At 59.2% G+C, this 57671-nt stretch carries 52 protein-coding genes and 2 pseudogenes (2 of these 54 cut by a window edge); 29 read left to right on the plus strand and 25 right to left on the minus strand.

The window, feature by feature from the left end:
- Window positions 1-637, minus strand: partial view of a GntR family transcriptional regulator gene (locus tag NXT3_RS19625; protein WP_199773364.1) — the 5' portion only. 59 nt of this gene lie to the left of the window's left edge; only the first 637 of its 696 coding nucleotides appear in the window; its start codon is at window positions 635-637; its stop codon lies beyond the left edge, outside the window.
- 3 nt (window positions 638-640) lie between these two features.
- On the opposite strand from NXT3_RS19625, the gene NXT3_RS19630 reads away from it, so the two are divergent.
- The 12 genes from NXT3_RS19630 to NXT3_RS19685 all read left to right on the plus strand — a co-directional run bounded on the left by NXT3_RS19630 (window position 641) and on the right by NXT3_RS19685 (window position 14273).
- Window positions 641-2020 carry a CapA family protein gene (locus NXT3_RS19630; RefSeq protein WP_234828143.1) on the plus strand — a complete coding sequence of 460 codons (1380 nt, stop codon included), beginning with the start codon at window positions 641-643 and terminating at the stop codon, window positions 2018-2020.
- A 447-nt stretch (window positions 2021-2467) separates the two neighbouring features.
- Complete coding sequence (locus NXT3_RS19635; RefSeq protein ID WP_104840084.1) at window positions 2468-3625, plus strand: amidohydrolase family protein; 1158 nt, start codon at window positions 2468-2470, stop codon at window positions 3623-3625.
- Window positions 3622-4665, plus strand: coding sequence for an amidohydrolase family protein (locus NXT3_RS19640; protein ID WP_104840085.1), 1044 nt, complete (start codon window positions 3622-3624; stop codon window positions 4663-4665). Before NXT3_RS19635 ends, NXT3_RS19640 begins: the two co-directional genes overlap by 4 nt.
- 30 nt (window positions 4666-4695) lie before the next feature.
- Complete coding sequence (locus NXT3_RS19645; protein WP_104840086.1) at window positions 4696-5121, plus strand: Rieske (2Fe-2S) protein; 426 nt, start codon at window positions 4696-4698, stop codon at window positions 5119-5121.
- Window positions 5122-5206: 85 nt separating this feature from the next.
- Entirely contained in the window at window positions 5207-6163 is a 957-nt protein-coding gene (locus NXT3_RS19650) for a PDR/VanB family oxidoreductase (RefSeq protein ID WP_104840087.1), read from the plus strand.
- 99 nt (window positions 6164-6262) lie between these two features.
- Complete coding sequence (locus tag NXT3_RS19655) at window positions 6263-7036, plus strand: VOC family protein (protein ID WP_104840088.1); 774 nt, start codon at window positions 6263-6265, stop codon at window positions 7034-7036.
- A complete protein-coding gene (locus NXT3_RS19660) occupies window positions 7012-8004 on the plus strand; it encodes an NHL repeat-containing protein (protein ID WP_234828144.1) in 993 nt (330 codons plus the stop codon). Before NXT3_RS19655 ends, NXT3_RS19660 begins: the two co-directional genes overlap by 25 nt.
- Window positions 8005-8678: 674 nt before the next feature.
- Window positions 8679-9707: an oligopeptide/dipeptide ABC transporter ATP-binding protein gene (locus NXT3_RS19665; RefSeq protein WP_104840089.1), complete on the plus strand. Its 1029-nt coding sequence runs from the start codon at window positions 8679-8681 to the stop codon at window positions 9705-9707.
- Between the two features lie 51 nt (window positions 9708-9758).
- Window positions 9759-11315, plus strand: coding sequence for an ABC transporter substrate-binding protein (locus NXT3_RS19670; RefSeq protein WP_158665368.1), 1557 nt, complete (start codon window positions 9759-9761; stop codon window positions 11313-11315).
- Entirely contained in the window at window positions 11305-12318 is a 1014-nt protein-coding gene (locus tag NXT3_RS19675; protein ID WP_104840091.1) for an ABC transporter permease, read from the plus strand. Before NXT3_RS19670 ends, NXT3_RS19675 begins: the two co-directional genes overlap by 11 nt.
- Window positions 12315-13244 carry an ABC transporter permease gene (locus tag NXT3_RS19680; protein WP_104840092.1) on the plus strand — a complete coding sequence of 310 codons (930 nt, stop codon included), beginning with the start codon at window positions 12315-12317 and terminating at the stop codon, window positions 13242-13244. Before NXT3_RS19675 ends, NXT3_RS19680 begins: the two co-directional genes overlap by 4 nt.
- A gap of 24 nt (window positions 13245-13268) precedes the next feature.
- The gene (locus NXT3_RS19685) at window positions 13269-14273 is read left to right on the plus strand and encodes an ABC transporter ATP-binding protein (protein ID WP_104840093.1); all 1005 of its coding nucleotides are present in this window, start codon (window positions 13269-13271) and stop codon (window positions 14271-14273) included.
- A gap of 130 nt (window positions 14274-14403) precedes the next feature.
- On the opposite strand, the gene NXT3_RS19690 is transcribed toward NXT3_RS19685, so the two are convergent.
- On the minus strand, window positions 14404-14859 hold the full coding sequence (locus NXT3_RS19690) for a MarR family winged helix-turn-helix transcriptional regulator (RefSeq protein WP_104840094.1): 456 nt from the start codon (window positions 14857-14859) through the stop codon (window positions 14404-14406).
- A 351-nt stretch (window positions 14860-15210) separates the two neighbouring features.
- Here NXT3_RS19690 and NXT3_RS19695 point away from each other — a divergent pair, with 351 nt between their 5' ends.
- On the plus strand, window positions 15211-16455 hold the full coding sequence (locus tag NXT3_RS19695; RefSeq protein ID WP_104840095.1) for an MFS transporter: 1245 nt from the start codon (window positions 15211-15213) through the stop codon (window positions 16453-16455).
- 381 nt (window positions 16456-16836) lie between these two features.
- Here the strand turns inward: NXT3_RS19695 and NXT3_RS19700 are convergent, their stop codons facing one another.
- Window positions 16837-17472 carry a 3-oxoacid CoA-transferase subunit B gene (locus NXT3_RS19700; protein ID WP_104840096.1) on the minus strand — a complete coding sequence of 212 codons (636 nt, stop codon included), beginning with the start codon at window positions 17470-17472 and terminating at the stop codon, window positions 16837-16839.
- Entirely contained in the window at window positions 17472-18182 is a 711-nt protein-coding gene (locus NXT3_RS19705) for a CoA transferase subunit A (RefSeq protein WP_104840097.1), read from the minus strand. Before NXT3_RS19705 ends, NXT3_RS19700 begins: the two co-directional genes overlap by 1 nt.
- A gap of 82 nt (window positions 18183-18264) precedes the next feature.
- Here NXT3_RS19705 and NXT3_RS19710 point away from each other — a divergent pair, with 82 nt between their 5' ends.
- Window positions 18265-19206 carry a LysR family transcriptional regulator gene (locus NXT3_RS19710; RefSeq protein ID WP_104840098.1) on the plus strand — a complete coding sequence of 314 codons (942 nt, stop codon included), beginning with the start codon at window positions 18265-18267 and terminating at the stop codon, window positions 19204-19206.
- 494 nt (window positions 19207-19700) lie between these two features.
- Here NXT3_RS19710 and NXT3_RS19720 read toward each other — a convergent pair whose 3' ends face one another.
- The gene (locus tag NXT3_RS19720) at window positions 19701-22163 is read right to left on the minus strand and encodes a sensor domain-containing protein (RefSeq protein WP_104840100.1); all 2463 of its coding nucleotides are present in this window, start codon (window positions 22161-22163) and stop codon (window positions 19701-19703) included.
- Between the two features lie 418 nt (window positions 22164-22581).
- Between NXT3_RS19720 and NXT3_RS19730 the strand changes: the two genes are divergently transcribed.
- Window positions 22582-23199: a hypothetical protein gene (locus tag NXT3_RS19730; protein ID WP_104840101.1), complete on the plus strand. Its 618-nt coding sequence runs from the start codon at window positions 22582-22584 to the stop codon at window positions 23197-23199.
- Between the two features lie 155 nt (window positions 23200-23354).
- Here NXT3_RS19730 and NXT3_RS19735 read toward each other — a convergent pair whose 3' ends face one another.
- Window positions 23355-23561, minus strand: a complete 207-nt coding sequence (locus tag NXT3_RS19735; protein ID WP_037382710.1) for a hypothetical protein — start codon at window positions 23559-23561, stop codon at window positions 23355-23357.
- Window positions 23562-24240: 679 nt separating this feature from the next.
- Here NXT3_RS19735 and NXT3_RS19740 point away from each other — a divergent pair.
- Together NXT3_RS19740 and NXT3_RS19745 are read left to right on the plus strand one after the other, a co-directional pair.
- A complete protein-coding gene (locus NXT3_RS19740; RefSeq protein ID WP_104840102.1) occupies window positions 24241-24702 on the plus strand; it encodes a transposase in 462 nt (153 codons plus the stop codon).
- A 253-nt stretch (window positions 24703-24955) separates the two neighbouring features.
- Window positions 24956-25567, plus strand: coding sequence for a hypothetical protein (locus NXT3_RS19745; protein WP_104840103.1), 612 nt, complete (start codon window positions 24956-24958; stop codon window positions 25565-25567).
- 142 nt (window positions 25568-25709) lie between these two features.
- Here NXT3_RS19745 and NXT3_RS19750 read toward each other — a convergent pair whose 3' ends face one another.
- On the minus strand, window positions 25710-25949 hold the full coding sequence (locus NXT3_RS19750; RefSeq protein ID WP_104840104.1) for a helix-turn-helix domain-containing protein: 240 nt from the start codon (window positions 25947-25949) through the stop codon (window positions 25710-25712).
- 363 nt (window positions 25950-26312) lie between these two features.
- On the opposite strand from NXT3_RS19750, the gene NXT3_RS19755 reads away from it, so the two are divergent.
- Complete coding sequence (locus tag NXT3_RS19755; RefSeq protein ID WP_104840105.1) at window positions 26313-26786, plus strand: ProQ/FINO family protein; 474 nt, start codon at window positions 26313-26315, stop codon at window positions 26784-26786.
- Window positions 26787-27278: 492 nt separating this feature from the next.
- Here NXT3_RS19755 and NXT3_RS19760 read toward each other — a convergent pair whose 3' ends face one another.
- The 7 genes and pseudogenes from NXT3_RS19760 to NXT3_RS19790 form a co-directional block, all read right to left on the minus strand.
- On the minus strand, window positions 27279-27569 hold the full coding sequence (locus NXT3_RS19760) for a hypothetical protein (RefSeq protein ID WP_104840106.1): 291 nt from the start codon (window positions 27567-27569) through the stop codon (window positions 27279-27281).
- A 303-nt stretch (window positions 27570-27872) separates the two neighbouring features.
- Window positions 27873-28329: pseudogene (locus NXT3_RS19765) on the minus strand (MucR family transcriptional regulator).
- A 258-nt stretch (window positions 28330-28587) separates the two neighbouring features.
- A complete protein-coding gene (locus NXT3_RS19770; RefSeq protein WP_064254098.1) occupies window positions 28588-28839 on the minus strand; it encodes a WGR domain-containing protein in 252 nt (83 codons plus the stop codon).
- A 340-nt stretch (window positions 28840-29179) separates the two neighbouring features.
- The gene (locus NXT3_RS19775; RefSeq protein ID WP_199773369.1) at window positions 29180-29656 is read right to left on the minus strand and encodes a helix-turn-helix domain-containing protein; all 477 of its coding nucleotides are present in this window, start codon (window positions 29654-29656) and stop codon (window positions 29180-29182) included.
- Window positions 29657-29902: 246 nt separating this feature from the next.
- The gene (locus tag NXT3_RS32515; RefSeq protein WP_234828145.1) at window positions 29903-30055 is read right to left on the minus strand and encodes a hypothetical protein; all 153 of its coding nucleotides are present in this window, start codon (window positions 30053-30055) and stop codon (window positions 29903-29905) included.
- Between the two features lie 197 nt (window positions 30056-30252).
- Complete coding sequence (locus NXT3_RS32520) at window positions 30253-30690, minus strand: hypothetical protein (RefSeq protein WP_104840108.1); 438 nt, start codon at window positions 30688-30690, stop codon at window positions 30253-30255.
- Window positions 30683-31396: a ParA family protein gene (locus tag NXT3_RS19790; protein WP_104840321.1), complete on the minus strand. Its 714-nt coding sequence runs from the start codon at window positions 31394-31396 to the stop codon at window positions 30683-30685. The genes NXT3_RS32520 and NXT3_RS19790 overlap by 8 nt, the downstream gene beginning before the upstream one ends.
- Before the next feature lie 602 nt (window positions 31397-31998).
- Between NXT3_RS19790 and NXT3_RS19795 the strand changes: the two genes are divergently transcribed.
- From NXT3_RS19795 to NXT3_RS19810, 4 genes are all read left to right on the plus strand, one after another.
- Window positions 31999-32400 carry a plasmid mobilization protein gene (locus NXT3_RS19795; protein WP_104840322.1) on the plus strand — a complete coding sequence of 134 codons (402 nt, stop codon included), beginning with the start codon at window positions 31999-32001 and terminating at the stop codon, window positions 32398-32400.
- Between the two features lie 4 nt (window positions 32401-32404).
- Window positions 32405-35221: a conjugal transfer protein TraA gene (locus NXT3_RS19800; protein ID WP_104840109.1), complete on the plus strand. Its 2817-nt coding sequence runs from the start codon at window positions 32405-32407 to the stop codon at window positions 35219-35221.
- Between the two features lie 6 nt (window positions 35222-35227).
- On the plus strand, window positions 35228-35437 hold the full coding sequence (locus tag NXT3_RS19805; RefSeq protein WP_104840110.1) for a hypothetical protein: 210 nt from the start codon (window positions 35228-35230) through the stop codon (window positions 35435-35437).
- A gap of 689 nt (window positions 35438-36126) precedes the next feature.
- Window positions 36127-36987: an IclR family transcriptional regulator gene (locus NXT3_RS19810; RefSeq protein ID WP_234828146.1), complete on the plus strand. Its 861-nt coding sequence runs from the start codon at window positions 36127-36129 to the stop codon at window positions 36985-36987.
- A gap of 24 nt (window positions 36988-37011) precedes the next feature.
- Here NXT3_RS19810 and NXT3_RS19815 read toward each other — a convergent pair whose 3' ends face one another.
- From NXT3_RS19815 to NXT3_RS19825, 3 genes are read right to left on the minus strand one after another with little or no spacing between them, the layout of a single operon-like run.
- Complete coding sequence (locus NXT3_RS19815; protein WP_104840111.1) at window positions 37012-37803, minus strand: SDR family NAD(P)-dependent oxidoreductase; 792 nt, start codon at window positions 37801-37803, stop codon at window positions 37012-37014.
- Between the two features lie 40 nt (window positions 37804-37843).
- The gene (locus tag NXT3_RS19820) at window positions 37844-38857 is read right to left on the minus strand and encodes a phosphotransferase enzyme family protein (protein ID WP_104840112.1); all 1014 of its coding nucleotides are present in this window, start codon (window positions 38855-38857) and stop codon (window positions 37844-37846) included.
- Window positions 38858-38868: 11 nt separating this feature from the next.
- On the minus strand, window positions 38869-40152 hold the full coding sequence (locus NXT3_RS19825) for an aspartate aminotransferase family protein (RefSeq protein WP_104840324.1): 1284 nt from the start codon (window positions 40150-40152) through the stop codon (window positions 38869-38871).
- A 210-nt stretch (window positions 40153-40362) separates the two neighbouring features.
- Here NXT3_RS19825 and NXT3_RS19830 point away from each other — a divergent pair, with 210 nt between their 5' ends.
- Entirely contained in the window at window positions 40363-41802 is a 1440-nt protein-coding gene (locus NXT3_RS19830; RefSeq protein WP_104840113.1) for an APC family permease, read from the plus strand.
- A 37-nt stretch (window positions 41803-41839) separates the two neighbouring features.
- On the opposite strand, the pseudogene NXT3_RS19835 reads toward NXT3_RS19830, so the two are convergent.
- The 8 genes and pseudogenes from NXT3_RS19835 to NXT3_RS19870 all read right to left on the minus strand — a co-directional run.
- Window positions 41840-42221 (minus strand): annotated as a pseudogene (locus NXT3_RS19835) (alcohol dehydrogenase catalytic domain-containing protein); the annotation flags it as partial.
- Between the two features lie 27 nt (window positions 42222-42248).
- Window positions 42249-43913 (minus strand): electron transfer flavoprotein-ubiquinone oxidoreductase, encoded by a 1665-nt coding sequence (locus NXT3_RS19840; protein WP_104840114.1) that lies wholly within the window; start codon window positions 43911-43913, stop codon window positions 42249-42251.
- Window positions 43910-44848, minus strand: coding sequence for a bifunctional methylenetetrahydrofolate dehydrogenase/methenyltetrahydrofolate cyclohydrolase FolD (gene folD / locus NXT3_RS19845; RefSeq protein ID WP_104840115.1), 939 nt, complete (start codon window positions 44846-44848; stop codon window positions 43910-43912). The genes NXT3_RS19840 and folD overlap by 4 nt, the downstream gene beginning before the upstream one ends.
- A 9-nt stretch (window positions 44849-44857) precedes the next feature.
- The gene (purU, locus tag NXT3_RS19850) at window positions 44858-45712 is read right to left on the minus strand and encodes a formyltetrahydrofolate deformylase (RefSeq protein WP_104840116.1); all 855 of its coding nucleotides are present in this window, start codon (window positions 45710-45712) and stop codon (window positions 44858-44860) included.
- A gap of 11 nt (window positions 45713-45723) precedes the next feature.
- Entirely contained in the window at window positions 45724-46659 is a 936-nt protein-coding gene (locus tag NXT3_RS19855; RefSeq protein ID WP_104840117.1) for an electron transfer flavoprotein subunit alpha/FixB family protein, read from the minus strand.
- Window positions 46660-46683: 24 nt separating this feature from the next.
- Entirely contained in the window at window positions 46684-47433 is a 750-nt protein-coding gene (locus NXT3_RS19860) for an electron transfer flavoprotein subunit beta/FixA family protein (RefSeq protein ID WP_104840118.1), read from the minus strand.
- 92 nt (window positions 47434-47525) lie between these two features.
- Window positions 47526-48878 carry an aspartate aminotransferase family protein gene (locus NXT3_RS19865; protein WP_104840119.1) on the minus strand — a complete coding sequence of 451 codons (1353 nt, stop codon included), beginning with the start codon at window positions 48876-48878 and terminating at the stop codon, window positions 47526-47528.
- A gap of 2 nt (window positions 48879-48880) precedes the next feature.
- Window positions 48881-49552, minus strand: a complete 672-nt coding sequence (locus tag NXT3_RS19870) for an HAD family hydrolase (RefSeq protein ID WP_234828147.1) — start codon at window positions 49550-49552, stop codon at window positions 48881-48883.
- Window positions 49553-49723: 171 nt separating this feature from the next.
- Here NXT3_RS19870 and NXT3_RS19875 point away from each other — a divergent pair, with 171 nt between their 5' ends.
- From NXT3_RS19875 to NXT3_RS19900, 6 genes are all read left to right on the plus strand, one after another.
- Window positions 49724-50704 carry a tripartite tricarboxylate transporter substrate binding protein gene (locus NXT3_RS19875; protein ID WP_234828148.1) on the plus strand — a complete coding sequence of 327 codons (981 nt, stop codon included), beginning with the start codon at window positions 49724-49726 and terminating at the stop codon, window positions 50702-50704.
- A gap of 63 nt (window positions 50705-50767) precedes the next feature.
- Window positions 50768-51358, plus strand: coding sequence for a tripartite tricarboxylate transporter TctB family protein (locus NXT3_RS19880; protein ID WP_104840121.1), 591 nt, complete (start codon window positions 50768-50770; stop codon window positions 51356-51358).
- On the plus strand, window positions 51358-52866 hold the full coding sequence (locus NXT3_RS19885) for a tripartite tricarboxylate transporter permease (RefSeq protein WP_104840326.1): 1509 nt from the start codon (window positions 51358-51360) through the stop codon (window positions 52864-52866). Before NXT3_RS19880 ends, NXT3_RS19885 begins: the two co-directional genes overlap by 1 nt.
- A 3-nt stretch (window positions 52867-52869) precedes the next feature.
- Complete coding sequence (locus NXT3_RS19890; protein ID WP_104840122.1) at window positions 52870-54354, plus strand: aldehyde dehydrogenase; 1485 nt, start codon at window positions 52870-52872, stop codon at window positions 54352-54354.
- Window positions 54354-56831: an FAD-dependent oxidoreductase gene (locus NXT3_RS19895; RefSeq protein ID WP_234828149.1), complete on the plus strand. Its 2478-nt coding sequence runs from the start codon at window positions 54354-54356 to the stop codon at window positions 56829-56831. The genes NXT3_RS19890 and NXT3_RS19895 overlap by 1 nt, the downstream gene beginning before the upstream one ends.
- A 36-nt stretch (window positions 56832-56867) precedes the next feature.
- On the plus strand, window positions 56868-57671 hold the 5' portion of the coding sequence (locus NXT3_RS19900; protein ID WP_104840123.1) for a Tm-1-like ATP-binding domain-containing protein. 435 nt of this gene lie beyond the right edge of the window; 804 of the gene's 1239 nt are visible here — the first part of the coding sequence; it begins with the start codon at window positions 56868-56870; its stop codon lies off the right edge, out of view.

Here is a 57671-nt window from a genome sequence, read left to right on the forward strand (position 1 = left end):
CCAGTCGCTCACACGCCGCTTGTATGTGCGACCTGGTTAGCTCGACCGCATGATCGACGCGCCCCCGACGCAACGCGTCCAAAACGGCGCGATGTTCGCTCCAGCCTTGATTGGACGCGCTGATCTCGATCCAACGCACCCGCAACAATCGTGTCATGCAGTCGCTGATGCCCCTGGTGATGAACTCATTCTTGGCCAGTGAACCGATCTTCAAGTGGAAACGGCGAGCGGCATCGTCGTTTTCCTCCTGTGTTGACGATGGGGTGACCGAATTCAAGATTGCCTCTATTTCCGCAAGGTCCGACGGCGTGATCATGGGCCCACCGATTTCGAGTGCTGCAACCTCCAACACCTCTCGGTAGGTGAAGAGCTGTTTGATTTCATCAAGATCTATTGGCGGCACGATCCAACCCCGCCCTTGCCGTGCAACGAGCCCCTCGGCTTCCAAGCGAAACAGCGCTGTGCGGACAGATGTTCTGGAGGTTTGAAGTTGGCCCTCGAGCCAGCGCTCGGTGAGGCGCTCTCCGGGTCCGATATCCATGTCCAAAATCATTCTGCGAAGCCGGTCCTCGCCCATCTGCGTTTGCGTCAACAAGATTTCCTCCTTGTTCTGCGTTGACAACCGAAGCTCGGCCATCTTATGTACTCCAAATTGGTATACCAAAACGGAGGATTTGTCGTGCCAAAAGTTAGCATTCTTGCTACAGGCGACTCCATGCTCACGCAACGCATCTCGCGCAATCCCGACGGCGATTTCCTCGCCCTCGTCGACATGCTGCGCAAGACCGATGTCACCATCACCAACGTGGAAATGGTCTTTCCCGGTCGCGGCAGGATGGCGTCGACGACAATGCATGGCATCCCGTGCGGCGTGGAGCCCGAGTTGCTTTCCGAGTTCGAGTGGCTGGGCGTCGACATTTATGGTCTGGGACATAACCATGCGACCGACTACGGGGTTTCCGGGCTGGTATCCTCGATCGAAGCTCTCGAAGCGCGCGGTCTGACCTACGCCGGAGTGGGGCGGACATTGCAGGAAGCGCGCGCTCCTCGTTACTTTGATGCGCCAGGATGCCGGGTGGCCTATATTGCCGCCGGCTCAAGCAACGCCAGGCTCTGCCTCGCTGCGGATCCGAGCGTCGGTGACGTCGGACGCCCGGGAATTGCGCCGGTCCGAGTGCAGAAAACCCACTACATCCAAAAGGAACGGTTTGCGGAACTCCGCGAGATTCTTGCGGAGGCAGGTGTCAATGTCGAAGCGAAGGGGACCACTGCTCCCGGCATCCATTTCCCCTATCCCGACAAGAACGTCTACGACCCGCCGCCGCCCGGCGGATTTGCCGTGGAAGGCGTCAATTTTGCGCCAAGCGATGCCTCGCGAGTTCAGACCGACGCTCTGGAACGTGACGTCACGGCACTCGAGGCCTCGGTATCCGAAGCATCTCGTCAGGCAGACCTGGTCTTCGTTGGCCTCCACTGCCATGAAGGCCTCGGTGGGCGCTGGAACAGTGAGGTTCCAGCTGAGTTCCTGCAGCCGCTCACGCATCGGCTTATCGACGCTGGCGCGCACGGGATTTTCGCCCACGGGCCGCATATGTTGCGCGGTCTGGAACTCTATGCCGGCAGGCCGATTTGCTATTCTCTCGGCAACTTCATTTTCAATGTCGAGACCTTCTCCTCCTTCCCGCTGGAGGTCTACGAACAGCAAGGCATGCCACTTTCCTCCACGCCGGCCGATCTCTTCGACGTCGTGACGGGCTATGGTGCTCAGCCGAAATTCTGGGAGTCGGTTGTCGCACGCTTCACATACGAAGACGGCGTACTCGCCGACAGCGAATTCCACCCGATCACACTGGGACGAGATACGCCACGAAGCCGCAGGGGCTGCCCGCAGCTGGCATCGGCCGAGGACGGCGAACGCATCCTTGCCCGCCTGAACGAACTATCGAAACCGTTTGGTGCTGACTTGGATATCGTTCGCGATGGCGACCGTTACGTCGGCAAGCTTAAGGTGGGAGCCTAAAATACAGTTTTCCTGAAGGTTCTACGGCGGCGCGACAGCGCCGCCTAGACGTACATCATTTGCGCGGCACACAACGTCGGGATCTTCTCCGGCGTGCATAGCTGTCGCAATCTCGTGCTTTTCGAAGCAGTTTGGCAACATGCGGTCGAGCGAAAGAACGACCCTGGCCGCCCCCAACCGCGCTTCCGGCGTTGAAATTCGAAGCACTTCGCATGTGAGCCCAGGCCCGCGCGGGCCGTCGCGACCGTTTCCACGCCAGTTATTCCAGCAGATCCTGAGTGGATGACACGCTGCCGCATCAGCAATTTCTGCCGGCGAGCGAGCATTTCATCCGCCTCGTTTGACAAACGCCAATTTCCCCATTGACAAATAAAAATATACAGGCAAACTGATGATTATATCAGTCAGACTGATTAGTTTTCGCAACACGTCCTCGGGAGGAATACCGTGACGACGACAGCTTTCGCTCGGCCGCAAACGCCCGAAGGTGGACTCGACCCCATCGATGTCAAAGTGATCGACACTGATGTTCACGTTGAGCCACGTTCTTTCGAAGAACTTATCGATTACATGGACGCTCCGTGGAAAGACCGTACGCTGAAGGCGCGAGTCCCGTTCAGGCGCGCAGGCTTCACCACCTTCGATGTGGCAGGCCGGATGGATGCCTATCCGACGACCGGCGACCTCGGCTCGGATCCGGACATGGTTGCGGGACATCTTTTCCAGGACGACCCGATTGACTACGCGATCCTGCTACCCTGGAGCCTGCGCGGCTTCACGGTCGATCCGGCCCTGGACACCGCCCTGGTGAAGGCCGTCAACCAGTGGCTCTCAGAGACCTGGCTGTCGAAGTACAACACCGAGAACCGGTACGTCGGATCGATCTCGGTTTCCGTTGAAGATCCGATCGGCGCGGTCAGGGAAATCGAGAAGTGGGCCGGGCATCCGGGCTTCCGGCAGGTGGCGATCAGTCACTACGGTCCTCGGCCGTTCGGCCATCCGATGTACGACCCGATCTGGGAAGCAGCCGCGCGCCACGGCTTGCCAGTGTCGATCCACTTTAAGGGCGGCGCTACGCAGCCGCTGGGATGGACGTCGACAGGGCCGCTGCAGTATTTCGTCGAATATCATTCGTTGATCGCGCCCATGGCCTACGCCACGCACATGGCGAGTTTCATCTGCAATGGCGTGTTGGACCGTCATCCGGGCCTGCAGTTCCTGTTCTTGGAAGGCGGTTTTCTTTGGTATCGGCCGTTCATCGACCGGATGACCCGCCACTGGCAGAAGACGGGACAGGAATTCTCCGCCGCCAAGACGCCGCAGCAATATGTGCTCGACCACTTCCGCTTCGCGACGCAGCCCGTCGAGGAGGCGACCGATCCGCAGCACATCGCAACGCTGTTCGAGGAGGCCGACGCCGGTGACCTTTTGATGTTCTCCAGCGACTATCCGCACTACGACTATGACCCGCCGAGCAAAGCGCTTCCGCGGGCGTTGGACGACGAAGCCAAGAAAAAGATCATGGCTGGTAACGCGTTGGATTTCTTCAAATTGCCAAAGACACGTCCGGCAGACCGGTTCGATCGTAAGGAGGGTCGGGTATGATTATCGACTGCGCAGTTCATCCCGTACTCGAGAGCGAGCGGTTCAACGAGTTCGTCGGCGGCCCGTGGAATTTGCGGCAGCTGCCAACGCTCTTCGGCGAAAAATATGGAGCGCCCTTCGACCAACTGGCGGTACCCGCGGAACAGGCTTCGAGCCCGTCGGCGGTGGCCAGGCAGATGCGAGAAGCTGGCATTGACCTTGCGGTCCTTTGCCCGACGACGTTCGGCTACTGGCCCAACCCGCATCAGGCAATTGCCGTCGCCAACGCCGCCAATCGAATGCTCGTCGAGGATTGGTTGAATGCTCCGGAATCCGGCAAATCATTCCTTGGCTCCATTCGCGTGGCGATGAACGATGTCGATGCGGCCTTGAAGGAAATCGATCTTTGGGCCGATGATCCTCGCTTCGTGCAGATCGTGGTACCCGCACGTGCTTTGGCGACCTATGGCGAACAGCGCTTCTTCCCGATCTGGCGGGCCGCGGCAGAACGTGGGCTTTCCGTCTTTATCCACGACGATTTGTCGGCCGTTGTCGAGCCGCCGCCGACCCAGGTCGGCTTCCCAAGCTTCTATGCCGAGATCCACGCGCTTCGCCCATTGTCGGGCATCGTCAATCTCACCAGCATGATCGTGTCCGGCGTGTTCGATCGCTTGCCTGAGCTTCGCGTGGTGCTTGGCGACGTCAGCGTCCATGAGGCGAGGGCGTTGGCAATCCGAACGTTTAAGGATTGGCAATCCGACCGCGTCGAGGTCCCGTGGATGAAAAAGGATCCGACGGAATACTTCGAAAGCAATGTTCGCTTCGTCTACCAGCCCGAAGATGAACTTTCTCCACACAGCCACCGCGCGACCGGTACGCTGGGTGGTGACAATTCCTCGCTCGTGGTTTTTGGTAGCCGCCACCCGTACTGGGATGGCGTCAGTCCGCATCAGATGTTCCCCACGTGGCCGGAGAACGAGCGGTCCCGTTGTTTCGCCGACAACGCCCTCAAGTTCTACCCGCGCCTTAAGGGGCTGGTTTCGGCCGAGTTGGCCGTTTGAGCATCCACGATTGAACACGGGATTAAGAACATGCGGTACGTAGTGGGAGCAGTCGCCGATATTCCGCCCGGCGCCTCGACGATTGTCTATCCGGACAAGGTGAAGAGTGGGATCGGCGTTTTCAACATCGGTGGAGAGTTCTACGCGTTGAAAAACACCTGCCCGCACATGGGCGGCCCGCTCTGCAAAGGCAGGGTCCGGGGCACGACCGACGCCGACGTTTCGGATGAAAATCGTGTCGCCATGCATTGGGTTCGCGACGGCGAAATCATCGCTTGTCCCTGGCATCATTGGGAATTCGACATCAAGACAGGGCGCACGCTGTTTGAATCAAGGCAAAAGGTTCGAAGCTATCCCGTCACGGTCGAGCCGCCAGAGGTGCTTGAACGCCTGAAAGCCGGGGTCGAGACGGTCCCGGTGTCGATCGACGGAGCGACCGTCGTGCTGGAGATCTGATCGGACTGCCCGATGTTCGCGCGCAGAGGAGTGCGCGCGAACATCGGCCACAACAGAACTTCGCCTGAACATTGAGGATACGTCGATGTCTGAGAGAGACTTCGAACTTGTCGTCACCTGTGTGGAGCAGGTGGCCAAAGAGGTCCTGCGTCTTTCATTTGCTCGCAAGGACGGTGCGGAGCTTCCAGCTTGGGAGGCAGGCGCGCACGTGGATCTGCGTTTCGAGGCGAAGGGGGTGGAGTACGTTCGCCAGTATTCGCTTTGCGGCCGACCCGGCGATCGACGCACCTGGCAGGTGGCGGTTCTGCTCGTAGCCAACGGCCGGGGAGGATCCGCTCATATCCACGAGGCACTGACGGTCGGCGATACGGTCCGGGTTGCAGGGCCACGCAACAATTTCGCACTCGCCAAAGCCAAGCGTTATCTGTTCATCGCTGGCGGCATTGGGATCACTCCGATCCTCGCGATGCTTGAAGAAGCGACCGCTTCGGGCGCCGATTGGCGTCTCGTCTATTGCGGCCGATCCTCTGAGACGATGGCCTTCAAGGACGACGTGGTTCGCTACGGCCCTGAAAGGGTTGTATTCCACGAAAGCGGAAAGCAGGGCAAAGCGGATCTCGACAAACTGGTTGCCGAGACCGATCCCGAAACCGCGATTTACTGCTGCGGACCGGAATCGATGCTCCAGGCGATCGACCACAGCTGCGCGGCGCATCAACGCAACGCTCACATGGAGCGCTTTTCCGCCTCCGGAAGCATCGTGGAGGGCGAGAGCACTGCCTTCGAGGTCGAGTTTTCTCGCTCCGGCATCGTTCTTACCGTCCCCGAGGATCGTTCGATCCTGGAGATGGCCGAGGACGCAGGTATCGATATCGATTCCTCCTGTCAGGAGGGCGTGTGCGGTTCCTGTGAGACGAGAGTGATCTCGGGCACGCCGGATCATCGTTGTTCGGTGCTGGGCGCAAAAGAGCGCGCCGCCGGAAAAACGATGATGGTGTGTGTGTCGAGATCGTGCTCGGCGCGTTTGGTGCTCGACGCGTAATCCGCGCCAATCGCAGCGGTTGAACCACGGGAAAGACAAACGCAGGTAAATCTGCGCGTGGATTGAGTGAATGGATCAGTTAGTGGTGAGGAGAGAACAATGAGTGCTGAAGCTGCCAAGACAAGCGGAACCGAAACCCTGCCTCGCCATCGCCGGATTTTGCAGGAAGCGGGGGCGGCGGTCGGGCGTATCTCCGGGATCAACCACCTTGTCCTGTTTACCAACGACATGAACGAAGGCGTGCGCTTCTATCGGGATCTGCTCGGACTTCGTGTCGTGCGCACCCAGCGCTTCGTCACGACGGGCGAGGGCCTGCGGTCCTCGGCCCATCACTCGAGCGGTTCGGCAATCGGCGCCGCAGACGAAAGCTCGTCGATCGCTGTCGAGATTGAAGTTCGCCAGGTCTTCTTTGAAATGGGCAACGGGGAGCTGTTTTCCCTTTATGAGGCGCCGACCGTCGCTGAGCATCCAGACGCACCCGTGAGTTCGGTCCTTTGGCCATCGGCGGACAAAGGCCAGTGGAGCCAACCCGTTCTGCCTCAGAAGATGGACCACCTCTCGTTCGACGTTCGCTCGCACGCTGACGTGGTCTGGTTTCGTGAGCATTTGCTGTCACACGGTGTAACGGTGTCGGAGGTCTCCGAGCGGCGCGGCACCAACAACAGGCATCGGTTCATTTCGTCGATATACTTCTCCGACCCGAGCGGCAACCCGCTCGAGATTTCCTCGTTCGACGCCGGGGATGTTGCCTGGCAATCCTATGACTTTTCGGACTGGTTCATCGACGAGGATCCTGTGCCCGCGCTCCTGCATGATGCGAGCGATGCATCAGAAACCCTCGTCCCCAATTGGGTGTCATCGGCGGAAAAGTGAACAGCGTGCGATACGAAGAGATCCATGAGTGGGGCGAGGAACGTTGGGAGAGTGACGTCACCGGCGTGGCGGTCGACTCTCGCGATCGGGTCTATGCCCTGCGGCGCGGGAAAGACGCGGTCACGATATTGGATCCGAACGGCAAGATTTTGGATCGCTGGGGTCATGAATGCTTTTCAAACCGGCCCCATCATATTTCGATCGGCCCCGACGACAAGATCTACATCGCTGACGACGGTGGTCATCGGCTCTACGTTTTCGATCTCGACGGGCGCCTTTTGCACACGATCGGTGATGGTATGGCGTCTCAAACCGGATACGCCGAAGACGGGTCTCCGAGCGCAGATATTCCGCTGGAGCAGGTTCGGGGAGGCGCGCCGTTCAATCGGCCCACCAAAGTGGTGCTGTCACCGGATGGAAAACTCTTCGCCAGTGACGGCTACCGGAACTGCCGGGTGCACCGGTTTTCCTCTGATGGGGCGCTTGAACGTTCTTGGGGTGCTTTCGGTGCTGACTTGGGATGCTTCGTGATACCGCACAGCGTCGCGATTGACAGTGCCGGTCGCGTTCTGGTCTGCGATCGGGAGAACGATCGAATACAGCTGTTCTCGCAAGACAGTGAGCTGCTGGAGGCGTGGGACGATGTCCAGCGGCCGACCGACGTTGCGATGGACCAAAGCGGGCAGTTATTTGTGACCGAGCTCCCAAGAGGCCCGAAAGACCTGAAGTCGTGGCGGCTTGGGCCAGCAACCGAGGAACTGCCCGGCCGCCTGACGATCCGCTCTAAGGACGGCGCCATCAGCGCGCACTTGAGTTTTCCCGAATTCGAGTTCCATGCCCCACATGCAGTCGCTGTCGATTCCGTCGGCGCGATCTATGTGGCGGAGGTGCCGGATTCGTTCGCAAAGTATACCGGCAAGACGCCGAGGCCACAGCGGTGCCTGCGAAAGTTCGCGCTTCGAGGGTGAGCCCGCATAGGTTTTGTCGGCGTCCGAGGATGTCGGGCGAACTGAGTAAGGCTATTCGGCTCAGCGAGGATGATTTCGGTGCTTCATCTCACGGGCACCTCGTTTGGAACTTGAACGTCAATAACAGACACGGTCCGCCGCGAAAAAGAATTGACGAATGCAAATATTCAGGTAGACTGATCAGTGTTATCTGGCTAAACCGCGCCGAGGAGGGCGCTGAGCGAGATCGAGCTCTTGGAACAGTAGGAGGAGTTTATGAGGCCATTTGGATTCGGTGTGGCGGTTCGCGTATGGCGGCCGGTTACGGTTCTTATCCCGGTGCGCTGACAGCTCGGCTGTTCTGTAGTTTCTTGTAGAACCAGGAGAGCATTGAAGCGCCAATGTTTCACCTGAGCTTTCTGTGGCCATTCGGCGACCGATAACTTGCGCAGTGACAAACACCAAAGTCGATCAGCGGGGGAGCAGGAGTTGTCCCTTTGGGCTCTGGCGACTCTATTTATACAGTTGATCTGATCAGGCAAGCGGGATTTTATCCCGGGAGGCAACAATGAAGAACCGCAACGCACGAAGAATTTGTCCGGGTAGGACTGCAGGATTCGAAGATGTCTTAGGCGAGCGTCTCGGCTCGAACCCTGCTGCAGGGCTGTTCAACGTGCACAGGGTGGCTCGCTGACATGTTGGCTAATCCACAACAAATCCTGCAGGCGGGCGCAGCACGCCCAGACCCCGCCTCCCAGCCGATCCTTGAAATCGACGGCTTCTCGGTCATCTTTGGCGGAACGCGTGGCCGTGGTGGACTTGTCGCGGTCGATAAGGTGTCGCTCAACGTCGGCAGCGCCCAGACTGTAGCGCTGGTTGGTGAGTCCGGTTCCGGCAAGTCAACTCTTGGTCTTGCGGTGATGCGCCACTATCTTGCCGCCACAGGGGCAATCCGCTTTGAGGCACAGGACATTGCGACGTTCGATAAGGCGCAACTGAAAGCCTACCGTCGCCAGGTCCAGATGATCAATCAGGACCCTTACGCCTCACTTAGCCCTCGCATGCGGATCCGGGACATCATCGCGGAGCCGATGAAGGCCCACAACATGTACGAGGGGCCCGGTGAGCGTGATTTGGAAATCGAAAAGCTCGCAGCCCAATGCGGCCTTCCGGCCGGCCTTCTCGATCGCTTCCCCGATGCATTGAGCGGCGGGCAGCGGCAGCGCGTCGCGATTGCCCGTGCGCTCGCTTTGCGGCCGAAATTAGTCGTTGCCGACGAGCCGACCAGCGCGCTGGACGTATCCGTCCAGGCGCAGATCTTGAAGCTGTTGCAGAAGCTCAAAGACGAGTTCGGAGTCTCATACCTGTTCATCTCCCACAATCTGGCGGTGGTGCGCCAGGTTGCCGATGAAGTCGTCGTTCTTCTGTCGGGCAAGGTCGTGGAGCGCGGTCCAACCGAGGCCTTGTTCTCCAAGCCATGGCATCCGTACTCCCGCTCGCTGATCGACGCGATCCCGGTACCGGACCCGGATGCGCCCTTTGCCTTCAATGTCGGTCAGGCACGGAGTTCCCGCCGCGCGCTCGTCGCCGGCTGTCCTTTCAGTGATCGCTGCGCCTTCGTGACGGAGGTTTGCAAAGCTCAGATGCCGCCGCTTGAGGAAAAGGCGAACGGGCAGCGCGTCGCCTGCTGGCATGCCGACGCCATCAATCTCGACAAGAAATAACCCAAAGTTGAACGTGGAGGAGAAACAATGGGAAATCAACGAAATAGCCTGATGACGACAACAACCTGGTTGGTCGGCGCCCTTGCGGCCACGGCGATCATGGCGGGCAACAGTGCGCAAGCCGCAGATTGCGCGGAAATGGGCGGCGAAGGGGACAAGTGTCTTGCCATCGCTTCGGCACTGGAGCCTGGAAGCCTCTATGTCATCCGTGATGGCGACGACGGTAACACGCTTGTCAACTGGAGCATCAACGAGCCGCTGGTTGACCGTGACGCGAGCGGCGCGCTGGTGCCCGTGCTCGCCGCCGAGTTGCCGGTCCCGGATGCGAAGGACCCGACGATCTGGCATGTCAAACTGCGCGAAGGCATCAAGTTCACCAATGGAGAGCCCTTCAACGCCGCAGCCGTCAAGCACAACATCGATCTCGTCGCGAACCCTGATTTCGGCGCCTCGATCAACGGGATCGAGACCCTTAAGACGGCCAAGGTGATTGACGACCACACCGTGGATATCGTCACCAAGGAGCCCGACCCATGGCTGCTCTACCGGATTTCGACGCTGCGTTTCGTGCCTCCGGAAGCCTCGAAGGACGCCACGGCCTACTCGCAACATCCGGTCGGTACCGGCCCTTACAAATTTGTTCGATGGGACAAGGGCCAGCGGATCATCCTCGAAAAGAACGCCGACTATTGGGGAGGCGATAAAGCCGAAATGGATCGGGTCTCGTTCGTGTTCATCCCGGAAGCGGCCACGCGGATTTCTGCGCTGAAGGCCGGCGAAGTGGACATGGTTTCGTCGCTGACGCCAGAGGATGCCGCCAAGGTCCCGAAGGTGATCACGTCCTCCAATGCCGCCAACGGCACCTATCTTCGTTTCAACCTCGAAACCCCTCCCTACGACAACAAGGCCTTCCGGCAAGCGCTGATCTATGCGATCAACCGAGATGCCCTGAATGAGTACCTCTGGGCCAAACAGGGCTCGGTCGAGGCCTGCCAGACGCTGCCGCCGGGCGAAGTCGGTTTCAACAAGAGCCTGCAAGCCTATCCCTACGATCCGGAAAAGGCCAAGCAACTCCTGGCGCAAGTTAAACTGCCCGAGGACTTCGTCGTGAGAGCGGTGTTTACCACTGGCGGTTACCTGCCCAAAGACAGCGAAACCGGTCAGGCCATTGCAGCGGACTGGGAAGCGATAGGTCTCAAGACCAAGATCGAGTATGTCTCGAGCGACAAGTGGCTCGATGACATCCTTGCCGGCGGCGAAAAGACCAAACCTGATAGCCCGGCTCCCATGACCTACGTGCAGCTGGACTATCACAGCATGTACGCCGCGCGCATCACCAGCCGTATCTTCTCACGCACAAACAAGATGTCGGGCCTCGGGACCTCGTATCCAGAGCTAGACGCCGCACTTGCGACCGCTCAGGGGTCGTTTGATGTGCCGAAGGCGACTGCCGCTTTCGAGCAGGTCTACAAGATCGGCTGCGATGAAGCGCTCTACATTCCGCTGATCGACTACCCCGACATCTGGGGCGCCGTCGAGGGTGTGAATTACGAAGCCGGGCCGGGCGTCCTCACCCGTATTCATTTGGATCGTGTCCATGTCGACTAAGATAATCTCAACCAACACCGGGACGGGGCTGAACAAGCCCCGTACGTTCCGGGATCGGATACCAGCCTGGTTTGACAATTCAACGCTCTCCTGGCTGGGAGGGCGACTGTTGACGAGCGTCGTCGCCGTTGCCGTCGTGATGACGGCGGTGTTCCTTGTCACCCGTCTTATTTCCGATCCGGCCAGGCGAATGCTGCCACTTGGTGCAAGCCAGGAGCAGATCGACGCCCTCAATGCCACGCTCGGGCTCAGCGATCCGCTCTATGTCCAGTACATCCACTTCCTGGGGGACCTCGTTACGCTCAATCTGGGCGAGTCGATTTGGTATCATTTGTCATCGCTCGAAGTAGCACTCGGTCGGTTGCCTTCCACGCTTTCACTGCTCGCAATCGCATTGGGCATCAGCATCGTCGTTTTTGTGCCGATGGGAATTCTGGCGAGCACGCGGCCGGGCAGTCTTGTCGATCGGCTCGTGACGGGCGTGTCGCTGGCTGGATTGTCGGTTCCGCAGTTCTGGTTGGGCGCGATGCTGGTCCTGGTCTTTTCGGTCGGTCTCGGTTGGTTTCCGACCTCGGGTGCGGGGTCGCTCAGCCACGCCATCCTGCCGGCTGTCACCTTGTCTTTGTCCCTTGGAGGACGGCTTGCCCAGGTGACGCGGACTTCGTTTCTCGACCAAGGCAAGATGCCCTACGTCACGATGGCCCGCGCCAAGGGGTTTTCTTCCCTCTACGTGCTGAGAAAGCATGTGCTGCGCAACGCGCTTCTCCCGATCCTGACGATCATTTCGTGGGATTCGGCGCGGATGATCACAGGTCACGCCGTCATCGTCGAGGTCCTGTTCGCGCGACCCGGGTTCGGCCGCCTCGTAATCGAATCCGTCAAACGGCAGGACTTCACGCAGCTTCAGGCCTGCGTATTCGTTGGCGCCGTCGTGATCGTGATCGTCAACATCCTGACCGACATACTTGCACGCATCGTGGAACCGAGGAGAGCGTCCAAATGATCAAATTGTCGAGACAATCACGCTCCTCCCAAGCCGCCGTCTCGGCGCGGAAGTCACGCAGCCGCCTGTTCAGAAAGGTGGTCGGGGACAAGGTTGTCCTGGCGTCGATCATCTTTCTCTTCGCTTTGGTGGCCGCGACCATCGTCGCCAAGCTGGCAGGCGTCGATGCCTCAACCGCCCGCATTGCCGAGCGGCTTCTTGCGCCCTCGTGGGAGCATCCGCTGGGAACCGACGGTCTGGGGCGCGACATTCTGATGCGCACGATCCTCGGCGCATACAACTCGATCGTCATCGGTCTGGGTGCGGTTTTGATCTCCGGAACGATCGGGACTGCGATGGGCATTCTCGCAGGCTACTTCGGCGGCAAGTGGGACGCGTTTATTATGCGTCTGGTGGAAATCCAGTTCGCCTTCCCCAACCTTCTTCTCATCGTCGCGGTGGTCTATTTCTTCGAGGCAAGCGTGTCGATCCTGATCGTGGTTTTGGCGGCCGTCTACTGGATGGTCTTTGCGACCGTCGTCCGATCGGCCGTGATGACGGCAAAGACCAGCCTGTTCGTGCGCGCCGCGCATTTCGCCGGCTGTTCGACCTCCACAATCGTGGCCCGTCACATCCTGCCAGCAGTGGCGCCGATTATCCTGACCCAGGCCATGCTTGAATTCGCTGCGGTCGTGCTTGCAGAATCGGGTCTGTCATTCCTTGGGCTCGGCGTACAGCCGCCCGCCGCATCATGGGGCCTGATGATTGCGGAAAGCCATGACTACATGGAAGACGCTTGGTGGAGCGTCTTTTTCCCAGGCCTCGCCATCGTTCTAACCGTGCTCGCCGCCAACCTGATCGGCAGCGCCTTCCGCGTCTGGCTTGACCCGCGTCAAAACAGCGAAAGGAACGCCGAAGACGTCACCAAGACCGAGGTCACGGTCTAACCCGAAAAGGACGGGAGAGAGAAAATGCAGACAGAGTTGTTAGCCCCGGATCGAAAGTCGATTACAGTCGGCGATGCATTGCTGGAAGTCGAGGGCCTTCAGGTGACGTTCGGCGATGCCTCTGATCCGCGGGCCGTGCGCGGAGTACAAGGAGCATCATTTTACGTTCGCGCTGGAGAAACACTCGGGATTGTCGGTGAATCGGGTTGCGGAAAGACCATGTCGGCGATGGCCGTGATCGATTTGTTGCCTGAGTTCGCCAAGGTAACCGGCGGCACAATTTCCTGGAAGGGCCGTGTATTGAACGCTCGGGAGGCGCGACGTCTCCGTGGGCGGTCCATCGCATTGATCCCGCAGGACGCGATGACTGCACTCAATCCCCTTCTAACGGTCGAGTCACAGATCGCGGAAGTGCTACGCAAGCATATGGGAATGCGCGGCAGCCAGGTTCGATCGCGAATAATGCAATTGCTCGAACTGGTGCGGATTGACGAACCCGCGCGCATCGCCGCTCAGCGTCCTTGGCAATTATCAGGTGGCATGGCTCAACGCGTCGTGATTGCAATGGCACTGGCCGCTGAACCCGAGCTTATCATTGCCGACGAGCCCACGACGGCGCTCGATGTGACCGTTCAGTCAGAAATTCTCGCGCTGCTGCATAGCCTGCAGACTGAGCTTCATCTGGCATTGGTGATGATCACCCATGACTTGGGGGTCGTGGCCCACATGACCAACCGAACGGCCGTTATGTACGCGGGGCGTGTCGTTGAAACGGGGCCTACGCGCGAGCTCTTCAGAGCGCCGGCACATCCTTACACACGAGGGCTGATTGCGGCCACGCCGCATCCCTTTGTCCGACAAGAGATGGTCGGCATTCGCGGTCAGGCGCCGCTGGCCCTGGTCAAGGAAGACGGCTGTAGTTACCGCGACCGCTGCGATCGCGCCACTTCCGCATGTGCGGTGCGCCCGGATTTGGCAAGCCACCACACTGAAGAGCAGCGCGCGGTAGCGTGCTGGTATGCCGATTAGCCGCGTTTGGCCCCGACTTTCCAGACAGGGCTGCTCCGCCCCCAAGGAGCGCCTTCCCTTTCAGAAACTAGGGCGAGGAGGCCTGCAGGGGCGCGCTCAATTCAGCGCCCCTAGATCGCCGCAGCCAAGTTCACTCGGACTCGATGATCCTGTTAATAAGCGCCAATCCACGCTCGAGATCATGACGGTCGCGATCGTCCAGATGGCGAATGATCAATGTCGTCAGCCAGTCCTCGCGCATCGCGAAAATGTCTTCGAGCGTCTTAGTGCCTTTTGGCGTCATTTCGAGCAGCATTTGCCGGCCGTCGGTCGGATGCGGGCGTCGACCAATCAATCCGTCTTTTTCGAGAGCCTTGACGGTTGCCGTCATTGACTGGGGTCGAACGCGCTCAGCCGCTGCAAGGTCATTGGTACTCAACGCGCCGCGTCGTTGAAGGTGACCCAGTACGGTGAGTTGCGAGAGAGGCGGGCCTGCCTCTATGCGAACCCGCCTTGCTCCTCGTCCCAGAATGTCGCGCAGCTGGAACGCGAGCCGTGTCGCGGAGCTTCTTTCATCCTCGGATTCTATCACCTGTTTTTTCTGCAAGGCTCAGTCACTCCTTTAATATGCAATGCAGTATTCTCAAACGAACGACAGATCGAGCTCTTGAATTCACTTGCGCCGCTCCCACTCATCGCGATCGGAGCCGCAGGTACTCCAAGATTCTGAGGAACGAAGGACGTCCGTCGAGATACTACAAATCTCGCTTCAAGCTAGCGCTCGGACAGTCATTTGCCAAGTGTAATATTCAGGCATACTGATCAGGACTGCCTCATTATCGAAGCGACGCTCCCCCTCAGTTCTGAAAATCCAAGCGAGCATCAGCGCGCGTTGACAGTTCGCTTGAACTCTGATTTATGGTGTTCCAGTTTGGTATACCAAGTGTGGACGCTTCTTATGGACTCGGCTCCTCATTCCGCTGGCGACAACTACTGGCAGCGCAACCTTGCGATCTGTGTGTTCGGGTCCTTCGCAACTATTTTTGCGATGACTCTCGTTCTCCCATTCTTGCCCATCTACGTTGAGCAGCTCGGAGTGGAGGGACATGCTGCCGTGGCGCAGTGGTCCGGTATAGCTTACGGCGCGAACTTCCTTTCGGCGGGCCTGATCGCCCCGCTTTGGGGACGTCTGGGCGACAGGTTCGGGTATAAACCCATGCTTCTCCGAGCCAGCTTAGGGATGGCGCTGTTAATGCCGCTTATGGGGCTCGCGACCGATATCTGGCAGTTCGCAGGATTGCGCCTTCTCGCAGGGATCGCTGGTGGCTATGCATCCGGAGCTGTAATCCTAGTCGCAGCTCAAACGCCGAAAGCGCGCTCAGGCTGGGCCCTTGGTTTGCTGGCCTCCGGCGTCATGGCTGGAAATCTTCTGGGACCATTAATCGGTGGCTCGCTGCCGCCCTTGATAGGCCTTCGGCCGATCTTTTGGGCGGCCGGTGGACTGATTTTTGTCGCCTTTGTTGCCACGCTGTTTTTCGTCAGAGAGATGCCGAAGACCCGACCGCCCTTGACGGAGGATCAGACGAGTGGGTGGTCGCAAATTCCCAACAAAGGCATCATCATGACGATGATGTGGACCGGCCTTCTATTAATGGTCGCGAACCTATCGATTGAGCCAATAATAACAGTCTACGTTCGTTCTCTTGTCCAGAATGTGGGATCTGGGTCGGTCTTCGGTGAAAATACCGCCCATGTGACGTTTCTTGCCGGTCTTGTGGTATCGGCAGCGGCACTTGGAAGCATCCTTTCGGCTTCATGGCTGGGCAAGGTCGCGGACCGCTTGGGTCATGCCAAAGTAATTACCATGGCACTTGCAATGGCAGGATTGTTGGTGATCCCCCAAGCCTTCGTTACACACGGATGGCAATTGATCGGTTTGCGCTTCCTTATGGGGCTGGCTCTGGGGGGATTGTTGCCATGCGTCGCCGCCGTGATCCGTCACAACGTTCCGCAGAACCTGGTTGGCACGGTGCTCGGCTATTCGCTGTCCTCGCAGTTTGCCGGACAGGTGTTGGGCCCATTGATGGGCGGGTTCGTCGCAGGCCACATCGGCACCAGGGCGGTATTCTTCGGAACCGCCGCACTGCTTTTCCTCGGCGCTGCGTGCAATTTCAAAGTCCTGCGCGCCTCCAGGCACGCTTGAGGCTCATCCGACAACCTCAGGTGCGGTCAGATGTTGCGAGACATAGGCAAGAGCCCGGGTGTCTCCATCAACCGGCCCGCTTCGGATTGGCCGCGTTCGCTGTGCGTCACGGCCGCCCGAGCCCCCGACAGGATATTCGACGTTCAAGCAGTCCGGTGGTGATCAAGCCTTCGTTCACGCCGGCAATACCGTATTTCAGTCTCTCCGAAACGCGTGCGGCCCGTCGGAGAATTTTCTCCGCCCCGATCGCCCGGACGGGCTTCAGCCGGACCGGAGTCGGACACCGGGCGGATGACCTGCGCGGTGGCCGAACACGGACATCCAGGCTTGCGCCCGCGCTCCGCTCTTACGCGGGGCGCTGGGTCGTTCGAGAGCGAATTCTCAAGCCAAATAATGGGCTGTCGTCTTTGCCGCGATTTCTCCCGCTGAGACGCCATCTGCGAGTTCGACCAGTGAAAACGGCGCGCCGGCAGACGCCCGTTCAAAGACGCAAAGATCGGTGATAATCGTGTCCACGACGTTGCGGCCGGTCAGCGGCAGGCTGCAGGAAGGCACGAATTTCGGCGAGCCCTCCTTTGATACGTGCTCCATGAGCACGACGATCTTCTTGACGCCAGCAACAAGATCCATGGCGCCGCCCATGCCCTTGATCATCTTGCCGGGGATCATCCAGTTGGCGATATCGCCACCTTCGCTGACCTCCATGGCGCCGAGGACCGTCAAGTCTATGTGGCCACCGCGGATCATGGCGAAACTGTCGGAGCTTGAAAAGTAGCTGCTGCTCGCCAGTTCTGTGATCGTCTGCTTCCCGGCATTGATCAAGTCGGGGTCCTCGTCCCCTTCATAGGGAAACGGTCCGATTCCGAGCATCCCGTTTTCCGACTGGAGCGTGACCTCGATGCCAGGCGGAATATGGTTGGCGACCAGCGTTGGAATGCCTATACCGAGGTTGACGTAAAAGCCGTCCTTCAAAGACTGGGCGGCGCGCGCCGCCATTTGGTCGCGTGTCCAGGCCATTACACTGCCTCCCTGCGGCGCACTGTCCGCGATTCGATCTTCTTCTCGTAGGGGCTGCCGACAATCAGCCGCTTCACGTAGATCCCGGGAAGGTGAATGCTGTCGGGATCGAGGCTTCCCGTCGGGACGATCTCCTCGACTTCGGCAACGCAGATCTTGGCGGCTGTCGCCATCGGTTGATTGAAGTTTCGCGCTGTCTTGCGAAAGATCAGATTGCCGCTTTCATCGGCCTTCCAGCCCTTAACGATTGCGAGATCGGCGAAGATGCCTCGCTCGAGCAAATATTCCTGACCATCGAAAAACTTCGTTTCTTTACCTTCGGCCACCACGGTTCCGACACCGGTTTTTGTATAAAAGCCCGGGATACCGGCGCCGCCGGCACGGCAGCGTTCGGCGAGCGTGCCTTGAGGACAGAACTCGACTTCCAGTTCGCCGGCAAGATACTGTCGCTCGAACTCCTTATTTTCCCCGACATAGCTGGAGATCATCTTCCTGATCTGGCGGGTTCTGAGCAATTTGCCCAAGCCTTCATTGTCGATTCCGGCGTTGTTCGACGCAACGGTCAGGTCCGACACGCCGGAATCGCGCAAAGCATCGATCAGCCGCTCCGGAATTCCGCACAAACCGAAACCGCCCGCGCAAATAGTCATGCCCTCAAAAAGCAGGCCGTCTAGTGCTGCGACGGCGTCGGGGTAGAGTTTTCTTGCCACGATATTCTCCTTTGTGGGGGGTGATCGGACATCATTTTCAACATTAACTCCAATTGTTTATTTTTTGTGATAAACATAAACGATGTCTATCAATCGGATCTCGCTCTATCATCTCGAAACGCTGCTGTGGATCGCACGCTTGGGCACGTTTGCGGCCGCCGCTGAGAAATTGAACACGACCCAGCCGGCAATATCGGCGCGCATTGGCGAACTCGAGGAAAGACTGGGGGCGAAGCTGTTCCAGCGGAATGGCCGCGCCGCCAATTTGACGCCCGCGGGTCGGCAACTCGTGCGCGAATATCGACCGATCTGGGATCAGTTGCAGGACACCCTTCTTCGCAGTGCAGGGTTCGACCAGATAAGAGGGATCGTGCGCGTAGGTGCCGGGGAAATAGCAGCAGCCACCTGTTTGCCGCGGTTTGTAGCGGAGACGCAGGATAGATGGCCGGATCTAACATTCGAAATTGAAATTGAACTGACGGCGCCGATGATCCAGGCGCTTCTCAACGGGAGAATTGATCTCGCCTTTGCCGCCGGAATGGTCGCGCACCCCGCATTGAGAGCGACGCCAATCGGTGCTGCCGAACTGCTTTGGGTGGCTAGCCCTCCCGTTGCGAAACAAATGGAGGAGGAGAGTGATGCAGTTTTCTCGCTCTGGTCGTTGCCAAGCCATTCGCCGATTTATCAGGTCATGAAAGACGCCCTCGACGAAATTCCAGTTAAGAAACACGTCATCAATCTTTGCAGCAACGTTCGCATGATCATCGATATTGTGACGATTGGAAACGGTTTCGCGCTGATCCCGAAATCCATGATCCGCTCGCAGCTTGAGAACGGATCCCTAGTTCAGATCATGGCGGGTTGGCAGGTTGAACCAATAATGTTTCATGTCGTCGCCCGGGCGGCGGAAGGCGATCCGGTCGTCAACCAGGTCGTGCGGTATGCAAGCGGCCTCACCCTTGAATCAGATCCGTTTGTCCGTGGTAGTCGCGTGGGCCGGGTTGGCGCGCCGTCATCGCTCTAATTGTTTCGCGCTTCGTCGAGTTCCATAGCGGTCTTCGTCTTGTGGAGATGCTCGGATGGGAATCGCGGTTGGTGCCGACCGTTGCGCCGGGAGTTTGGCGCCTGTGTGCTTGGGCTTGTCGTGCTCTGTGTCGACTCGAACCCCGGTGCATCTGGTCACGGAGTAGGTTTGCGGTACCGCTTGATGCCGCCCACAAACCGATCTGATAGCACAGAAGAGAAAAAGAAAAAGGGCCGTCGGAAAAACCGCGGCCCATGAGTTTTGAAGGTATGAACCTCCAGAGGGGAACAGTTGTTGCAGCGGAACTGGGAGGAAAACCGCCATGTGCATCAACTGTGTGCATCATGATCGTTTTTTGATCATTTGGGAAACGTTTTTTGTGCAATGCAGCTATGCAAATCCCGGGCCTGCCGTGCGAGTGGCCACAGCCCCGCGGTACCAACGGGCGTCGGTTGCGCTCGAGACGGTGCCTAACGACAGAAGCGTTTCTTGGGTCATCCCGGCTCGGTCGTGAACATCCCGCCGCGGGCGGAACGAGCGAGCTCCAGTGCCTGCGGACCGGGCATGGGGCGTGCGATCAGGTAACCCTGCGCCTCATCGAAGCCTTCTGCCTTGATCAGCTCGTACTGGTTCTTGCGCTCCACACCTTCTACCGTCGTTACGATGCCGAGTGAGCGGCCGATCGCGGCAACCGCTCGAACAATTGCCAGGGACTCCCGACCTTCCGGGAGATCGGTGATGAAACTGCGGTCGACCTTGATTTTATCGAACGGAAAGGTTCTGAGATAACCAAGCGAGGAGAAGCCGGTCCCGAAATCGTCAATTGCAATCTTTACGCCGAGTCGTCGGATCGCCTTCAGTGTCTGAAGATTGCCGTCGCAGTCGTCGAGCAACACCGTCTCGGTGATCTCCAGCTGCAGGCGCGAGGCATCCAGGCCCGTCTCATCCAAAATGCTGCACACGCTCGCGGCGAGGCGCCGGTTTCTGAATTGCAGCGGTGAAAGGTTGACAGCCACACCGATATGGGAGGGCCACTTGACCGCTTCGGTACAAGCCTGACGAAGGATCCACTCGCCAAGCGGACCAATCAGGCCGGTTTCCTCGGCAACAGGAATGAACTCGGCCGGCGACACCTGGTCTCTTTGCGGATGTGGCCAGCGCGCCAGCGCCTCAAATGTCGTAATCTCGCCTGTATGAAGGTTGACGAGCGGCTGGTAGTGGACTTCCAGATCGCCGTTTTCGAGCGCCTGTCGCAGTGAAACTCGCATTTGCTGCACCGCCTGCAGATGCGCATCGATTCCAGGCTCATACTGGACATATGTGCCACGCCCGTCGGACTTGGCCCGGTCGAGCGCCACGTCTGCAGCCTTGATCAGTTCGTCGACCGGCTGGCCACTCTTCGGAGCAGCCGCAAGTCCGACAATAACCCCAAGATCGACATGCGTGCCGGCGAGTTCATACGGTACTTCGATGACATCGATCAGCTGCTGGGCCAGCAAACGGGCCTCAGCATCGCTATTGATCCCAACGCGCAAGACGACAAATTCGCCGCCACCCAAGCGACAGAGGATGTCGGATTGCCTAAGACAGTTTTGTAGCCGTTCAGCCACACGGCGCAACAGCAGGTCGCCGGTAGCGCGACCATAGGCGTCGTTGACCGCCTTAAAGCCATCGAGGTCAAGGCAGAGAACTGCGATTCTCGTCCCCGGGGCGATCTTGTCCGACAGGCGCTCGAACTCCTCGCGCAGGAACTGACGGTTCGGCAAGCCGGTCAGCGCATCGTGGCGCGCCATGTGATGAATTTGCTTCTGCGCCAGCAATCGCTCCTGTTCCGCGTTACGGCGTTCGGTGATGTCGAGCGCAATGCCGACGAAGCCGAGAAACTTGCCGTCCGTTGCAAAGCGCGGTTGTCCTATGTCGATGATCCAGGCCGAGCCTCCGCCGGCGCGTTTCAGACGATATTCCATCTGGACGGGCTTGCGGCGGTGGAAGGCCTCGTAAAAGACTCGATCGACAGCGTTCCGGTCATCGGGATGGACGGCATTCAACCAGCCTTTTCCGGCCGCCTGTTCGGCGGTCTGGCCGGTCGTCTCGAGCCAGAGCCGGCTGTGGTAGTCGTCTTCGCCGTCTTCGCCAGTCGCCCAGATCATCACCGGCGCGTCGTCGGCGATTGCCCTGAAACGGGCCTCGCTCTCCTTCAGGGCTTCGAACATCTTGCGACGATCATCGATATTCTCGACCGTGCCGTACCATCGACGGATGCTTCCGTCTTCGGTCCTGCGGGCGGCGGCACGACCGCGGAACCAACTGTAGCCGCCCTCCGCGGCCGCCAGGCGGAACTCGATATCGAGCGGCTCTCCGGTCTTGAGCGATTTCGACCACTCTCGCTGAACGTCGTTCAGGTCGTCGGGGTGCATCGCCTTTGCCCATCCCCCTCCGAGCGCTTCCTTTGCGGCAAAGCCGGTATTTTCCCATCGCGGACCCATCTCCAGAACCTGCCCCGATGGATCTGCCGTCCAAGGCGCCTGCGGATGCAGTTCCACAAGCGCGCGATGATGCTCCTCGCTGGCCTGAAGCTCCGCCTCCACTCTTCGCTGTTCGGTGACATCCAGGATCGTCGCGACTATGATCGTTTCGCTCGCGTCCGTTCGCGTCAGCTTGGCTCGACAGGTCCGTATCAGAAGAGACCTCAGCTCTCCTCCCGCTCGGGCGATATCTGCCTCGACCGAAACCTCCTCTCCGGTACAAAGCACGCGCTTGTCGATCTCGCGAATCCGATCCGCTTCCGCCGCCGGCCGAATGTCGTAATCCGTGCGGCCGATCAGGTCGCCCGGTCTTCGCCCGACCAGCGAGCAAGCCGCCTCGTTGAGGAAGCGGAAGCGAAACTGCTCGTCCTTGACAATGATGGGTAGGGCGATTGCGTTGAGGAGGACCTCGAGATCGGCGCCGAAAGTCAAATGCTACTCCGATGATCTCAGTTGCGGTTTCTCATAGCGCCTCACATGACGGTGGCGAAAAGCGCGTTGCCGATATCGGCTCCGCAGCGGCCGAGCCGGGCTATGATCCGTGTTTCAAAGGCGAAATGGCGCGCACTGGCACCTTTTCAACACCCTAGAGTGGCAGCAGTTAACAAGAAATTGACGGCTCGGTCCCGACAACGAAGTTGTGCAAACCTTGCAAATCACATGAGGTTTCCCATGGATTCCGCTTTCGTCGTGGTAAGGTCTTGGAGAGCGCCTCTGCCGATAGGCGGCTTTGTTAACCCGTCTTTCGCTCGGGCGAATACAGGCTTCGAACCACTCCTGGTCACAAAGATAACCGGGCGGGAAACAAGAGCTCAACAGCATCTCCGTCCGGCTTGCTCAAGGTGGGATTATGAAAACACCGTGGAAATTCCTGGCCCAACTGACGTCGCGGCGACCGTCGGCGCAAGCGCAACAGAGTTCGATCGGCAATAGCGCCGATTCCAAGGCTTTCGAGAGCGAAGCGGAGCATACGCCCGCACTTCGGCTGAGTTTGAGGATCGCTGCCAGCCCACCCGCTCATGATGAGGAAGTCTCGGTTGATCAGGCGTCAATGGCATCGGAGTCGATGGCATCGGAAAAGGCGAAAGGCGATGACGATGTCGCGCAGGCGCTAACACAGGCGATTGATGCTGAAGAGACTCAAGCAACTGCGCGTCATGACGTCGACCATTCAGCTGTCGAAGCGAATTCATTGGTTCCAAAAAGCGCGGCAAGCACAAGGTCGCATGACAAACCGCGGGTCAAGCGTCGACGTGGTAAGAGCGCCAACGGCGAGTCGGCTGCGCAGAGCGCTGTCGCCGCAAAGCCCCATCAAATCTTGCCGCCCTCGTCTTCACGTGACGTGTTCTTTCATGAAGCGGCAACGCTCGATGAAGAAATCAAAATGCTGAGGATCCACCTCGCTCAAAAGCTTCAGCTGCAGAACGGTCAGCTTAAGAAGATGCTCGAGCGGTTCGACGTATCGTGAGCTTGGCGGCGCTACCGATAAGCGGGCACTTGCGTCATCCTTGCCTGGCGGCGAAGGCCTCGCCGCCGCCACTCACTTAAAAGCGTGCGAGAGCCTGCTGAGCAGGCAGCCATCAATCGGCTCAGTATGTACTCGCCGCTGGGCGCGCTGCACTCTCAGGACAGCCCCGCGACAATACTCAAGCCCAGGTCGTCGCGAACCCCTGCTTGATAGGCGTTGATGAGCTTTGCGGCGAGCGCTTCAGCTTCGTCAGATTTGCGTGACAAGGCGCGCCTTTGCAGCTCGTCCTGGAAGGCCTTTCCGATCATCTCGAATTCGTCAGGCCCAATTGGATCGAAACTCAAGTTTTGAGCTGGATTCATCGTTCCCCTCTCTCCGTCATCCGATGCGACGGAAGACGCTCTGCTGGTTTGAAAAGATGCAGCTTGGAGATTTATCGAAGGTGAGCTGTTCTTACGGCCGGGCCATTCGTATCGGTCCACTGCAGGGCCGCAATGGCGGAGCCGAATAGCAGAGCCGGTATAGCTAGAGCTCCCATGAGCCTGAGCATTTGGAGCCGACGTGTGCGCTTTCCATCCCAGTCGTAAGCCATTGCTACGCCCCTGCTAATCGGACAGTACCGCCAAGATAAAACCAGAGAACCACTGTCCGGTCGAGTCTCTTTTCAAGTACTACTTATAAACGAATCTCAGGCGCAGTATTTGCGTGTCCAAAGTGCGTCGGTGGAAAAACGGGAAGTAGAGGCAACCGACGTCGGCGACCGTCTTGCCGTGACGGCGGCACGATCTCTAGGAGGGGTGCCCAGCGGCATCCCTACCGTTCGCGCTCGCGCCGAACCGTACGGGTCGCCACGATCGTCAGGTTGGGCGCCAGTGGTAAGCAGGGCGCCGGTTATTTCACGTGAGAGCGGGGAGCCTCAGCGTCGATCGTCAGCCAGGAACAAGCAAATTCAACCATCCGTAAAGCAGGACCATGATGGTTGTGTTGACTCTGTGGTGCACTCAGCCGAAAACAGACGATCACTAAAGGAGGGAATTGCTGATGGCTGACGAGAGTAATGCGGCACCAGTTGCCGTGGCTGGGGCGACGGACGCAGAAGTGAAAGCACCGACGGCTAAGAAGCAGAGGCCGCCTCGGCGTCCGAAGGCGGCCGCCGAGCCGGTGCAAGCTACATCAAAGGCGGCGGCCGCTAAGCGCAGAGGGTATAGCGAGCAAGAGAAGAGCGAGAAGCTGAAGCTGATCGAGACGCAAGTCACCGAGGGCAGCACGCTTAAGGACGCTATCAAGAGCGCCGCCATATCGGAGCAGACCTACTATCAGTGGAAAGGTGCTGCCAAGCCCGTGGAAAAAAAGGCCACGAAGGGCACCAAGCCCGGTACGGTCGGCGACGAGTTGGCAGATCTTGTCCAGCTCGAAGAGGAAAACCAGAGGCTCCGCAAGCAACTGGCGGAGAAGCTGCGCGCCGAAAATGCCGAACTGCGCAAGAGGCTCGGTCTCGACTAACAAGGACGCAAATGCGCGGGGGACAGTCTCTTCGGCGTCCTCCGTGTCGCGCCGGACGCTTTTATCCCTCTTTGGCATTGTCGCGACAAACGAAAGCCCTGCTGTTCCCCCGCTCTTGTCGGGTGAAAGGCACCCCGGCTGCGGCTGGCGAGCGGTTGAAGCGCGCGAGGAAGGGCTGTATTGGTGAGCCTGCAGGAATGCAGCGGCGCCAATCGGTGTTGATTTTTTCCACGGTGCTGGGGATCGGAAGTAGATGAAGACGCCACAACGGAGATTCGTTGTTGAATTCAAGTCGGGGCGACGCCAGCCAAAAGCCCAGACAAACTCAATCTGGGGAGACACAGATCTCAAGGCTTTGTCCCGCGAAGTAGAAGATGCGGCGCCGCATCTGTTCAACTCAAATGAAGCACCTGTAACGCCGGCCTCAGCTGAAGCTCGGCCGGCTGATCCGCTCAATGCAAAGTCTGTCAACGAACGCGCCGACTATGTCGACGGTGCACGAGCAGCGATAGCCTCTGCCGACGGCGTAGAGGTCGGTGTCCCGAAGCACAATGAGGCCGATCATCCGGCCGAAGCGGTTGTTGAAGTGCAGGAGAGCCAATCGCCACCGCCGCCGCGAACGACATCAGCGGGAACCCCTCGAAAGCGCGCCAAGCGCGCCGCCGCCCAGACGATCGCGCACAACTCGAAGCTTGGCCACGAGGGTCGAAAGGCGGAAGCCAGGCCTAACGACAATCCGATCTCGCTCGACGAGATTGCAGCGCTCGACGCAGAGAACAAGCGTCTGAAGAGGTTGCTGGCCGCACAGCTTCGTGCACAGAACCTCCGGCTCAAGGAGATGCTCGAACGCTTTGATGCCGAATAGCGAGGTGGCACCGGGTCGGGGCAGTAAAACCCGCTGAGGCGCAAGTTCCGCCGACAGCCTACGCGAGCTGCGCTACCCGATGCCACGCCGGTTCTCGCGACTTTGCACTACTGAGAGGTTGGGTGTGAGGACCTGGATATTGCTAAGCCGGGCGGAACGTGGAGGTCGGCACCTGGAGTGCAGCGGCGATGCGCCTGAGCCTGCCGGGGTCGACATCAGCACCCAGTTCAATCCTTGTGATTTCCGCGCCAGTGAGGCCGCAGGTCAGGGAGAGGTCCTCGACGCTATATCCCACGGCCTCGCGAGATTGCTTGACAGCGAAACCTATATCGACGCGGCCCGCGCACGTCCCAACGTCCAGGTTGATGGTAGCCTTTGTCATGAAATGACTCCTTCGATAATGCGCCAGGAGCGCGCGCTCTTTTCCAAAAGGAAACCTGCAGCCACAAATATGTCGGCTGGCAGGATCATTGATGTTGCACCGCAATATAGTTCCAAGATATCGCGGTTACAAGGCACCCGCCAGGTGGCGTTCCGCGCACGCCTTGATCCGCGGGATCTATCCACCTCTGGAATTCTCCGTGGACAGGGAGTTAGCCTAAAGGCGGGGGATATCGGAACCCGAAATGGACCGGGCGAAGGCTTCGCGGATTCGTGGCTAAAGACGTTTCCTGTTTTCCCATGGGCAAAACCAAACATTCATGCTAATTCATTGTGCACTGCAGCAAGCCTGACGACGTTCACCATGCCGACCGAACAAAAACGCAAATCACCATTCGCGCTGTTTCGCTATCTCTCGGAACGATGGCCCGGTACCTTCGATGCGAAAGAGCCGAAGCCGCTCAAGATCGGCATTCGTGGAGACATTCGGGCGCTTGATAGCGGATTGTCCGACGAGGATCTGAATAGGGCGCTCCGCGCCTATACCCGAAGGGACAAATACCTGGCCCAATTACGCACGGGCGTGACGCGGGTTGATCTCAACGGTGATGCCGCGGGTGAAGTGACGGAAGCAGATGCGGCAACGGCCAAGGCGTGGTTGCAGGCTCGTTTCGGCATGGCAGAGACGGCGTCGTTGCCCCAGCCAGAAGAGCCGGCAGCGTTGGCGAAATCGGATCCCGTGCTCGACAGCAAGGCGAAACTTTCGCCCAGTAAGCCTCAGGGGTTTATCGTCGAGACGAAGCGCCGCCGCTTACCCAGCCGCCGCTTTGGTCCCTGACATTTCGTCGTCGCTCATCCGTGGAAATCTCGACTCGAGCAGATCGAATGAGCGCGTTGGTCTCCTTGCGATGCAGCGAAAGTACGCAGGAAGCCAGCGATACCCTCGATCGCCGAGTTGATCGAAGCCGACGAACTTGCGGTGCTTGATTCAGAAAACGCATTATAGCGGGGTATTTGAGCTTCAATCGGCTGCCGACGGCAACGCACCGCCCGGACTCGTTTGGAGGCCTGCTCTCCGCGATGGCAAGCGTCTTCAGCAACTCGATATCGCGCACCGGTCTGGTAAATGGAAGAGCCTTGCGGCGGGGGCTTCCGCTTCTTCGCCTCCCGAGGGATGCGATTTCTTCCAGCAACACGGCAACCATCCAAGGGTCGAGGTCACCGCGCCCATTCTTGGCGGTTACACAGCTGCTGAAGTAGTTCCTCAGGAAGGCGCCCGATTAAAATGCCGGCAGAATTTATGCCCGCGGTATCGTTGCCGATTGGGATGTCACAGGGTCCGTTCCAAGAGCATTTTCAGTGTCCTGATGACGTCGGCCGCATCCACCAGAGCATCCTTGACCTCTTCCGCCGAAAGGTCACGAGCCCTCTCCGATGATATCCGAAGATCGATCAAGACGTCTCGTGCATGGTGGGCCCCTTCAGCGCCAGTTTGCTCGCGCATGTCGCGGATGGTGTCTATCGAGCGGTCAAGGAGCCGGCTTATCTCATAGTGTGTCAGCTGGCCGGGCCCGTTCGCCGCCCTGATCAGCTCTGCGATGAAATCGGTCGTAAGGCTCATCGTACCGCTGCAAGTTGCTCTTGGTGGAATTTGTACAGTGCAAGTCCTTGGCAATCAGCCCCTGGTCTGTCGGGGACTCGCCCAACTCATAGCTGGGCAGTCGAGTCTCAAGCCCATCCGACGTGCTCGCGCTTCGCCAGCTCAGGAAAAGGCCGAACCAGAAGCGGTACTCCGGCGTGTCCACGCCGCACTGCTGCGTCGATAGCATCTTCTTCAGTCAGGTCTCGCCAGTCGATCATTGGTTGTCCTTTAACTGCCGAGATGCTCGCTTAAAACCGCCAAGCTAAGGTTAGGGAACTTGGCCTATCTTCTTGCAAAGGGAGCTGAAGCTTCGGCGAGCAGTGATGCGGGTTTCCTTCCCAGCCCCGTTGCGCGTGCGAGTTCCGCGCGCTGCATGGCATAGTTCGGAGCTGTCATCGGTGATAATCGACTGGAAGCTTCCACTTTTCACGATACTGCTCCGGTGTCAGACCGTACTTCGCCATCAGATGGCGCCTGAGCGATTTGAATCGCTTGCCGTCCTCCAGACAGATGAGGAAGTCGTCTGTCACGGAGTTCTTGACCGGACTGCGGGGCGTCGCTCCTCAGCGGAGGACTCGATTCTGGATAGTCCAGAACTCCCATCCAGCGAGTTGTAAGTTTGCTGAATGAGATGCGGGAGCTCGGCCGCGGAAATGACATTGCGGCTCAAATAGGCGGACACGATGCGGCTGGTGAGCTCAAGTCTCCGTTCCTTTATCTCTGAGCGCGATTCCGTCAATGTTCTTCTCTGCAGCATGTCACCAATTGTAATCGATCCGTGTAATGAGCAGGAATTTCGGTCGGAAGGAAGGCGGCGCGCGAGAAAGGCGATAACTATCGACGGTTTTTGGACGTCTCTTGTTCTTCATTTCTGATGTCCTTGCGGAATTGAGACCGCAGAGTCTCTCGAGTTTTCTGTCGTGATTGCTTATTCGGTTTCGCCCAAGTTCATCGGCATCCTTTCTTGGCGCGGCGAGGTAAGCATCGACTTCAGAGATCAAGAGCGCGGCAGGGGCTTGTACCCGCGCGCTCGCTTCTGGCGAGCCAAAAAAAGGAAGTGTCCAATCGCCTGACGCTCATCCTTGAACAGATCTACGCGTTCTTTGCCTCGGGTGCCGATCCGGCCCCAGTGGCGGACGAGCGAAGCGCCGCCGAAGAGATCCGGCTCGATCGACATTGTGTAATAGCGCGCCATGTTCTTGGTCGCGTCGATTCGCTGAATATGCAGGCGGAACCAGTGCTGGGTCATGCCTGCGAGCTTGGCCGTTCGAGGATTCGCCGTCCAATGACATTTCTGAATCGATCTCGCTAACCGATTCGAGAATTTGATGCAGCGCTCGAAAGTCGGCGGCGCTCGCAACCATTGCGGCAAAGCGCGAATTTCGGATGGCACTTTGGCCGCGACAGTTGTGCTGAGAAAAGTTCCGGGCCGCTCCCGTTTTCCACTCCGCCTTTGGGCGGAGCGAAGCAGGCGGAGGCCTGAACGCGCTTTCACATTGCGCCGAAGAGAAGGCCGAAGCCTGTGGTAAACGGGAGTGGGGCGGCTGCCGTTTTTCTTCTGGCCACCGACTATCTTGAAGGACGGCCGCTTAGCTGCCTTCACTCACGCTCGTGGCAACAGCTTCCGCTGCCTGTGCGGCTGGCATCATGCGTTTCAGAAGCCGGATCAGATCGTGCATGGTGTCGGGCGGCAATCCTTCGATAAGCTTCATCAATGTCAGGCGATCCTCTGCTTCCTCGGGCGTCTTGCCCCACAGGTGCGGAGCTGCGTCAAAGATCATATCGAGGGGCATAAAGCCCATGATCTCACAGAGATGAATCAGCCGCGGGACCGACATACGAGCTTCTGAGCCCCGCTCGTACCTGCTGTAAACAGATACCGAAAGTCCTAGCAAATGCGCCAAATCGGCGCGGGAGATGCCTTTGGCCTCGCGCGTTTGCTTGAGCCAGGCGGAGATCTTTTCATCTATCTCCTTGGCGGTAAGGATGCCATTGAAACCCGACTGGCGGAAGACCGGCCTGTCAAATTCCGGATCGGCTACTTCAACTAAACCTCGTGCGCTCATCAAGCTGACTGAATCCGTCACCGACCTTACCCTTGTTGTATGCACCGCTCTCAGCACCCACTATGCACCAGATTGAAGTATTTTGGAGCACGCTCTCCGAAGAATCACAGCAATTTTCCCTAACTTTTTGGGGGAAGTCGAGGTCGCGAGCTCAATGAGGCGATGGATCAAAATGCTTCAGCACGCGCCCGAGCACTCGGGCAATAAACTTGGCGCTAAGAATGGCGAAGCAGCCGTGAAAAGCCGTTAACGGTTCTTCGCTGCTATCATCTTCCAGTCGCCGCCTTTGCCCTGAAAAACCGCCTCAATTCGAGTGTCGCCGGTGATCCAATTGAGGTCCGCGGAAAGCTCGCAAACGACCTCCGTTTCTGCAATTGGAATGCAGCGATTGACGATCACTTTGGATCCGTTGCCATGCCTGGTTAGATCCCATTTGGATAGTGTGAATAGCCGGACCTTGGCCTGTTCGTCTGTCGGCCACGTACCATTTTCGGGTACGGCGCTCGCAATGTTCGATTGAGGCAAATTGCTTCCTGAAAAGTTCCCCATACCGACGGTCGAGACACGCCAAGGAGGAAGCCGCGGCCTGACATCGATCAATAGCCGTTATCTTTAAGGAACTGGTCAATTGCGGCCTTCATGATGGTCGTCATCTTCACGTCATTTTCAATGGCGGCCTTTTGCAGCCGCATCTTCGTGTCGTAATCCAGCGGGCAGTTGACATAGTGCTTGGACTCCCGATCGCGCGCCCTCTTCAGGTCGCGCAAGCGAACTCTCGAATCCTCTCGCTGCAATGCTCTCGCGGTGGCCCGTTCGCGCCGAGCTTCTTGTGTCGGGGCGATCAGACGATTAGCGGACTGATCCGCCTCAGTCCCGAGCGGTGCAGGTTCTTGAGGCTGATCTGCATTCCTGGTCTCTCTCGACAGCTCAGCCAGTTTCGTTGCTGAGGCTGCCGGCATAGGGGCTTGCTCCACTGAGCGGCTGCGACGCGGCGCGACTGCAAAGTCAGAGACGGTCGTTTGACCCTTAGCCATCCGCTGCTACCTCTTTCTCGCCCGCAAAAAGCGCTTCGATGTCCCGAACCAGGCTCATCACCTCCATTCTCGCTTTTTTCACCGATTCTGTGAGCTCGAGCATTTGCACAGTGCCATAGCCGTTTCGAATTTCGCGATAGCAATTTCGCTCCATTAGCTCGGTCTTGAGGAGATGGGAGTCGTAGCCCCCTTCCTGCAGGTTCTGCACGAACGGCCTGATTAGGCGGTAGGCTTCCAGCAGTTTCGCCGGCATGGTGATCCTGGTGACGAAGTTGGCGTGGGGGATTAACCGCCCCACCTTGTCGGAAATATCGGCCGTGTCGGCGGCGGCCTGTCCTGCCGCCTTAATCTCGTCCTGGTTCGGCTGGATCGGCGTCAGCACAATATCGGAGCCAGCGATGATCGTGTCCCTTAAAACCGTGTCCTGGCCGGGCGAGTCCATCAAAACGACGTCGAACTTGTTCGCCTCGTTCTCCAGGAGCTGCTGCACAGTGGTCTGGCGCGCGGCGGTTATGAGCTCGATGTTGGCAGGCAGGTTGTCCTTTGCCTCACAGCGCTTCCACCATTCCTGCAGATTTTGGCGGCCGTCTGCATCGATGAGAAGCACACGCTTCCCCTGAAGCGCATACTCGCCGGCGATCAAGATCGCTGCTGTTGTCTTCCCAGCCCCACCTTTGCCGCTCACGGCAGAAATAAAAAGTGGCAAGCGTCGCAACTCCCTTTTGATGGCCCAAAGTGATTCCGGCACTTCGTCGCGGACTTGCACGGAGCGTCCAGGTCGCAATTGCACAGGATGCGAGCAATCGCCCGTACGACACGGAATCATTACACTACCGACCCGTGTAGTCAATCGAACCAACTAAACCACTGCTATAGGATGTGAACAATTCCCCCCACGATGTGAAACCATTTTCGCAATCGCCCCATAAACACATGATGTGGAAAGATCGTGCTGCTAACTCGTGTGAAATAGCGACACGACATTGGCATGTGACTGCTGGCTGCTTCATCGGACGCGTACGGTGCGTCGTCAATAAAGCCGCGCAGATCAATGAACCCCCGAGCCGCGTAAGGCCGGCTTTGGCGCTCGCACGGAAGCGGCAAGGGCGGAGAGCGGAGCCGTCCCTTGCAGCTGAGTACGAGGGGCAGACAAAGGCCTTTAAAAGCGGATTTCGGCGTTGTTTGGTTGAATTTCCCCTTACAATCTAGAGAGGCAGGATACGGAAAAATGTGCTACGCCATTTTCCTGCAATCGAGGGACGAGCCCTCGATCAACTGACGCAAGCGCCAGTAGGGGCCAACGGCCAAATGGATGACGGGAAATTCAACGCTCTTCTCGAGCCGGCAAAGAAAGATCGCACTGTGCATGTGCGCGTCACGGCTGACGAACATGTGGCGATCGAGAAGGCCGCTGACGATGCCGACATGACGGTATCCAGCTTTTTCCGGTCGCTGCTTCTGGAGGGGGCGGGGGTTCGGCCGATGTTGACCGGCGATGACCGGCTGGTGATGGCGGCTCTGCTCGAAGACATGCGTATGATCGGGATCAACCTGAACCAGGTCGCGAGGGCGCTCAACAGCGGCCGTGGTGTCCACCCAAGCGAATTGGACATCAACCTTGAGAACGTGCAGCGGGTTCAAGCGGCCGTGATGAGCGAGTTACGTGCTCTGACGCGGCGAGCTGGTTATCAGCGTCGAGGGGAGAAGTAGCCCTTTGGAAATCTTCTTCGGCGCATTCACCAGCGAATGGGAGCAGCGGCGCGCAGCGCTGCTGCACGAAATGTCGTCCGGCGGGCGGGGCGCTTCGGCGGAAGAAGAGATGCGAAAGCGCCTGAAGCAGTTGGCTCAACTCGGCGCTGCAGGTGGCGGCGGAGGATCAAGCGGGGCTCCCGGTGGTCGTGGATCCGCATCGACGGGCAGGGTGGCTCCTCGAGCGCAGGTAACGTCGGCGACAACGGTTGCCCGACCGATGGAGGCGCGGCTAGCGGCCGTCGCAAAGGGAAGTCAGCCAGCAGTCGTCAAAATGGCGTCCTATGGCGGCGGTGCTCGGGTCGGGGCGATGCTGAATTATGTGTCGCGTGGCGGCGAACTGAAGGTGGAGAACGAAAGCGGCAGGATCCTCGAGGGGCGGGAGGAACTGGCGCGCATCCGTGGCGATTGGGATCTTTTTCAAAACCGCTCAGAAAGCCGCGACATTGGGAGTTTTTCCCTCGAAATCGCGGCGTCCGGCCTTGCATCGGACGAGGCCTTGCACGAGCAGGTAAGGAGCACCCTGGCGAGCGGCTTTGGCGACCGGCGCTATGCCTATGCGATCGCGAAAAATGACGGCGGCGCCGTCACCGTTCAGGGGCTTGTCGTGTTGCGAAGTGGGCAGGGGGAGCGGCTAACGGGCGACTCGAAGGCGGCCGGCATCATCCAGGGCCGATACGACGCCAGCGCGGCTGCGGGCGAGGCTGCGGCGAAGTTCTCGTTTCATGGCTACGGAAATGGCGTGGAGTTCGGCGCCAGCCGCTTGCGCGGGCTGGTCGATCGGCATGACGACGTTCGCGACGATCGCGGCCAGTCGATAGCGAATGAGAAGGTCGCGGGCGACCTGGTGCAGAAAGAATGGCGCGGCGAGCTCCACAGCCGCAAGAGCCGCGATGTGATGCACGTCATCATGTCGGCTCGGGCCGGAACCGACGTTGCCGCGTTCGAAGGCGCGGTTCGCGACTTCCTAGCGCATCAGTTTGCTGGCCACCGGTATGTCTTCGCCATGCACGATCCGGCCAGCGATCCAAAAGAGGCGGGGGAGGGGGGAAAGCGTCCGCATGTGCATGCCCATGCGATCGTGGCGATGAAATCGGATTCCGGTGATCGCATCGAGACGACGCCTGCCGTGTTTCGGGAATGGCGATCCGTCATGGCAGAGAAGGCGCGGGAGCACGGCATTGAGATGGAAATGACCGACCGGCGCGAGTTTGCCAGCCCGCCGGCATTCACGCGCACCCAGGTACGACCGGTGAGCCGCGAAGGCCGCACAGAGCATGTCGGGACGAGCGAGGCTGCGCAGGCGAGATATGACGCCAAGCGTAGCGGCCGACGCACTGTCGCGAAAAGCGACCGGAGCCGGAAGTACATCATAAAGGTGCAGGAATCGTGGCAAAGGGTCGCCCTTGCGGGTGGTGATCGTCAAGTCGTGGCCTATGCCGCACAGCATCGAAAGTATTTGGAATCAGGGCTTTCGACAGCACAGTCGGAGACGAGCGGAACTGTCATTCGCGCGGATTTTGGATCGAACTTCCGCATCAATTTGGCTACATTGCAGGAGATGGTTCTGGAGGGTCAGGAATTGCGCGAAATGTCACGAGCAGAGTTTGAGACCTACGAGAAGAAGGTCGAGACGGCCTTATTCAAGTTGGCGCGGTCCGTCTCGGCAGACGATCGGGCGGACTTTGACGAGATAGCCGGCCTGGCCCGAGATTTCGTCAATCAGAAGCGTGAGCTGGTGGACCTTTACGAGCAGCGCAAAGAGGCATTGGCGGCGCAAGGTGGCGAATCGCTTCGCAGCGAGCCGCGTGATCCGGCCAACGACGAGTGGGACGCTGCGGTCGCCAGGCACGGCGAGGCTATTGTCGAGGCCGGCAACGAGGCCACGATCGAAATCGAGCGCTATCGAGAGGGACTTGATCGGATCGAGGCCGGCGAGTTTTCGGCCGACCGCAAAGATGGGATGCAAGCCGGGCTTCAGCAGGCGATGGAAGGGGCCGCGCAGTTGGCTGTCGAAGGAAACAGCTACCTCAGAGACGTTGCCAAGCAGGACCAGGATTTGCGACAGGCCATCGATCGCGCAGAAAAGCAAACCGAAGTTGACCGACGGGATGACGGGCGCGCAGACGTCATAAAGGCAGTGCAGACGGTCATAGCCGATCGGATTGATCGCCTGAACGAGCGTTTGAGCGACATTGCAGTGGACAGCTATGCGACCCAAAACGAGGTATCTGCCGAACGGCAATTCCTCGTGGATATGAATGGGCAACTCGACAAGCTTGGACCGGGGGATGTTCTCGATCTCTCGCGGACGGAAACCGACTACGGCTATGATGAAGAGGAAGCCGCATCCGCTCGGGAGAGTGGCGTCGATTACGTTCCATCGATCGAGAGGGATCGGCAAGAGCACGAAAGCCACATCGACAGCGTTGCTCCGCAGTTGGAACGGTTGAGAGCCCACGGCGTCTCCGTTGATACGACGTTCAAGATCGTCGATCCGGCCCCGCGAGACTATGACGCTGAGTGGGCCGAGATGTACAGGGATCTGGACCCCGAATCGGAGCCCGGCCGTAACGACACGCGCGAAGCTCACGAGTTGGCGTCCACCGTCGATGCTACAAATCGCCTGCAAGATCGTCTAAATAGGGATAAGGAAGCCGCTCAGCGCAGCGGAGAAACGACACGGACCGACCCCGCCCAACAGCATATTCCTCGCCTCGAGGAGTTGGAGCGGGAACAGAGGGAACAGAAGGAACGCGACCGCGACGACCGGGACCGTTAGGACACAATGCTCAACGATAACCGTCAACAGTACGTCATCCAGACCGATTCCACCAAAGAGGATGGCCTGGGGAAGGTGTTTGCCTTCATCTTCGTCGTCGCCATGTTTCTTGCCTTCGTCCAGAAAGTCTTTGAATCGGTCATGGCCTGGTATCGCGACACCATGGTTTGGCTAAATGACACCGCGGCCTATCTTGCCGGCTTCTGGCCATTCTAAGGGCTCAGCTCTATTTCGAGATCGGCGTCAATCGTTCCTAGTGCAGACCTGACGACTTTGGGTGGACAGCGGAAGTTTTGCAGCCGCCAGGCTAAAGTCTGGTTCGGACGAAAGAAGTCGTTCCTTAGCTCTGGTCGACGGCCCGGCTGCGAAAGCCTTCATAGGTGGCGCGGCTCCGCTGGCAAATTTCCGTCGAATCTGGAGCTGGGGGCCGACTCCTGAGACGCGACAAATCATGGCTCCTTTCCGCGAAGCGACCCTCGGTCGAGCAGGTGGAAGTGCTATCGCTGATGGGGCGGCTCGTCGGTGGTGAGCCGAGGCAGGGGGACAATGAGAATCCCATCTGGCTGTTCGAGGGGTCGGCTTCTCCTCAGCCCCTCGGCTTCGACTTCCTAAGATCTTCGACCGATTGCGGGCCTTCAGTGAGACGGACTGCAAACGGCATTGCCTAGCATAGGGTCTTGTCGGTGCTGAAGGCTTGGCGTCGATGCCAGCTTGATCGCCGCGGATGCCAACAAAAACGCCACTCGACAGCACATCCCGCTGCCGTTTCAGGATGCATTCGAGGACGGCTTCCTTTCGTTGTCCGAGACGATCATGTAGAGAAAGCCCGTTCTGAGCGCGAAGCGGCTACACTTGACCGCTACTCTTCGGTTCAATATTATAACCTTCGGTTAACGAAAAATGGGGTGAAGTCCATCACCTGGCGCGCGGAGAAGATTGTGCCGAAATCCGAATCCACAGAAACCGTCCCAATGATGAAAAGCGTCGATAGAGCGCTGTATCTGCTGTCGTATTTTACTGTTCAGGAACCGGAGTGGGGTCTGAGCGAGCTTGCCCGGAAGTCCAAAATCGACAAGGCAACAACCCTGAGAATCCTGGTTGCGCTCATTCGCAACGGCTTTGTGGAGCAGCATCCGGAAACTAAGAAATACCGCCTGGGGATCGCGGTGCTCAGGTTGGCTCGGGTGAGGGAAGCAAGTTTCCCGCTTCTGTCATTGGTCAATCCGGTGCTCGACAGACTGGCCGAGGAAATGCAAGAAACCGCGCACGCTACTCTTGCGTCTGAGACTGCAATGATTACGATTGCGATAGCGGAGCCCAAGAGGTCAACGCGGGTCTGGGTAGACCCGTCGCAGTTACTTCCTTTTCATGCCACCGCATCTGGTCTCGCTTATCTCGCGTTCGCCGCACCTGGCATCCGGGAGGGCGTTCTTGCCAGTACAGAACTCACCAGATACACGCAAAACACTCTGGTGGAGCCGGAGAAAATTGGCACGCAACTTGAGCAGGTCAGAGCGCGGGGTTTTGCGTTTTCACCTGGGTCGTTCGAAGCTGAATCGAGCGGTATCGCTGCACCAATTTTCTCCGGTGACGGTGAGGCTTTTGGTTCAGTGGCCATTGCTGGTGTCGCATCTCGGATGACGAAGGATCATCAGTTGAAAGCGGCGCGGCTGGTCGTCGGAGCTTCGGTGGAAATCTCGCGAGCAATTGGCGCCGAGCCGCATCCGAACGTCTTGCGGGCCGAACGGGAGCTACTCAACGCCTGAGCCGCAAGCGTTCGTACGCGTCCGTCAATTTTGATCGAACTCCACCAGCCCTTGATTTACCACGCTACTTCCGCCGTCGACGTTAATCAGAGCGCCGTTGACGTATGATGCTTCAGGGGACAGCAGAAACGCAGCGACGTTTGCAATCTCGCTTGCTTCGGCCGCGCGTCGTTGGGGTACGAGCCGCGTGACGCGCGTGTATCCCTCCTCGGGGTTACCGCCTTTGGTCAGCATGGCCATTTCCATGTCGGCCATTTCAGTTCGCACCCAACCGGGTGCAATAACGTTCGCGCGAAGACCATGGCGGGCGTACTCGAGGGCGATCGTTTGCGTCAGAAGCGTCGCGCCCGCCTTCGATGCGCTGTAGGCGGCCAGCCCCACCCCGGCCGTTGCACCAGCTACTGATGAGATGGTGACGATGGATCCTTTGGTCTTTAGCAAATGCGGAATGGCAGCCTTCGCAATCACGAACGACGCAGTTAGATTGACGTCTATTTGCGTTTGCCAATCGGCAAGCGACATCTCGGAAACAGGCGCGGCGATGACCGTGCCTGCGTTTAGGACAAGCGAATCCAAGCGGCCGAAATGTGCAACGACCTTTTCAACCACGGCCGCCGCGTCCTCCGGTACGCTTACGTCCGCCGTAAGCGCTAATCCTTCCGTCTGTTCAGCCACGGAACGGAGGGTCTCCTCCCTTCGACCACAGATTGCGATGGAATGCGTGGACGCTAGGCTCAATGCGATTGCCGCACCGATTCCGGTGCCTCCACCGGTAATGAGGGCTACAGGTCTGCTTTCGCCGACTGTCGTGGACATTCGCTTCTCCGTTCGACATCTGTGAAGGTGGCATTCACTCTTACCAACCGGCGCCGAGATACTCGTCGGCTAGTCCGTAGGCATCAGACAGGTAGCGTGACAAACGGGCGCCGTTGTCAGCGAATTCTGGGCGTTCTCCGATCCATCCGATATAGGTGAGGCTGCGCAGCAGCATGAACATCGGCAGAAGAGATTCCTCGCGATCCGAAAGTTCCCTATTACGGCGATAGCCGTCGAGAACGGCCTGTCTGATCTCGCGGTAGCGCGGTTCCTTCCGATTACGCAAGAGCGTGGTCGCGATATCGAAGAGACGCCAGCCGTACCCGGAATCGTCGAAATCTATGAATTGGACGGAACTCGCCGTTACTAGGACGTTCTCCCTCACGAGATCTGCATGAATGAGACCAAAATCGAGTTTCTCTGCATTGATGCGCTCCATCTCTGACAAAAGGATACCGCGCAGCCTACAGAGCTTGTCCTGGTCTCTTGTGGATAGGGCGTCAAGATCCCAGAAGCGCCCCCACAAGGGGTTATCTCCGAGCAAGCCGCGCTTGTCCCAGGATGGGCGCTCGAGCGCGCTCGCCCGTTCCCAGGCATCGCTAATGTTGTGGAGATCGGCCATTTTGGCTCCGACCGCGGCAAAGATGCGTACCATGTCCTCCGGACCGTGCGACAGCGGTACACCTGACTGGCCTAGGGGCGTCCCGGAGAGCCATGACACGATGTCGGCATTTTGTTCTGGAAAGTCGACACTTGCAGGCAGTGCAGTGTAGTCATCTCCTTTCAGGGTGGAGATAGGCGTCGGGACCTCAATGCCGCCTTGCTCAAGCACGTTCATCCATTGGAGCTCTGAAACGAGGGCCTCGGCGCTGTGATATCCAGGGCGGTGAAGCCTCAGCACCGCAGGTCGCCCGTCCGCAAGGGCCACCTTGAAGACCGCGTTCTCACGGTATTTCAGAAGCTCCGGCTGCTGGCGGGACAATCCCCAGTGGGAGAGTGCCTCCTTGGCTCTAAGTGAAAGTCTTCCGGCCAGCGCCTCGGGAATGTCCGCCATGACAGATCTCTCTAAAGCGCCGAAAGGACGTCATCGAGCGTGCCGATCAGCAGGTCTGCATTTTCTGTGGTGAACGGCATGGGAGGGCGAATTTTGGTCGCACATTGGTGAATGCCCAGCTTGCCCATCAAGACCCCACGCGTGCGCATTTCGTTGATGAGGCGGGTCGCTATTTCAGGAGCGGGTGTTTTTTCCGCCCTGTCGAGGACAAGTTCCGCTCCGAAGAACAGCCCGCTGCCACGCACGTTGCCGATGATCGAATGCTTCTCTGCTAGTCGCGACAGTCCATCCTTGGCGTATTTGCCGACCTTCCTTGCGTTTTCTACTAGCTTCTCGTGTTCCAGAACATCGAGTACGGCCATGCCTGCTGCACAGGAAACCGGATTTCCACCGAATGTGTTGAAGTAGCGAAACGCCTTGCGGAACGCGTTCAGGGTATCTGAACCTGCCACGACACCAGCGATCGGATGTCCATTGCCCATGGGCTTCCCCAGCGTCGCTATATCGGGAACAATCCCAGCGTGTTGGTGCCCCCACATGTTGTCTCCGGTCCTGCCAAAACCCGGCTGAACTTCGTCGGCAATCAAAAGGCCTCCGGCCTTTCGAACCGCTGCCGCCGCCCCGGCCAAGAATCCCTTTGGCAAGTCCGGGAAGCCCTCGTTCGCGAAGAACGGATCGATAATGAGCGCCGAAAAGCCGTGCTCACTTTCCTCGAGCGAGCGGATTGCCTTTTCCACTTCACTGGTGAAAGCGGCTGCAAACGGCTCCCCACTAACGCCACCCAAAGGCCTGTAGCTATCGGGCGCCGTCACATGGCGTACATGACCACCGTAGCCTCCGACGGGCGGCATGCGTGTCGACAACTGGGAAACTGCAGTCGTGTTTCCGTGGTATGTGAAGTTGGTCGCGATGACCCCGGTCTTTCCGGTGACTGCTTGTGCCATCCGAAGAGCTATGTCGTTTGCTTCGCTTCCGGTGCAGGTCAGGATCGCGGCGTCCAGCGAACGGTCGAAGTAGCCCAACAGCCGTTCGACATAGTTCAAAATGCCCTCGTGAAGATATCGGGTATGGGTATTCAGCGTTGAAGCCTGCCGGCAGATCGCTTCCACGACGTGCGGGTGGCAATGGCCGACGTGAGGCACGTTGTTATAGCAATCGAGATAGCGCCTTCCGTCCGCGTCCCAGAGCCAGACGCCCTCTCCACGAACGAGATGCACAGGTTTCTCGTAAAAGATCGAGGTGTTCTTCCCAAGTAGTTTTTCGCGCCTAGCGAGGAGGGCTTTCGTATCGTTCATCATCCCGCCTGTAGTTGTTTCGTACGGTTCATTATTATAACCGAGAGATACATTATCGGACCGGTTTTCAGCAATTGTCAAGCGCCCGCCGGCAAAAACATCGACGGGAGGTGACATATTGACATCCGGCAAAAGTAGAACAAAATAGATAACCATCGGTGATAATAATGAACCAAGAAGGCCGAGAGAAACTCTAGATAGGGAACTTAGATGTTTAACGAACAAACCTCGACCGATCGCGGTCTGCGGGCAGGGACTCTGGGAGCAGCGGCCATCACGTTGATGGTCGTATCCGCGGTTGCCCCCCTCACCAACATGGCGGGCGTATTGCCGGTCGCTATTCTTTTCGGCAACGGCACGGCCATAGTCCCAGCCTTCATGCTGATGATGATTTTGGTTCTGATATTCTCGGTGGGGTACGTAGCCATGGCCCGGCACGTGCAGAATGCTGGGGCGTTTTACACACTCATTACCAAGGGACTGGGAAAGACCGTGGGCGGAGCGGCTGCTGTGGTCGCGCTTCTCGGGTACAATTGCATGCAGATTGGCATGTCGGGAATGTTTGGCCCGGTATGCACAGATCTGGTCAAAACTTTCACTGGTGTGACAGTTCCTTGGTGGGCATTCAGCCTTGGCGCCTCGGCTTTGATCGGGGTCCTTGCCTACAGACGTGTGGATCTATCCGCTAAGGTCCTTGGTCTCCTGGTTCTCGCCGAGTTCGCAGTTGTTTTGGTTCTTGACCTGATGATCGTCTACAAAGGCGTTCCCGGAGGATTTGACCTCGCTCCGCTCTCGTTGTCGGGCATGCCAAGCGCATCTGCGCTCGGAGTGACATTCGTGTTCGCCTTCGGCTGCTACATCGGTATCGAAGCCACAACCATATACAGCGAGGAGGCGAAAGACCCGAAGCGGACCATTCCCCTTGCCACATACGCGGCAGTCGTCCTGATCGGTGTGTTCTATTCCGTCTCAACGATTTGGATCGTCGAGGCTGCAGGCACGGCCACTATAGTCAGCCAACTGCAGAACATCGCCGATCCAATCCAGTTCGTGTTCAACATCGGCAACCAGTATGTCGGCAATTGGCTGGCTGTGTTGATGCGCGTCTTGTTCGTGACCAGCGTTTTCGCCTGTCTCCTGGCCTTCCACAATCACGTCGCCCGCTATTTCTACTTTCTCGGCAAGGAAGGCCTCATGCCCGCTTGGCTTGGCCGCACCCACGATACCTATCAGAGTCCGCACCGCGGCACGATTGTGCAGACAATTATCGCGCTCGCTGTCATCTCGATCTTCGCAATTTCAGGTCTTGACCCGCTGCTTACGCTGTTCGCGTGGGTCGCTAATGTAGCTGTGATCAGCATCATCCTGCTGATGTTGATGGTTTGCTTCGCGATCATTGCCTTCTTCAGCAAGAACCCGGATTTGGAGCCGAACCAGCTGATCAAGACGAAGATCATGCCAGCTATCGCGGCCACAGGCTTTGGCATCGTGGCCTACTTCGGCATTTCCGGTTTCGACATCCTGACCGGTACACCAGGCCCGTTGGCGATCGCGCTGCCGTCCTTGATACTTGTCGCTGCGGTGATCGGAGCGGTGAGAGCAACGACGCGGCCGGACGCATTTGCCCGATTGAGCGCCGACCAGATCTAAGCGTCGCAAGAGAGGGGGCTCGCCTTCGGGCGGGCCCTTTGTTCATGAAAAAGCGGCTGGTGCCGTCCGGCATCAGGCCCTGGCCCTGGGTGGCGCGGATGGCGGCGCAAAGGTTGGTCCTGCGGCTCAGGCACGAATAGCATTCGCGGCACTCGGGCGTGTACAGCGGAATGACATGATCACCCCTCCTCACCGACGTGACGCCCGGACCGACATCGACCACGACTCCGGCGCCCTCATGGCCGAGGATCGCCGGGAACAGCCCTTGTCCGCCCCGACAGGGCGAAATTGTCGGTGTGGCAGATGCCGGTCGCCTTGACCTCGACCAGCACCTCGCCGGCCTGCGGACCTTCGAGTTGAACGGTCATCACTTCCAAGGGCTTGCCTGCCTGAACGGCGACGGCGGCACGTACGTCCATAATCTCGATCCTTTATTTGTGTTCGGGCTACATGTTCGGATAGACCGGGCCTTCGCCCCCTTGCGGCGGCACCCAGTTGATGTTCTGGTTCGGGTCCTTGATGTCGCAGGTTTTGCAGTGGACGCAGTTCTGCGCATTAATGACGAAGGTCGGCTTACCGTCCTTCTCCACCCATTCGTAGACGCCGGCGGGACAGTAGCGCGTCGAAGGTCCGGCATAAACGTCATATCCGGAACGCTTCTGCAGGTCGGGGTCCTTGAGCTGTAAATGCACCGGCTGATCCTCCTCGTGGTTGGTGTTCGAGAGGAACACCGAGGAGAGCCGATCGAAGGTAAGCACGCCGTCCGGCTTGGGGTAGTCGATCTTCTGGTGTTTCGCCGCTGGCTCCAGGGAGGCCGCATCGGTCTTGCCATGTCTCAGCGTGCCGAAGATGGAGAAGCCGAAGAGCGTGTTCGTCCACATGTCGAGGCCGCCGAGCGCGACACCCACCGCCGTACCGAAGCGCGACCAGAGCGGCTTGACGTTTCTCACCTTCTTCAGATCCTGGCCGATGGCGCTGTCGCGCCAACCGCGCTCGATCTCGATCGGCTCGTCATTGGCGCGACCGGCAGCGAGCGCCTCCGCCAGTTTCTCCGCCGCGAGCATACCGGAGAGTACCGCGTTGTGGCTGCCCTTGATGCGCGGCACGTTGACGAAACCGGCCGAGCAGCCAATCAGCGCGCCACCGGGGAATGACAGTTTCGGCACCGATTGCCAGCCACCCTCCGTGATCGCACGGGCGCCATAGGAGAGGCGCTTGCCGCCTTCGAAAGTGCCGCGGATGACGGGGTGCGTCTTGAAGCGCTGGAATTCCTCGAAGGGGTGGAGATAAGGATTTTTGTAGTTCAGGTGCACGACGAAGCCGACAGCAACCAGATTGTCTTCGAGGTGGTAAAGGAAAGAGCCGCCGCCGGTTTTCATGTCGAGCGGCCAGCCGAAGGAATGCTGCACCAGGCCGGGTTTATGGTTCTCAGGCCTTACTTCCCAGAGCTCCTTCAGGCCGATGCCGAATTTCGGCACGTCGCGGCCCTCGTCGAGCCTGAACTTGGCGATCAGTTGCTTGGCGAGCGAGCCCCGGACGCCCTCGCCGATAAGCGTGTATTTGCCGAGGAGCGCCATGCCACGGGCATAGTTTGGCCCCGGTTCGCCGGAGCGTTGGATGCCCATGTCGCCGGTGGCCACGCCGATCACGGCGCCCTCGTCATTATAAAGCACTTCGGCGGCGGCAAAGCCCGGATAGATCTCGACGCCCAGCGCCTCGGCATGGGTGGCGAGCCAGCGACAGACATTGCCGAGCGAGACGACATAGTTGCCGTGATTGTTCATCAACGGCGGCATCAGAAAGTTCGGCAGGCGGATCGAGCCGGCCGGACCCAGGAAGAGAAAATGGTCGTCGGTGACTTCGGTCTTGAACGGATGATCCGGCTCATCGCGCCAGCCGGGCAATAGCCGGTCGATGCCGATCGGGTCGACGACCGCGCCGGAGAGGATGTGCGCGCCGACTTCGGCGCCCTTTTCGAGAACGACGACGGAGAGCTCAGGATTGACCTGCTTCAGCCGGATCGCCGCCGCAAGCCCGGCGGGACCTGCGCCGACGATCACGACGTCGAATTCCATGCTCTCGCGTTCCGGCAGTTCTTGTCGTTCGGTCATGGTGTTCGGCCGAGTTGGGTTCGTTGCTCAAAAAGTGGGACCGATCGGCCATGCGCGCGGCAGGCAGCGCTTAACGTATTCGCCATCAGCATCGCGATCGTCATGGGGCCAACCCCACCGGGAACCGGAGTGATCGCACCGGCTCTTTCCACAGCCCCGTCGAAATCCACATCGCCCACGAGCCGGGTCGTGCCGGAAGTCGCCTCTCGCACTCCGATCCGATTTATCCCGACGTCGATCACCGTCGCCCCCGGCTTAATCCAATCCGCCCGGACCATTTCAGGACGCCCAACCGCCGCGACAAGGATGTCCGCTTGGCGGCAAAGCGCCTCGACGTCTGGCGTCTTGCTGTGCGCAACAGTGACGGTGGCATTGGCTGCCAGCAACAGGTTCGCCATAGGCTTGCCAACTATGTTTGAGCGACCGAGAACGACTGCCCGCAGTCCGGAAAGGTCTTGTCCATGAATCCTTTGGATCAAGATCATGGAGCCGGCCGGAGTGCATGGGACGAACCCGGAGTCGAGCACGCCTGTGCCGAGCCTGCCAACATTCATGAAGTGAAAGCCGTCAACGTCCTTCTCCGGCGAGATGGACTGGACGACCTTCCCAGCGTCGATGTGGCCGGGAAGGGGAAGTTGCATGAGAATGCCGTGTACTGAGTCGTCGAAGTTCAAAGATTCGATCACCTCCAACAACTTAGCCTCGCAAACGTCTTCGGGGAGTTCGTGCTTGATCGACAGAAATCCGCACTCATCGGCCTTCCTGGCTTTCGATCCCACATAGACTTGGCTCGCGGGGTCGCTGCCAACGATCACGACGGCGAGGCCAGGCTTTACACCATCGATCGCCAACGAGCGCGTGTGGGCCTTGACCCTGTCAAGCACGCTTTCTGCAATCTCCTTCCCGGAGATGACCTCACAATCAATCCTGCGCATGTTCCGGACTCAAGCGAAGACGATTGTGCGGTGGCCGTTGAGCATGACGCGGCACTCGAGGTGCATCTTGACGGCACGCGCAAGGACGCGGCTTTCGATGTCACGGCCAGTGGCGACGAAGTCCTCGGCCGTCATGGCATGGGTGACGCGTTCGGTCTCCTGCTCAATAATCGGTCCTTCGTCCAAGTCGGGCGTGACGTAATGCGAGGTGGCGCCGATTAGCTTCACGCCGCGTTCAAACGCCTGGTGGTAGGGCTTCGCGCCCTTGAAAGAGGGCAGGAAAGAATGATGAATGTTGATGACCTTTCCATAGAGGCGAGTCGACAAGTTGTCGGAAAGCACTTGCATGTAGCGCGCCAGGATGACGAGATCGGCACCGCTGTCGCGGACGAGCTGAAGCAACTGCGCTTCACGCTCTTGCTTGTTCTCTCTGGTTACTGGCCAATGATAGAAGGGAATGCCTTCCTGCTCGGCCGTCCTGGCGCTGTCGTCGTGGTTCGAGACGATCGCCGCTACCTCGCCGTTCAGCCAGCCGACCCTGATCTGGTAGAGCAGGTGAAGCATCGCATGGTCAAACTTCGACACCATGATGATGATCTTCGGCTTGCGGCTGCCATCGACCAAGCTTGCCTTCATCTCAAAGCGGTCGATGACCGGCGTCAGCACTTTTTCAAGCTCGTCCTTCTCGCGTTCCGGCGGGGCCGTGAAGGCGATACGCATGAAGAACCGGTTCGAGCTGCGGTCCCAATACTGGTTACTTTCCGCGATATTAGCGCCAACCGACGCGAGTTCGGTGGTCACGGCAGCCACGATGCCCGGGCGATCGTCGCAGGAGAGGGTGAGTATGTAGCTGTTCGATAACATGGGCGTTCCGTTCAGGAGAGAGCTTTCTGGAGATCGGGCAGAACCTCAAAAAGATCGGCGACAAGGCCATAGTCGGCGACCTGGAAGATTGGTGCCTCCTCATCCTTGTTGATGGCGACGATCACCTTGGAATCCTTCATGCCGGCGAGGTGCTGGATGGCACCGGAGATGCCACAGGCGATGTAGAGATCGGGTGCCACCACCTTGCCAGTCTGGCCGACCTGCCAGTCGTTGGGCGCGTAGCCGGCATCGACGGCGGCTCGGCTTGCACCGACGGCGGCGCCGAGCTTGTCGGCGACGGGAAGGATCACTTCCTTGAACTTCTCTGCCGAACCGAGCGCCCGGCCGCCCGAGATGATGATCTTCGCCGAGGTCAGCTCCGGGCGGTCTGAAGAGGACAGCGCGTCGGAAACGAACCTCGACAAATCGGAAAAAGCGGCTGCCGTCGGGACCTGTTCGACGGCAGCCGAGTCACCCGCCGAAGCGGGGGGGAAGGACGAGGTGCGGACGGTGACGACTTTCTTCACTTCGGTCGTCTGCACCGTCTGGACGGCGTTGCCGGCATAGATCGGCCGCTTGAAGGTGTCGGGCGACACCACCTCGATGATCTCCGACACCTGGGCGACGTCAAGCAGCGCGGCAACCCGCGGCATGACGTTCTTGCCGACCGAGGTGGCGGCGGCAACAACGGTGTCGTAGCTGCCGGCGAGCGAGACGATGAGGGCGGCCAACGGCTCGGCGAGATTGTGGGCGAGCGAGGCATCCTCGGCGACGAGCACCTTCGTGACGCCCGAGAGCTTCGCCGCCTGCTGGGCGGCGGCCCCGACGCCGGAACCCGCAACGAGCACATGCACGTCCCCGCCGATCTTGGTGGCCGCCGTCAGCGCCTTCGCCGTCTGGTCGGAAAGGTGGGTGTTGTCGTGGTCAGCCAGAAGCAGAATGGCCATGATGGAATCTCCCTTTCCTTGACCTTAGAGGACGCCGGCTTCGGTCTTGAGCTTCTCGACGAGCTCGGCGACCGACTTCACCTTGATGCCGGCCTTGCGGCCGGACGGCTCTTCCGTCTTCAGCACCTTGATCCGTGCCGCGGTGTCGACGCCGAAATCGGCCGGCGTCTTCTTGTCGAGCGGCTTCTTCTTCGCCTTCATGATGTTCGGCAGCGAGGCGTAGCGCGGCTCGTTGAGGCGCAGGTCGGTGGTGACCACCGCCGGCAGCTTCAGCTCCACCGTCTGCAGGCCGCCGTCGACCTCGCGGGTGACGTTGACTTTGCCGCCGCCGATCTCGACCTTCGAGGCGAAGGTGCCCTGCGGCCAACCGAGGAGAGCGGAGAGCATCTGGCCGGTCTGATTGCTATCGTCGTCGATCGCCTGCTTGCCGACAATGATGAGTCCCGGCTGTTCGGCCTCGGCGACACCCTTGACGATTTTGGCGACGGCGAGCGGCTCGACCTGGTCTTCGGTCTCGACGAGGATCGCCCGGTCGGCGCCCATGGCGAGCGCCGTTCTCAGCGTCTCCTCGGCCTTGGCCGGCCCGATCGAGACGACGACGACTTCGGAAGCCTTGCCGGCTTCCTTCAAGCGCAAAGCTTCCTCGACGGAGATCTCGTCGAACGGATTCATCGACATCTTCACATTGGCAAGCTCGACGCCCGAACCGTCCGCCTTCACCCGGATCTTGACGTTGAAGTCGACGACCCGTTTCACCGTAACTAGGATTTTCATTTGGCTGTTCCCCAATTCTAGGCAAAGTAACCCTGTCCGCGGCACGACGCATGCCGCGATCCATGCTGATCAATTCACTGTGGATCTGGCGATCAGCTTGCCTTGCGGAGGCCTACCTCCAGTGCCTGAAGGATCCGACCGACATCGGCGGCGGTGATCACAAGCGGCGGAGACAAAATAAGATTCGACCCCGACGTCCTGATCATCACGCCGGCTTCGTAGGCTCCCTCGTAAACCGTCGCGACTGTATCCTTTGGCGCACTAGTCTTCTTTGCTCTGTCCGAGACAAGTTCGACGGCGCACATGAGTCCCTTGCCACGCACATCGCCGACGAGTTCGTGTTTGGACTTTAACGCTTGAAGCCCAGCCAACAGCTCTTCTCCGCGCGCCGCAGCATTTGCCGCAGTGTTCACACGCATGGTCTCTCGGAGCGTTGCAAGCGCTGCAGCGGCTCCGACGGGATGTCCGGAGTATGTGTAACCATGGCCAATCGCACCAAAAACATTGTTGTTGGACTCGAACGCTTCGGCAATCTTTTCCGAGATCATGACCGCTCCGAAGGGGAAGTAGCCATTCGTAAGGGCTTTGGCCGTGGAAATCAGGTCGGGCTTGACGTTCCAAAGGCGCGAGCCCGTCCATGCTCCTGTTCGCCCGAAGGCGGTGATCACTTCATCCGCGATAAGGAGGATTCCGTGTCTGTCACAGATCTCACGCATCAAGGGCATGAAGGTGTCGTGGGGTACGATCACACCGCCCGCTCCGAGCACAGGCTCCATGATCAGTGCCGCAATCGTGTCCGCCCCCTGGAAAGCAATCTCGTCTTCAAACTGCCGGGCGATGGCTGCCGCGATCTCCGCCGGATCTTCCGTGTTGAAGGGGTTGCGATAGGCATAGGGGGCGGGCAGGTGGATTACTCCCGGCAGCAGCGGCTCATAGTTGCGGCGGAAGTTCGAGTTTCCGTTGACCGAGGCGCCACCGAAATGGGTGCCATGATAGCCTTTCTTAAGCGCCACGAATTTCGTGCGTTCCGGCTGCCCGTTTACCTTATGATACTGGCGCGCCAGACGAAGGCAGGTTTCGACGGAGTCGGAGCCTCCGGAAGTGAAGAATGCACGAGTGAGACCGTCCTCCCTGAACCATTCGGTCAGTTCATAGGACAATTCAATCAAAGGCGAGTTGGTCGTGCCGCGGAATGCTGAGTAATAGGGGAGCTCGTATAGCTGATCCGAAATAGCCTTCTTCACGGGATCGCACGAGTAGCCGAGGTTCACGTTCCAGAGCCCACCGACAGCGTCCAAGAGGGTGTGGCCAGACAGGTCGGTTATCTCCACGCCCGAAGCCGATCGGACGATCTTCGGAGGATGCGTCCGCATTTCCGCTGGGTGGGCCATTGGATGCCATAGGTGGCGAGCATTGTTCTCAACAATGAAGTTCGTATCGCTCATCGTCATTCTCCGGCTGATATGCCCAGCGCTTCGCAGGCGAGGGAGTAGCTTTCAGAAGGGCGGGTGACGTCGAAGTGGACTGTGCGCATGCCGACGTTCCGGGCACCGGTGATGTTTCGGAGCTGGTCGTCCACGAAGACGCACTCTTCGGCGGCGACGCCAAGCGCGCTCGTCACGAAACCATATGATCGGGGGTCGGGCTTCAGGACCTTCGTGTAGGTCGCGTCGACAATCGCGTCGAAATCAGCCAGGAAGGGCAGTTTGTCCCTGAATCCACTGCCGTAGAAAAGATCGAGTTCGTTCGACAGGATCGCCAGCTTCCGCCCTGCGTTCTTTGCGGCGCGAATCGCCTCCAACGCTTCCGGGCGGATCATGGCGGCTGGATCGTCGCCGCGGATGCGCTGCAGGAAGCTAGGCAGGTCCACCCATTCTTCGCCGACCAAGCGTCCGGTCTCGGCCGCCCGCATGTACCAGTAGTCGCGCTCTGAAATGCGGTCGTCCTGCATCTCGCACCACATGGGATCGCTAGCGGGATCGAAAGGTCCCATCCAATTGAGAGTACCGGTCGGAACGCCAAGAGCCGCTTCGCTCTGCGGATGGGTTTCGAAGACTGTTTTCGAGATGACGCCGCCGAAATCGAGGACGAGCGCACTGCACGATGCCGCCACCTTCAAGTTCCTTTCCTGCTTTCAAAACTACGGAGCGTGCTTCCTGCCCCAGGTGATGATGCCGCCTCCTCGCTCCCTTCCCAGCATGGTCGAGACAGGGAGGCGCGCTCACTCTTGACGGACTACTTGACAGAACTCAGAACATAATGCAAGCTTTTTAAACTGCTGGTGATAATAATGAACCAAACACGGCAGGAAAGCCAAAGTGGGAGTTTGCAGATGCGAAAATTGCTTACATTGACGCTGATGACGACGCTGCTTGCGGGAGCGGCCTTCGCGCCGGCTGCCCGTGCGGAATATCCCGAAAGACCTGTGACCTTCATTGTTCCCTGGCCCCCCGGCGATATTGAAGACCAGCTTACGCGCGTCATCGCAGAGGAGATGACCAAGGAGACGGGGGTGCCGGCTAAGGTCGTCAACAGGCCCGGAGGGGGGGCCGTGGAGGGCGCGACGGCGGTTGCTCAAGCGGAGCCAGACGGGTACACGATCGGCTCGTTCGTGATTGACGTACCAACGATGCACATCATCCGCGGCAACGCCACGTACAAGCGAGATACCTTCGAGCCGATCGGAATCTTCCTGACCTATCCGTTCGCTCTCGTCGCCCTGAAGTCAGCGCCGTACAAGACGCTTAGCGAGCTGGCGGACTACGCGAAGCACAATCCCGTCAAGCTCGCACATTTCGGTTATGACCTGGTGCCATCGATGGCCACCTTCGCTGCCGCAAAGAGGCTCGGCTTCAAGTTCAGCGCCGACGCGGCGTACGAAATGGTGGACTGCTCCACATTGAAGAACGGCGATGCCGACGTGATGAACACGACCATGGCCGTGATTCTGGCATGCAGGGACGACATCAACGTACTCGCCGCTTACACCGACCAGCCACTGTCGGTAGCGCCCGAAGCTCCGCTTCTTTCGTGGGAGGTACCTGGCCTCGACATCACGCTCTGGAACGGCCTGTTCGTCCCGAAGGGCACACCGCAGGAAATCAAGGACAAGATCGCGGCGATCGCGAAGAAAGCGGTGCAATCCGACAAGGCGAAGGAGATCGCCGCACCGTCTGGCGCTGGCATCTACTGGATGGACGCAGCGCACTCGGCTGAACGCATCGCCAAGGACTACCAGAAAGCCGAAGACATCCTCAAGGAGATCCAGTGACACGGGAATGGCGTGCCTACCGGGCACGCCATTCCGATAGGCAGCTTATTCTGGAGTTGAGCGATGACCCGCAGCGGACCGCCCGGAACCGAGAGTGAATACATCGAGAGCGAACTGGACGAGGTCGTGCCGCCCGCCGCGGAAGGACTGGCCGCCGCGATATTTTGCGGAGCAACGATTGTCCTGATTGCGTTGGCACCTTTTGCGACTCGGCCGCAGCCGATCGACAAAGGGTGGTATCTGGCCCCGGTTAACTGGCCATTGCTCAGCCTTGCACTGGCGCTGGTCTCGGGAGCGATCCTGAGCTGGCGGTTCTGGAGCGCTTTCCGCTCCACCCCCGACCGCGACGCCTTCCGGCGGGCGTCCCTCTGGGCATTCGGCGGAATGGGAGCGGCCATTGAATACAGCGCCTACTTCTGCGCCTACCTAGTCGGCGTCACCTATCTCGGTTTCGCGATCGCCACCGTCTTGTTCCTGCAATTCGTCGCATGGCGCTCCGGGCTGCGCGGCCGCAAATGGGTGCTGACCACGCTCGCCGTCGCAGCCGGTATCGTCGTCATATTCAGGCTTGGGATCGATCTGTGGTTCCCGCTTGCACCGATCTTCAAACTCCTTCCCGCCTGGGTCGGCAATTCACTCGGGGGCGTCCTGTGATTGAGAGCTTTCTCCTTGGACTAGAACATGTCGCGACCTGGCAGGTTCTGCTGGCGCTCGTCGCAGGCGCGCTGTGCGGGATAGTCGTGGGTGCCATTCCGGGATTGGAACCGGCTGGAGCGATGGCGATCCTCCTTCCATTCACCCTGCAAATGGATCCGCTGCCGGGTGTGACGATCCTGCTCGGGGCCTACGGCGGCGCTTGGTATGGCGGAGCGATACCCGCGATCCTCATCCGCGTACCTGGTACGCCGGTGAACGTTCTCACAACTTATGACGGCTATCCGATGGCGCGAAAAGGAATGGCGCATCGTGCTCTGTCGATCGCGTATTCGTCCTCCTTTGTAGGAGGGATTGTAAGCGTGCTCGCGCTGGTTCTGCTAGCTCCCTACCTCGCCACCGTCGCGGAAAGATTCGGCGCTCCTGAATATGCGATGATCTCCGTGCTCGCGCTCGTCTCCGTCCTGCTGGCCCACCAAAATCATGTGGTCGCCGCACTCATGTCGCTGGGCTTCGGAATGTTCCTCGGATCGGTAGGTTTCGAGTCACCGTTCAACACGCAGAGGTACACGTTCGATCAACAGTGGCTTCTCGGCGGCGTTCCAATGGTGCCTGTCGTAATAGGCCTCTTCGCCATGTCGCAGGCATTCGTACTGCTCAAAACGCCGAGCTATCCTGACCTCGCGTCGGACTACCAAAGCGGGAATCGCTTCCGCGGGCTATTGGAGGTGTTCAAGTATCCGAGAACAGTGATCCGTTCTTCCGGCCTGGGCGTATTCCTCGGCCTCCTTCCGGGTATTGGAGAATTCGGCGCGCAATTCCTCTCCTATTCCCTGGCACGTCGCTTCTCTAAGAAGCCGGAAGAGTTCGGAAAGGGTTCAGCGGAAGGCCTCGTCGCTTCGGAGACTTCCATCAGCGCCTGTACTTCTACGGTCCTTGTTCCACTGCTCTCGCTCGGCATACCCGCCGACCCCCTGATGGCGATGCTGCTCGCCGTTTTCATGATCCACAACATCGTGCCGGGACCGCAGCTATTTTCCCAGCACCCGGACTTCATCTCCGGCCTCTATATCTCGCTGTTCATCCTCAATCTGGCGATTCTCGGCATACTGCTCTTCGCGACGAAATACATCGTCAGGCTTTCTGGTATCAGCCCTCGCATGATCGGAGCGACCATTCTCGTTCTGGCGATGATCGGCTCCTATACGCAGAACTATCGCCTCACCGACGCACTGATAACAGTCGTCTTTGCAGTGGTTGGGCGCTTCATGCTCCGAAACGGGATTCCCGCTTTTCCTTTGGTGATTGGCTTGGTGTTGGGGCCGATGCTGGAGGTTCGTCTCAAACAGTCACTCAGTCTTTCGAAGGGCGATCCGATGATTTTCATCGAGCGTCCGATCGCTGCCGTGCTGCTGGCGCTCGCCGTAGGAGCTGTAGGCTTCTTCGCCATCGCCCGGTCAAAGGGCGCCAGCTTGCCAGTCGCGAAAGACCATAATCAGAAGGCTTAGAAAATGAAGCAGGAACAGATCGACAAACTCCGGGGCGTTCCCGTTCCGGAGCAGGCCCTCTTCATTGCCGGTGGCCGCCGCCCCGCTATCAGAGGCGGCAGCCGGGAAGTCGTCTCGCCGCTCGATGGGGCGGCTCTGACGAGGCTGGCCGAGGGCGAAGCCGCCGATGTCGATATTGCGGTCTCGGCTGCACGTGCGGCGTTCGACAAGGGAGGCTGGTCGAAAGCCTCTCCGGGGGAACGCAAGAAGGTCATGCACCGGATCGCGGACCTCATCGAGGGGAACGCGCTCGAAATTGCGGTGCTCGGAGTACGTGACAACGGCACGGAAATCTCCATGGCCTTGAAGGCCGAGCCAGGGAGTGCTGCGAACACCTTTCGCTACTACGCGGAACTCGCCGACAAGATCTATGGAGAGATCGCCCCGACGCCGGATTCGGTGCTCGGCCTCGTCCACCACGAACCGGTGGGTGTTGTGGGCGTCATCGTGCCCTGGAACTTTCCGCTGATGATCGGAGCGTGGAAGATCGCCCCAGCGCTCGCCGCCGGAAACTCTGTGGTGGTCAAGCCGGCGGAGGTTGCATCGCTCTCCTTGCTCCGCCTCGCCGAGCTTTGTTCCGAAGCCGGGCTTCCCGACGGTGTGCTGAACGTAGTCACCGGCCAAGGGTCGGTGGTGGGTGAGGCAATCGGTCTTCACCCCGATATCGATGTGCTCGCGTTCACTGGATCAGGCGGCGTCGGTAGGCGGCTGCTGGAATATTCCGCGCGGTCGAACCTGAAACGGGTCTACCTCGAACTTGGCGGTAAGTCGCCCAACATCGTGTTCGCCGACGCGCCGGACCTGGATCAGGCGGCCAAGACCGCCGCTTACGGCATTTTCCGGAATTCTGGCCAGGTGTGCGTCGCCGGGTCACGACTGCTCGTTGAAAGATCGATACACAAGGAGTTCTCTGAAAAGGTCTCCGCGATTGCTGGCACAATAAAGGTCGGCGATCCGTTGGACTTGACGACCGAAGCGGGGGCCATCGCCAGCGAGGACCAGCTCAAGAAAAACCTGGAGCATGTCGCCCGCGCTCAGGCGCAAGGGGCAGAGCTCAGGGCCGGCGGAAATCGAATCCTTCAGGCGACCGGCGGCTATTTCATGTCTCCGACGGTGTTCGACGGCGTCACACTGGAAATGACCCTGTTCCGGGAGGAGGTGTTCGGACCTGTCCTCGCTATCACGCCCTTTGAAGACGAGGCGGACGCGATACGGATCGCGAACTCGACCGCATATGGACTCGCCTCCGGCGTCTGGACGGCGAACCTTTCGCGCGCGCATCGGATGGTGCGAGCGATCCGGGCAGGAGTAGTTCACGTCAACACTTACGGCGGGTCCGACATCACCGTCCCGCTCGGCGGCGTGGGGCAGTCAGGTAACGGCCACGACAAGTCGCCGCACGCGCTGGACAAATATCTCAATCTCAAGACAGCATGGGTTCAACTTTGATGAGCGACATCACACGACAGAAAGCACTTCCGGAAAAGGCGCCGGTAGTCGTCATTGGCGGCGGAATCATCGGGGTCTCGACCCTCTACCACCTCGCAAGACGTGGCGTCAGCGGTGCTGTGCTGCTGGAGCGGAAGCAACTTGCCAGCGGCACTACCTGGCATGCTGCCGGCATTGTTGGACAACTCAGGGAGTCGAGCGCCCAGACCAACCTCTCCAAGTATACGGCGCGCCTGTTCACCGAGCTCGAGGCGGAAACCGGGCAGGCGACCGGCTATAAGCAGAACGGAACCATGCATCTGGCGCTTTCCGGCATCCGGCTGGAGCAGCTTCAACGCAATCACGACCACGCCCGCCGGATGGAGATCGAGAGCCACATGCTGTCTGTCGATGCTCTGAAGGAGCAGTGGCCGCTCATAAACTATGAGGGCGTGCTCGGCGGCTTCTTCGTTCCATCTAACGGACAAGTCAATCCGCTGGATGTCACGCAAGCCATGGCAAAGGGTGCGAAGCAGAAGGGCGCCCTGGTGTTCGAGAACACTTCGGCAACCAGGATACTGACGAAAAACGGCCGGGTGATCGGCGTCGAAACCGATCAAGGTGTCATCGCCACTGAAAAGGTCCTGCTTGCGGGCGGAATGTGGACAAGCCGCTTTGCGAAGGCACATGGCGTGACCGTGCCTCTTCATGCTGCGGAACATTTTTATATCGTCACTCAACCGGTCGCTGACCTACCGCGCACGTTACCCTGCCTTGTCGTCGGCGAAGAACGGACATACTGGAAGGAAGACGCGGGAAAACTGCTGATCGGTGGCTTTGAAGCACGTGGCAAAGCCTGGGCCAGAGAGGGCATTCCCGACAGTTTCGAGTTCGACGAACTTCCATTCGACATGGAACACAACGAACCGATACTCGAAACCATCTTCGCGCGCATGCCGGCACTTGCCGAGATGGGCATCAAGACGTTTTTCAATGGCCCAGAGAGTTTCACGCCGGACGGACGGCCTTATCTCGGACCCGCTCCCGAAAAGCGAGGGCTATTCATTGCGGCCGGCATGAATTCCAACGGCATCCTGAATTCGGGTGGCGTTGGACTGACAATGGCGGAATGGCTGGTCGATGGTTACCCGAGCCGCAGCATGAACTCGATGCTGGCTTGTCGCGCTCATCCCTTCCAGTCCAACTCCGCATACAACGGAGATAGGGTCGGCGAGTCCGTCGGTTTCCACTACGGCATCCATTGGCCCGGCCGTCAGATCGAGACAGCGCGAGGCATCCGCAGGGTTCCTATGCACGACCGACTTGCATCGGCCGGTGCGGTATTCGCCGAGCGCATCGGGTGGGAAGTGCCAATGTACTTCGATCCCGCCGGCGCCGGATGGCCGACGAAGCCCTCGCTGGGATGGCAGGAATGGTCCCCGATAGTAGCCGACGAATGCATTGCGGCCCGCGACGACGCGGTCCTGCTCGATCAGTCGATGTACGGCAAGATTCTCGTGCAGGGACCCGACACCGCCAAAGCGCTAAACATGGTCTGCGGCGCGCAGATGGACGTGCCCACGGGGACCTCTGTCTACACCCAGTTCTTGAATCCTCGCGGCGGCATCGAAGCAGATGTCACGGTGACGCGCTTCGCCGAGGACAGATTCCTGATCGTCACGGGCCACCCCAGCCAGATTCGCGACCGCGCGTGGCTCGAAGCGCATGCGGATCCGTCCTGGAGGTTCGAAGTCTTCGACGCGACGTCTTCATACTCGTTGCTGACCGTTCACGGACCCAAGGCACGGGCGGTAATCGGATCAATCACGACCGATGATGTGTCCAACGAGGCGTTTCCGTTCGGGGCCGCGCGCGAGCTTGACCTTGCCTATGCGCGCGCCTGGGTCATCCGCCGCTCCTTCCTTGGCGAGCTCGGCTACGAGCTGCTGATACCGACGGAATTCACCGCCGGAGTGTACGAGGCTCTGCTCGTGGCCGGAAAGCCTCATAATCTGCGGCACATCGGTATGTTCGCGATGAACAGTTGCCGCCTCGAGAAGGCGTTCCGACACTTCGGCCACGACATCGGCGAGGATGACACACCTTTCGAAACCGGTCTCGGATTCGCGGTCGATCTGAGCAAAGAACAATTCCTCGGGCGGGAAGTTCTTGAGGCGCAGAAAGCGCAGGGGCCCGCAACCAAGTTCAGGACGGTCTGCGTGTCGGTCGAGAGCGCGTCCGCGCTGGAGGGTCCCTACCTCATTCACAACGAGCCGGTCTGGCGCGATGGCGAACTCGTGGGCCATGTCACCTCGGGAGGTTGGGGCTTCAGGCTCGAACGAATGGTCGGCCTTGCCAGCCTGCATCGTGCCGACGGCGTCACGAAGGCGTGGTTGGACGAGGGCGGTTTCGAGGTCCAGATCGCCGGAGAAATGTGTCCGCTGACGGTGCAACTGCAGCCCTTCTACGATCCGAAGGGCGAGCGGATGCGCGCTTGATCACACAAGCACAATAAAATGAGTGGGAACAAAATCATGACTGACAAGACCATACTGATAGTCGGAACATACGACACGAAGTCCGACGAGCTGCGGTATCTGGAGGAGTGCATCCGCAGCCAAGGCGGAGCCGTGCTGACAATGGACGTCAGCGTCCTCGGCGACGCCGTTGGTCCGGTCGACTTCACGAAGCACGACGTCGCGGCTGCGGCGGGCTCGACGATCGAGGAAGTGATCAATTCCGGCGACGAAAACAGCGCGATGCAGATCATGGCGGCGGGAGCGTCCGTGCTGACGGCGAGGCTGCATGCCGAAGGCAGAATCGATGGCCTGATCGCCATGGGGGGCACGATGGGCACGGACCTTGCGCTGGACTGCGCACAGGCGCTGCCGCTGGGCGTCCCGAAATACGTCATTTCGACGGTATCGTTCTCGCCGCTCATTTCGGCGGACCGCCTCTCGCCTGACATCCAGATGATCCTGTGGGCCGGAGGCCTCTACGGGCTGAACTCGATCTGCAAATCCTCGTTGAGCCAAGCCGCGGGAGCGGTTCTCGGAGCGGCGCGGGCGGCGGAGCCTCCGGCCCGGAGCCGCCCGGTGATCGGAATGATGAGCCTGGGAAGCTCCTGCCTTTCCTACATGATGACCCTGAAGGGCCCCCTGGAGGAGCGCGGCTTCGAGGTGGCGGTGTTCCACGCCACAGGCATGGGCGGCATGGCCTTCGAGAAGCTGGCCGCTGAGGGCTACTTCGCGGCGGTCATGGACTTCGCGCTCCCCGAGCTCGGGAACCTCCTGGTCGGTTCGGTGATAAACGGCGGAAAGAACCGTCTGCTCTCGGCA

Origin of the sequence: Sinorhizobium fredii, from assembly GCF_002944405.1 — a bacterium.
GTDB lineage: Bacteria > Pseudomonadota > Alphaproteobacteria > Rhizobiales > Rhizobiaceae > Sinorhizobium > Sinorhizobium fredii_C.

What these genes read in the sequence shown, in the direction of transcription:
- NXT3_RS19630 (WP_234828143.1), top strand. Translation starts at nt 641, where the DNA reads ATGTACTCCAAATTGGTATACCAAAACGGAGGATTTGTCGTGCCAAAA.
- NXT3_RS19640 (WP_104840085.1), top strand. Translation starts at nt 3,622, where the DNA reads ATGATTATCGACTGCGCAGTTCATCCCGTACTCGAGAGCGAGCGGTTC.
- NXT3_RS19645 (WP_104840086.1), top strand. Translation starts at nt 4,696, where the DNA reads ATGCGGTACGTAGTGGGAGCAGTCGCCGATATTCCGCCCGGCGCCTCG.
- NXT3_RS19650 (WP_104840087.1), top strand. Translation starts at nt 5,207, where the DNA reads ATGTCTGAGAGAGACTTCGAACTTGTCGTCACCTGTGTGGAGCAGGTG.
- NXT3_RS19655 (WP_104840088.1), top strand. Translation starts at nt 6,263, where the DNA reads ATGAGTGCTGAAGCTGCCAAGACAAGCGGAACCGAAACCCTGCCTCGC.
- NXT3_RS19665 (WP_104840089.1), top strand. Translation starts at nt 8,679, where the DNA reads ATGTTGGCTAATCCACAACAAATCCTGCAGGCGGGCGCAGCACGCCCA.
- NXT3_RS19670 (WP_158665368.1), top strand. Translation starts at nt 9,759, where the DNA reads ATGACGACAACAACCTGGTTGGTCGGCGCCCTTGCGGCCACGGCGATC.
- NXT3_RS19675 (WP_104840091.1), top strand. Translation starts at nt 11,305, where the DNA reads ATGTCGACTAAGATAATCTCAACCAACACCGGGACGGGGCTGAACAAG.
- NXT3_RS19680 (WP_104840092.1), top strand. Translation starts at nt 12,315, where the DNA reads ATGATCAAATTGTCGAGACAATCACGCTCCTCCCAAGCCGCCGTCTCG.
- NXT3_RS19685 (WP_104840093.1), top strand. Translation starts at nt 13,269, where the DNA reads ATGCAGACAGAGTTGTTAGCCCCGGATCGAAAGTCGATTACAGTCGGC.
- NXT3_RS19695 (WP_104840095.1), top strand. Translation starts at nt 15,211, where the DNA reads ATGGACTCGGCTCCTCATTCCGCTGGCGACAACTACTGGCAGCGCAAC.
- NXT3_RS19700 (WP_104840096.1), bottom strand. Translation starts at nt 17,472, where the DNA reads ATGGCCTGGACACGCGACCAAATGGCGGCGCGCGCCGCCCAGTCTTTG.
- NXT3_RS19710 (WP_104840098.1), top strand. Translation starts at nt 18,265, where the DNA reads ATGTCTATCAATCGGATCTCGCTCTATCATCTCGAAACGCTGCTGTGG.
- NXT3_RS19730 (WP_104840101.1), top strand. Translation starts at nt 22,582, where the DNA reads ATGAAAACACCGTGGAAATTCCTGGCCCAACTGACGTCGCGGCGACCG.
- NXT3_RS19735 (WP_037382710.1), bottom strand. Translation starts at nt 23,561, where the DNA reads ATGAATCCAGCTCAAAACTTGAGTTTCGATCCAATTGGGCCTGACGAA.
- NXT3_RS19740 (WP_104840102.1), top strand. Translation starts at nt 24,241, where the DNA reads ATGGCTGACGAGAGTAATGCGGCACCAGTTGCCGTGGCTGGGGCGACG.
- NXT3_RS19745 (WP_104840103.1), top strand. Translation starts at nt 24,956, where the DNA reads ATGAAGACGCCACAACGGAGATTCGTTGTTGAATTCAAGTCGGGGCGA.
- NXT3_RS19750 (WP_104840104.1), bottom strand. Translation starts at nt 25,949, where the DNA reads ATGACAAAGGCTACCATCAACCTGGACGTTGGGACGTGCGCGGGCCGC.
- NXT3_RS19755 (WP_104840105.1), top strand. Translation starts at nt 26,313, where the DNA reads ATGCCGACCGAACAAAAACGCAAATCACCATTCGCGCTGTTTCGCTAT.
- NXT3_RS19760 (WP_104840106.1), bottom strand. Translation starts at nt 27,569, where the DNA reads ATGAGCCTTACGACCGATTTCATCGCAGAGCTGATCAGGGCGGCGAAC.
- NXT3_RS19770 (WP_064254098.1), bottom strand. Translation starts at nt 28,839, where the DNA reads ATGACCCAGCACTGGTTCCGCCTGCATATTCAGCGAATCGACGCGACC.
- NXT3_RS19775 (WP_199773369.1), bottom strand. Translation starts at nt 29,656, where the DNA reads ATGAGCGCACGAGGTTTAGTTGAAGTAGCCGATCCGGAATTTGACAGG.
- NXT3_RS32520 (WP_104840108.1), bottom strand. Translation starts at nt 30,690, where the DNA reads ATGGCTAAGGGTCAAACGACCGTCTCTGACTTTGCAGTCGCGCCGCGT.
- NXT3_RS19795 (WP_104840322.1), top strand. Translation starts at nt 31,999, where the DNA reads ATGGATGACGGGAAATTCAACGCTCTTCTCGAGCCGGCAAAGAAAGAT.
- NXT3_RS19805 (WP_104840110.1), top strand. Translation starts at nt 35,228, where the DNA reads ATGCTCAACGATAACCGTCAACAGTACGTCATCCAGACCGATTCCACC.
- NXT3_RS19815 (WP_104840111.1), bottom strand. Translation starts at nt 37,803, where the DNA reads ATGTCCACGACAGTCGGCGAAAGCAGACCTGTAGCCCTCATTACCGGT.
- NXT3_RS19820 (WP_104840112.1), bottom strand. Translation starts at nt 38,857, where the DNA reads ATGGCGGACATTCCCGAGGCGCTGGCCGGAAGACTTTCACTTAGAGCC.
- NXT3_RS19825 (WP_104840324.1), bottom strand. Translation starts at nt 40,152, where the DNA reads ATGAACGATACGAAAGCCCTCCTCGCTAGGCGCGAAAAACTACTTGGG.
- NXT3_RS19830 (WP_104840113.1), top strand. Translation starts at nt 40,363, where the DNA reads ATGTTTAACGAACAAACCTCGACCGATCGCGGTCTGCGGGCAGGGACT.
- NXT3_RS19840 (WP_104840114.1), bottom strand. Translation starts at nt 43,913, where the DNA reads ATGACCGAACGACAAGAACTGCCGGAACGCGAGAGCATGGAATTCGAC.
- folD (WP_104840115.1), bottom strand. Translation starts at nt 44,848, where the DNA reads ATGCGCAGGATTGATTGTGAGGTCATCTCCGGGAAGGAGATTGCAGAA.
- purU (WP_104840116.1), bottom strand. Translation starts at nt 45,712, where the DNA reads ATGTTATCGAACAGCTACATACTCACCCTCTCCTGCGACGATCGCCCG.
- NXT3_RS19855 (WP_104840117.1), bottom strand. Translation starts at nt 46,659, where the DNA reads ATGGCCATTCTGCTTCTGGCTGACCACGACAACACCCACCTTTCCGAC.
- NXT3_RS19860 (WP_104840118.1), bottom strand. Translation starts at nt 47,433, where the DNA reads ATGAAAATCCTAGTTACGGTGAAACGGGTCGTCGACTTCAACGTCAAG.
- NXT3_RS19865 (WP_104840119.1), bottom strand. Translation starts at nt 48,878, where the DNA reads ATGAGCGATACGAACTTCATTGTTGAGAACAATGCTCGCCACCTATGG.
- NXT3_RS19875 (WP_234828148.1), top strand. Translation starts at nt 49,724, where the DNA reads ATGAACCAAACACGGCAGGAAAGCCAAAGTGGGAGTTTGCAGATGCGA.
- NXT3_RS19880 (WP_104840121.1), top strand. Translation starts at nt 50,768, where the DNA reads ATGACCCGCAGCGGACCGCCCGGAACCGAGAGTGAATACATCGAGAGC.
- NXT3_RS19890 (WP_104840122.1), top strand. Translation starts at nt 52,870, where the DNA reads ATGAAGCAGGAACAGATCGACAAACTCCGGGGCGTTCCCGTTCCGGAG.
- NXT3_RS19895 (WP_234828149.1), top strand. Translation starts at nt 54,354, where the DNA reads ATGAGCGACATCACACGACAGAAAGCACTTCCGGAAAAGGCGCCGGTA.